General features: G+C 74.2%; 48 protein-coding genes. 28 read left to right on the top strand and 20 right to left on the bottom strand.

The annotated features are described in order from the left end of the window. Nucleotides 1-118: 118 nt before the first annotated feature. Nucleotides 119-1057: a hypothetical protein gene (locus ACWGSR_RS33620; RefSeq protein ID WP_453572427.1), complete on the top strand. Its 939-nt coding sequence runs from the start codon at nt 119-121 to the stop codon at nt 1055-1057. Between the two features lie 7 nt (nt 1058-1064). Here ACWGSR_RS33620 and ACWGSR_RS33615 read toward each other — a convergent pair whose 3' ends face one another. After that, nucleotides 1065-3260, bottom strand: a complete 2196-nt coding sequence (locus tag ACWGSR_RS33615) for a prolyl oligopeptidase family serine peptidase (protein WP_453572424.1) — start codon at nt 3258-3260, stop codon at nt 1065-1067. 191 nt (nt 3261-3451) lie between these two features. Here ACWGSR_RS33615 and ACWGSR_RS33610 point away from each other — a divergent pair, with 191 nt between their 5' ends. The 4 genes from ACWGSR_RS33610 to ACWGSR_RS33595 all read left to right on the top strand — a co-directional run bounded on the left by ACWGSR_RS33610 (nt 3452) and on the right by ACWGSR_RS33595 (nt 7327). Then, a complete protein-coding gene (locus ACWGSR_RS33610) occupies nt 3452-3646 on the top strand; it encodes a hypothetical protein (RefSeq protein WP_053640878.1) in 195 nt (64 codons plus the stop codon). Nucleotides 3647-3706: 60 nt separating this feature from the next. Further along, nucleotides 3707-4597: an N-acetyl-1-D-myo-inositol-2-amino-2-deoxy-alpha-D-glucopyranoside deacetylase gene (gene mshB, locus ACWGSR_RS33605; RefSeq protein WP_376247000.1), complete on the top strand. Its 891-nt coding sequence runs from the start codon at nt 3707-3709 to the stop codon at nt 4595-4597. Beyond that, entirely contained in the window at nt 4594-5058 is a 465-nt protein-coding gene (locus tag ACWGSR_RS33600) for a DUF6113 family protein (protein ID WP_453572421.1), read from the top strand. Before mshB ends, ACWGSR_RS33600 begins: the two co-directional genes overlap by 4 nt. 175 nt (nt 5059-5233) lie before the next feature. After that, nucleotides 5234-7327 (top strand): hypothetical protein, encoded by a 2094-nt coding sequence (locus ACWGSR_RS33595; RefSeq protein WP_453572418.1) that lies wholly within the window; start codon nt 5234-5236, stop codon nt 7325-7327. Nucleotides 7328-7523: 196 nt separating this feature from the next. On the opposite strand, the gene ACWGSR_RS33590 is transcribed toward ACWGSR_RS33595, so the two are convergent. Together ACWGSR_RS33590 and ACWGSR_RS33585 are read right to left on the bottom strand one after the other, a co-directional pair. Next, nucleotides 7524-8414, bottom strand: a complete 891-nt coding sequence (locus tag ACWGSR_RS33590; protein WP_376245854.1) for a transglutaminase family protein — start codon at nt 8412-8414, stop codon at nt 7524-7526. Beyond that, on the bottom strand, nt 8399-9454 hold the full coding sequence (locus ACWGSR_RS33585; protein ID WP_453572415.1) for a GNAT family N-acetyltransferase: 1056 nt from the start codon (nt 9452-9454) through the stop codon (nt 8399-8401). The genes ACWGSR_RS33590 and ACWGSR_RS33585 overlap by 16 nt, the downstream gene beginning before the upstream one ends. A gap of 112 nt (nt 9455-9566) precedes the next feature. Between ACWGSR_RS33585 and fdxA the strand changes: the two genes are divergently transcribed. After that, nucleotides 9567-9887 carry a ferredoxin gene (fdxA, locus tag ACWGSR_RS33580; RefSeq protein WP_053640884.1) on the top strand — a complete coding sequence of 107 codons (321 nt, stop codon included), beginning with the start codon at nt 9567-9569 and terminating at the stop codon, nt 9885-9887. 136 nt (nt 9888-10023) lie between these two features. Continuing rightward, nucleotides 10024-11121 (top strand): succinyldiaminopimelate transaminase, encoded by a 1098-nt coding sequence (gene dapC / locus ACWGSR_RS33575; RefSeq protein ID WP_453572412.1) that lies wholly within the window; start codon nt 10024-10026, stop codon nt 11119-11121. A gap of 111 nt (nt 11122-11232) precedes the next feature. On the opposite strand, the gene ACWGSR_RS33570 is transcribed toward dapC, so the two are convergent. Beyond that, nucleotides 11233-11640: an ATP-binding protein gene (locus ACWGSR_RS33570; protein ID WP_376245844.1), complete on the bottom strand. Its 408-nt coding sequence runs from the start codon at nt 11638-11640 to the stop codon at nt 11233-11235. Between the two features lie 311 nt (nt 11641-11951). Beyond that, nucleotides 11952-12887 carry a hypothetical protein gene (locus tag ACWGSR_RS33565; RefSeq protein ID WP_453572408.1) on the bottom strand — a complete coding sequence of 312 codons (936 nt, stop codon included), beginning with the start codon at nt 12885-12887 and terminating at the stop codon, nt 11952-11954. A gap of 29 nt (nt 12888-12916) precedes the next feature. On the opposite strand from ACWGSR_RS33565, the gene dapE reads away from it, so the two are divergent. Further along, the gene (dapE, locus tag ACWGSR_RS33560) at nt 12917-14011 is read left to right on the top strand and encodes a succinyl-diaminopimelate desuccinylase (protein ID WP_376245838.1); all 1095 of its coding nucleotides are present in this window, start codon (nt 12917-12919) and stop codon (nt 14009-14011) included. Nucleotides 14012-14116: 105 nt separating this feature from the next. Then, nucleotides 14117-14866: an LOG family protein gene (locus ACWGSR_RS33555; RefSeq protein WP_376245835.1), complete on the top strand. Its 750-nt coding sequence runs from the start codon at nt 14117-14119 to the stop codon at nt 14864-14866. A gap of 51 nt (nt 14867-14917) precedes the next feature. Here the strand turns inward: ACWGSR_RS33555 and folP are convergent, their stop codons facing one another. Further along, the gene (gene folP, locus ACWGSR_RS33550) at nt 14918-15778 is read right to left on the bottom strand and encodes a dihydropteroate synthase (RefSeq protein ID WP_376245833.1); all 861 of its coding nucleotides are present in this window, start codon (nt 15776-15778) and stop codon (nt 14918-14920) included. Between the two features lie 102 nt (nt 15779-15880). Here folP and ACWGSR_RS33545 point away from each other — a divergent pair, with 102 nt between their 5' ends. Together ACWGSR_RS33545 and ACWGSR_RS33540 are read left to right on the top strand one after the other, a co-directional pair. Then, the gene (locus tag ACWGSR_RS33545; RefSeq protein ID WP_453572403.1) at nt 15881-16303 is read left to right on the top strand and encodes a hypothetical protein; all 423 of its coding nucleotides are present in this window, start codon (nt 15881-15883) and stop codon (nt 16301-16303) included. Then, entirely contained in the window at nt 16300-16914 is a 615-nt protein-coding gene (locus ACWGSR_RS33540) for a DNA-3-methyladenine glycosylase I (protein ID WP_453572400.1), read from the top strand. The genes ACWGSR_RS33545 and ACWGSR_RS33540 overlap by 4 nt, the downstream gene beginning before the upstream one ends. Here the strand turns inward: ACWGSR_RS33540 and chcB are convergent. Beyond that, the gene (gene chcB, locus ACWGSR_RS33535) at nt 16911-17714 is read right to left on the bottom strand and encodes a 2-cyclohexenylcarbonyl CoA isomerase (RefSeq protein ID WP_376245825.1); all 804 of its coding nucleotides are present in this window, start codon (nt 17712-17714) and stop codon (nt 16911-16913) included. The genes ACWGSR_RS33540 and chcB overlap by 4 nt on opposite strands. A 311-nt stretch (nt 17715-18025) precedes the next feature. Between chcB and ACWGSR_RS33530 the strand changes: the two genes are divergently transcribed. After that, nucleotides 18026-18193, top strand: a complete 168-nt coding sequence (locus ACWGSR_RS33530; protein ID WP_009997451.1) for a DUF3117 domain-containing protein — start codon at nt 18026-18028, stop codon at nt 18191-18193. A 200-nt stretch (nt 18194-18393) separates the two neighbouring features. Here ACWGSR_RS33530 and ACWGSR_RS33525 read toward each other — a convergent pair whose 3' ends face one another. Next, the gene (locus ACWGSR_RS33525; protein ID WP_366371638.1) at nt 18394-19059 is read right to left on the bottom strand and encodes an O-methyltransferase; all 666 of its coding nucleotides are present in this window, start codon (nt 19057-19059) and stop codon (nt 18394-18396) included. A gap of 141 nt (nt 19060-19200) precedes the next feature. Here ACWGSR_RS33525 and sigE point away from each other — a divergent pair, with 141 nt between their 5' ends. The 5 genes from sigE (at nt 19201) to ACWGSR_RS33500 (ending at nt 24051) form a co-directional block, all read left to right on the top strand. Further along, the gene (gene sigE / locus ACWGSR_RS33520; protein WP_366371640.1) at nt 19201-19959 is read left to right on the top strand and encodes an RNA polymerase sigma factor SigE; all 759 of its coding nucleotides are present in this window, start codon (nt 19201-19203) and stop codon (nt 19957-19959) included. After that, entirely contained in the window at nt 19956-20906 is a 951-nt protein-coding gene (locus ACWGSR_RS33515) for an anti-sigma factor family protein (RefSeq protein ID WP_453572395.1), read from the top strand. The genes sigE and ACWGSR_RS33515 overlap by 4 nt, the downstream gene beginning before the upstream one ends. A gap of 76 nt (nt 20907-20982) precedes the next feature. Then, nucleotides 20983-22791, top strand: coding sequence for a trypsin-like peptidase domain-containing protein (locus tag ACWGSR_RS33510; protein WP_453572392.1), 1809 nt, complete (start codon nt 20983-20985; stop codon nt 22789-22791). 91 nt (nt 22792-22882) lie between these two features. Continuing rightward, nucleotides 22883-23350 carry a sec-independent translocase gene (locus ACWGSR_RS33505; RefSeq protein ID WP_376245814.1) on the top strand — a complete coding sequence of 156 codons (468 nt, stop codon included), beginning with the start codon at nt 22883-22885 and terminating at the stop codon, nt 23348-23350. A gap of 74 nt (nt 23351-23424) precedes the next feature. Next, the gene (locus tag ACWGSR_RS33500) at nt 23425-24051 is read left to right on the top strand and encodes a hypothetical protein (RefSeq protein WP_376245811.1); all 627 of its coding nucleotides are present in this window, start codon (nt 23425-23427) and stop codon (nt 24049-24051) included. A gap of 60 nt (nt 24052-24111) precedes the next feature. Here ACWGSR_RS33500 and ACWGSR_RS33495 read toward each other — a convergent pair whose 3' ends face one another. Genes ACWGSR_RS33495 through ACWGSR_RS33485 form a run of 3 tightly spaced genes read right to left on the bottom strand, consistent with a single transcriptional unit; the run spans nt 24112 to nt 27128 of the window. Then, a complete protein-coding gene (locus tag ACWGSR_RS33495) occupies nt 24112-25245 on the bottom strand; it encodes an Mrp/NBP35 family ATP-binding protein (protein WP_376246508.1) in 1134 nt (377 codons plus the stop codon). A 43-nt stretch (nt 25246-25288) separates the two neighbouring features. Next, nucleotides 25289-25852, bottom strand: coding sequence for a DUF1003 domain-containing protein (locus ACWGSR_RS33490; RefSeq protein WP_366371651.1), 564 nt, complete (start codon nt 25850-25852; stop codon nt 25289-25291). Beyond that, nucleotides 25842-27128, bottom strand: a complete 1287-nt coding sequence (locus tag ACWGSR_RS33485) for a magnesium transporter MgtE N-terminal domain-containing protein (protein WP_376246504.1) — start codon at nt 27126-27128, stop codon at nt 25842-25844. Before ACWGSR_RS33485 ends, ACWGSR_RS33490 begins: the two co-directional genes overlap by 11 nt. Nucleotides 27129-27414: 286 nt before the next feature. Here ACWGSR_RS33485 and ACWGSR_RS33480 point away from each other — a divergent pair, with 286 nt between their 5' ends. Further along, nucleotides 27415-28170, top strand: a complete 756-nt coding sequence (locus ACWGSR_RS33480; RefSeq protein ID WP_453572387.1) for a hypothetical protein — start codon at nt 27415-27417, stop codon at nt 28168-28170. A gap of 53 nt (nt 28171-28223) precedes the next feature. Here the strand turns inward: ACWGSR_RS33480 and ACWGSR_RS33475 are convergent, their stop codons facing one another. After that, nucleotides 28224-28733, bottom strand: a complete 510-nt coding sequence (locus tag ACWGSR_RS33475) for a hypothetical protein (RefSeq protein WP_376246499.1) — start codon at nt 28731-28733, stop codon at nt 28224-28226. 28 nt (nt 28734-28761) lie between these two features. After that, nucleotides 28762-29889, bottom strand: a complete 1128-nt coding sequence (locus ACWGSR_RS33470) for a magnesium and cobalt transport protein CorA (RefSeq protein WP_376246496.1) — start codon at nt 29887-29889, stop codon at nt 28762-28764. 472 nt (nt 29890-30361) lie between these two features. Here ACWGSR_RS33470 and ACWGSR_RS33465 point away from each other — a divergent pair, with 472 nt between their 5' ends. From ACWGSR_RS33465 to ACWGSR_RS33450, 4 genes are all read left to right on the top strand, one after another. Continuing rightward, on the top strand, nt 30362-30946 hold the full coding sequence (locus tag ACWGSR_RS33465; protein WP_453572384.1) for a suppressor of fused domain protein: 585 nt from the start codon (nt 30362-30364) through the stop codon (nt 30944-30946). 223 nt (nt 30947-31169) lie between these two features. Next, complete coding sequence (locus ACWGSR_RS33460) at nt 31170-31808, top strand: DUF6758 family protein (protein WP_376246490.1); 639 nt, start codon at nt 31170-31172, stop codon at nt 31806-31808. 386 nt (nt 31809-32194) lie between these two features. After that, nucleotides 32195-33061 carry a PHP domain-containing protein gene (locus tag ACWGSR_RS33455; protein WP_453572380.1) on the top strand — a complete coding sequence of 289 codons (867 nt, stop codon included), beginning with the start codon at nt 32195-32197 and terminating at the stop codon, nt 33059-33061. 249 nt (nt 33062-33310) lie between these two features. After that, the gene (locus ACWGSR_RS33450; protein ID WP_376246484.1) at nt 33311-33916 is read left to right on the top strand and encodes a MarC family protein; all 606 of its coding nucleotides are present in this window, start codon (nt 33311-33313) and stop codon (nt 33914-33916) included. Nucleotides 33917-34015: 99 nt separating this feature from the next. On the opposite strand, the gene ACWGSR_RS33445 is transcribed toward ACWGSR_RS33450, so the two are convergent. Then, nucleotides 34016-34168: a hypothetical protein gene (locus tag ACWGSR_RS33445; protein WP_104860408.1), complete on the bottom strand. Its 153-nt coding sequence runs from the start codon at nt 34166-34168 to the stop codon at nt 34016-34018. Nucleotides 34169-34343: 175 nt separating this feature from the next. Between ACWGSR_RS33445 and ACWGSR_RS33440 the strand changes: the two genes are divergently transcribed. Beyond that, nucleotides 34344-35273, top strand: coding sequence for an NYN domain-containing protein (locus ACWGSR_RS33440; RefSeq protein WP_376246481.1), 930 nt, complete (start codon nt 34344-34346; stop codon nt 35271-35273). On the opposite strand, the gene ACWGSR_RS33435 is transcribed toward ACWGSR_RS33440, so the two are convergent. After that, on the bottom strand, nt 35257-36144 hold the full coding sequence (locus ACWGSR_RS33435; protein ID WP_376246478.1) for an alpha/beta fold hydrolase: 888 nt from the start codon (nt 36142-36144) through the stop codon (nt 35257-35259). The genes ACWGSR_RS33440 and ACWGSR_RS33435 overlap by 17 nt on opposite strands. 105 nt (nt 36145-36249) lie before the next feature. Further along, nucleotides 36250-38973, bottom strand: a complete 2724-nt coding sequence (locus tag ACWGSR_RS33430) for a DEAD/DEAH box helicase (RefSeq protein WP_453572430.1) — start codon at nt 38971-38973, stop codon at nt 36250-36252. Nucleotides 38974-39459: 486 nt separating this feature from the next. On the opposite strand from ACWGSR_RS33430, the gene ACWGSR_RS33425 reads away from it, so the two are divergent. Continuing rightward, the gene (locus tag ACWGSR_RS33425; protein ID WP_376247248.1) at nt 39460-40182 is read left to right on the top strand and encodes a ferritin-like fold-containing protein; all 723 of its coding nucleotides are present in this window, start codon (nt 39460-39462) and stop codon (nt 40180-40182) included. Nucleotides 40183-40207: 25 nt separating this feature from the next. Here ACWGSR_RS33425 and ACWGSR_RS33420 read toward each other — a convergent pair whose 3' ends face one another. The 4 genes from ACWGSR_RS33420 to ACWGSR_RS33405 form a co-directional block, all read right to left on the bottom strand. Continuing rightward, nucleotides 40208-40480, bottom strand: coding sequence for a hypothetical protein (locus ACWGSR_RS33420; protein ID WP_366371673.1), 273 nt, complete (start codon nt 40478-40480; stop codon nt 40208-40210). 168 nt (nt 40481-40648) lie between these two features. Beyond that, nucleotides 40649-40876, bottom strand: coding sequence for a DUF3107 domain-containing protein (locus ACWGSR_RS33415; RefSeq protein WP_376247091.1), 228 nt, complete (start codon nt 40874-40876; stop codon nt 40649-40651). Nucleotides 40877-41021: 145 nt separating this feature from the next. Continuing rightward, complete coding sequence (locus tag ACWGSR_RS33410) at nt 41022-41681, bottom strand: TetR/AcrR family transcriptional regulator (RefSeq protein ID WP_376247088.1); 660 nt, start codon at nt 41679-41681, stop codon at nt 41022-41024. A gap of 240 nt (nt 41682-41921) precedes the next feature. Further along, the gene (locus ACWGSR_RS33405) at nt 41922-42137 is read right to left on the bottom strand and encodes a hypothetical protein (protein WP_376247085.1); all 216 of its coding nucleotides are present in this window, start codon (nt 42135-42137) and stop codon (nt 41922-41924) included. Between the two features lie 140 nt (nt 42138-42277). On the opposite strand from ACWGSR_RS33405, the gene ACWGSR_RS33400 reads away from it, so the two are divergent. From ACWGSR_RS33400 to ACWGSR_RS33385, 4 genes are all read left to right on the top strand, one after another. Beyond that, a complete protein-coding gene (locus tag ACWGSR_RS33400; RefSeq protein ID WP_376247082.1) occupies nt 42278-43243 on the top strand; it encodes an alpha/beta fold hydrolase in 966 nt (321 codons plus the stop codon). Between the two features lie 8 nt (nt 43244-43251). Continuing rightward, nucleotides 43252-44730 carry a DUF3152 domain-containing protein gene (locus tag ACWGSR_RS33395; protein ID WP_453572375.1) on the top strand — a complete coding sequence of 493 codons (1479 nt, stop codon included), beginning with the start codon at nt 43252-43254 and terminating at the stop codon, nt 44728-44730. A gap of 157 nt (nt 44731-44887) precedes the next feature. Beyond that, nucleotides 44888-44983: an Ms4533A family Cys-rich leader peptide gene (locus tag ACWGSR_RS33390; RefSeq protein WP_324606511.1), complete on the top strand. Its 96-nt coding sequence runs from the start codon at nt 44888-44890 to the stop codon at nt 44981-44983. A 212-nt stretch (nt 44984-45195) separates the two neighbouring features. Then, entirely contained in the window at nt 45196-46926 is a 1731-nt protein-coding gene (locus ACWGSR_RS33385; protein WP_453572372.1) for an ABC transporter substrate-binding protein, read from the top strand. The last annotated feature ends 57 nt before the right edge of the window (nt 46927-46983 follow it).

Raw genomic sequence — 46983 nt, 5'->3', positions numbered from 1 at the left:
TCGCCGTCTCGCAGAGCGTGGACTCCCTCAGTCCGTTCCTGGCGCAGCGACTGGTCTCCCCCCTCCGCATATCCGGAACCGCTTGTTTCGGCCGTGCGCGACCGTGAGTATCGATGCCGTGACTGTGACACGACCGGCACGACTCACCGGCGCCGCGCTCTGCGGCGCGCTCGTCCTCGTCACCACCGTGTGGGTCCTCAAGGACCTCGCCGCGCTCGGCTCGCCCGCCGACCTCGCGTGGTACTGGGCCGGGGACCTGTTCTTCCTCGTCCGGGGACGGGCCGCCACCTCGCTGCTCGACCCGGTGCTCCTCGTCGTCTCCGCGGCCGCCGCCGTCGCCGCCCTCCGCTCGCGGCACGCCGCCTCCGCGCTCGCCGCCACCGGCGCCGTCACCCTCGCCCTGCGCCTGCCCGGCCTCTGGGCGCCCGGCGGCGGGGCCCTCGTCACCGCCGTCCTCGAACTGGCCCTCGCCGCCGGCCTCGTCCTCGTCGCCGCCGTCGGCCGCCGCCCGGCCGACGTCCCGTACGAGCCGCTCCCCGGCCGCCCCCGCACCGGACCCGCCGTCGCCGCCGGGATCCTCCTCGCCGTCGCCGCCGTCACCACGGCGGGCTGGGAGCTGTACCGGTTCGCCGAACTGCCCCTGGAGATCACCGTCGACCGGTTCACCGGCGGCCGGTCCGTCATCAAGGCGGCCCTCGCGCCCCCGCCCGGCTGGCTGTCCGTGGTCCTCGTCGCGCTGTGCGCCACGGCCGCCGTCTCCGCCCTCGCGCGGGCCCGCCACAGCCGCGCCTTCGGACTGCTCGCCGGGGCGCTCCTGGCCGCCGACGGCCTCGCCGGGACCGCCGTGGCCGTCCGGTACGGGACGCTCGCCCACCTCGCGGACCTGCACGCCGCGCACCGGGCGGCCGTCCTCACCTCCGTGCTCGGGCTCCTCGTGGGCGCCGCCGTCCTCGCCCTCCTGGCCGGGCGCGGCGCCCCCGCCCCCGCGCCCGGCCCGTACCCGCCGGCGGGGGCGCTGCCGCCGCCCCCGCCGCACCCCCGGCCGCCCGGCTGGTGACCCGGGCTCAGCCCCGGTCGAGGCCGAGGGACCGCTTCAGGAAGTCCACCTGGAGCAGGAGCAGGTTCTCCGCCACCTGCTCCTGCGGCGTCATGTGCGTGACGCCCGACAGCGGCAGCACCTCGTGCGGCCGGCCCGCCGCGAGCAGCGCGGAGGAGAGCCGCAGCGCGTGCCCCACCACCACGTTGTCGTCCGCGAGCCCGTGCACGACCAGCATCGGCCGCACCGGCACCTCCGGCGACGACAGCCCGTCGTCGGTGAGCAGCGACTGCGCCGCGTACACCTCCGGGTCGTCCTGCGGGGTCCCGAGGTACCGCTCCGTGTAGTGGGTGTCGTAGAGCCGCCAGTCCGTCACCGGCGCCCCGACGACGGCCGCGTGGAAGACGTCCGGCCGCCGGAGCACCGCCCGCGCCGCCAGGTAGCCGCCGTACGACCAGCCCCGGACCGCCACCCGCCCCAGGTCCAGCGGGAAGCGCCCGGCGAGCGCGTGCAGCGCCTCCACCTGGTCGTCGAGCGTCGGCGTCAGGTCGCGCAGGACCGCCTTCTCCCAGGCGGGGGAGCGGCCCGGCGTGCCGCGCCCGTCCGCCACGACCACGGCGAAGCCCTGGTCGGCGAACCACTGGGACGTCAGGTGCGGGTTGTGCGCGGCCACCACCCGCTGCCCGTGCGGGCCGCCGTACGGATCCATCAGGACCGGCAGCGGCCCGTCGCCCTCCTCGTACCCCGAGGGCAGCAGCACCGCGCACGGGATCCGCCGCGCCCCGGCCTCCGTGAGCCGCACCCGGGCGGAGATCACCGGACGCTGCGCGTGCGAGGCGACCGTCGCGACCCGCTCGCCGTCCCGCAGCACCAGCGCCGTGCTCCCCGGCTCCCCGGGCCGCGCCGACACCAGGACGGTCACCGCCCCCGCGCGCGCCGCTCCGTGCGCGCCGGCGCCCTCGGAGACCCGCTCGGCGCCCTCCTCCGTCACCCGGTAGACGTGGACCTCGCCGGTCTCCGGCACTGCCGCGCCCGCGCCCGCCGACGCCGACACGAGGACGTCGTCCGGGCCGACGTCGAGCACCGCCCGGACGTGCAGCCGCCCGTCGGTCAGGGCCCGGTCGCCGACGGCCAGGACCCGCGCCCCGCCGTCGCCCGTGTCCACGTCCGCGCCCCCCTCCGCGACGTCCGCGATCCGCACGAGCCGCCCGTCCGCGCTCCACGCCGGCACCCCCGGAAGCAGCTCCAGCCACGCCGGGTCCTCCTCCACGAGCACGGTCGAGACCGCCCCGGTCGCCGGGTCCACCGCCAGGTGCGCCTGCTCCCGCTGCTCCCGGGTCTGGACGAGCAGCAGCGGCGCCCCGGCCGCCGACCAGTGCACCCGCGCCAGGTACGGGTACCGCTCCCGGTCCCACTCCACCTCCGTGCGCGACCCGTCGAGGCCCAGGACGAACAGCCGCACCTCCGCGTTGTCCGTGCCCGCCGCCGGATACCCCACCCGCTGCGGCTCCCGCTCCGGGTGCGCCGGGTCCGCGATCCACCAGGTCCGCACCGCCCGGTCGTCCACCCGCGCCACGAGGAGCCGGTCCGAGTCCGGGGACCACCAGTGGCCGCGGTACCGCCCCATCTCCTCCGAGGCGATGAATTCGGCCAATCCGTAGGAGACGCCCGGGTCCTCCGGAACGGCCAGCGCCCGGTCGTCCGAGCCGTCCGCGCCCACCACCCGCAGCGCGCCCTCCGCCACGTACGCCACGAACCGCCCGTCCGGCGAGGGACGCGGGTCGATCACCGGTCCCGGCACCGGCAGCTCCCGCGCCGTGCCCGCCCGCAGCTCCGCCGCGAACAGCCGCCCGGAGAGGGCGAACGCCGCCAACTCCACGGCTCCGTCCACCGCGTACGCCACGATCCCGGCCGATCCCTCCCGGCTCCGCTCCCGGCGCGCCCGCTCCTGCGGGGACAACTCCTCCTCCGCGCCCGCGAGCAGCACCTCCGGATCGGCCGCCACCCGCTCCGCCGGTTCGCCGCCCGGCGGCAGGTCGAGCACCCAGAGGCGGTGCGAACGGTCGGTGCCGGAGACGGATCTGACGAACACCACCCGCTCCCCGTCCGGGGAGACCGAGAAACCGCGCGGGACCCCCAGGGCGAACCGCTGGGTCCGGGCGTGCTGGCGGGGGAAGGAGAGCCCTGCCGAGGGTGTGGCGGGCTGCTGTCGAGACAAGGTCATGAGGCCGAAACTAGCGCTGTGCGCCCCCCTCGTGCCTCCGTCCGCCGATCGATGCGATGGCACGGATAGTTATGATCCGTAGCGCTGGGTGGGTATGCATCCGTCTGGCACATGCTCTCTGCTCCTTGCCCGAACCGCTCCGGGCAAACCGACCGAAGAAGTCCGACCGAGAAGTGTGGAGGTGAACCGCCGTGGCACTCTCGATCTCCGTGGTGGTGCTGCTGGCGATCGTCGTCTTCCTTCTGATCCGGAAATCCGGGTTGAAGGCCGGACATGCGGCGATCTGTGCGCTCCTGGGCTTCTACCTGGCGAGCTCGTCCATCGCCCCTTCCATCAGCACCCTCACGACCAACGTGGCGGGCATGATCGGCGGCCTCAAGTTCTGAGCCCGCGCACCCGGGGTCTCCTCCCGGTCCGGCCGCGCGGGGTCTCGTAGGGTGGGGGGCATGTCCGATCTCCCCGCCCGCCGTCTGCTGCTGGTGCACGCGCACCCGGACGACGAGTCGATCAACAACGGCGTCACCATGGCCAGGTACGCGGCCGAGGGCGCCCTCGTCACCCTCGTCACCTGCACGCTCGGCGAGGAGGGCGAGGTCATCCCGCCCGGCCTCGCCCACCTGGCGCCGGACCGGGAGGACCGGCTCGGCCCGCACCGCGTCGGCGAACTCGCCGCCGCGATGGCCGAACTGGGCGTCACCGACCACCGCTTCCTCGGCGGCCCGGGGCGCTTCCGCGACTCGGGGATGATGGGCGCCGAGCAGAACGGGCGGGACGGCGCCTTCTGGAGCACGCGCGTCGACGACGCCGCCCCGCACCTCGTCGAGGTGATCCGCGAGACCCGCCCGCAGGTCCTGGTCACCTACGACCCCGACGGCGGCTACGGCCACCCCGACCACATCCAGGCCCACCGGGTCGCCACCCGTGCCGCCGAGCTGGCCGCCGACCCGGCCTTCCGCCCCGACCTCGGCCCGGCCCACGCGATCGCCAAGGTCTACTGGAACCGCGTCCCGCGCCCCGCCGCCGAGGCCGGCTTCGCCCGGCTGCGCGCCGAGGGCTCCGCCTTCCCGGCGGTCGCGGAGGTCGGCGACGTCCCCGGCGTCGTCGACGAGGACCGGATCACCGCCGAGATCGCCGCGACCCCGGAGCAGGCGGCCCGCAAGAGCGCCGCGATGGCCGCGCACGCCACCCAGGTCGCCGTCGACGGGCCCTTCTTCGCCCTCTCCAACGACCTCGGGCAGCCGATCCTCACCACCGAGTACTACGAGCTGGTCCGGGGCGTCCACGGCGCCCCCGAGGGCGAGCGCGAGACGGACCTCTTCGCGGGGGTGACCGCGTGACCCCCTCCGCTTCCTCCCCGAACCCGCCGCCGCGCGGGCGGGCGGCCTCCTCGGGCGGTCCTCCGCCGTCCGGCCCGGCGAGGTCCGGCCCCGGGTCCGACGGCCGCCCCGTCCCCCGTGGCGTCCGGTACGCCTGGTACGCCCTCCTGTTCGTCCTCGGCGCCCTCGTCGGGACCGCCGGGACCCTCGTCCAGGCCGCCTGGCTCCCCGCCGGCCTGCTCCTCGCGCTCCTCGCCACCGCCGGCCTCTTCTACGGCGGGCTGCGCGCCGCCTGCACCCAGGTCGGCGTGGTCGCGCCGGGCGTCGGCTGGCTCCTCTCCGTCGTCCTGCTCAGCTTCGGACGCCCCGAGGGCGACGGGGTGTTCGGCGGGGGCGTCGGCGAGCTGCTGTTCCTCTTCGGGGGCATGGGTGTCGCTGTGATGTGCGCCACGCTGTCCCGGCTGCCGCGACCGGCCCGGTGAGCAGGGGGACTTGAGGTCGGAGACGTCCCGACTTCGTCCGGATTGCTCTTCGTCGGGGGCCCGGGGGTCGGGTGCGCGGCGGCGGCGGCCAGTATGGTGGTGCGCGCCGCCGAACCGCCCGGGTCACACGAGCATCAGCAAGAGCGGGCGGTGGAGCCAACCGGGAGATCCTGCTTTGAGTCGTGAAACTGGTCGAGAGACTGACAGTTCGTCCTCCGGCGCCCAGGGGCGCGGTGGAGCCGCATACCCCTCGGGCACCCCGCCGTACGGTTCCCGCCAGTATCCGTCGCTCCACCCCTCGCAGGACGCGTCCGAGGAGGCCGCGGCCGCGTCCGCACCGCCGGAGGAGCCCAAGACCGAGACGACGCTGACGACCCGGATCCGGATCAACATCCCGGGTTCGCGTCCGATCCCGCCGGTCGTGGTCCGCAAGACGGTCAACGAGTCGTCCGCCCCGGAGGCCGAGCCGGAGCCCGCGCCCGCCGCGGAGCCCGCGCCCGAGCCGGTGGCGGCCCCGGAGCCGCCGAAGGCCGAGGAGACGAGCGACTGGTTCGCGCCGCGCAAGCCCTCGGCGCCCGCCCCGGCGCCGTCCCCCGCCCCGGCTCCGGGCCCGAAGCGCGCGGCACCCGGCCCGGACGCCCCGGGCACGGGCTTCGCGGGCTCCGCGACCTCGGGCGTCCCGACGGTCGGCGGCACCCCGTCGAGCCGCCCGGTCGCCCCGGCCGGCGCCGCCCCGGGCAACCCGCTGTACGAGACCGGCACCCCCGCGGGCGGCACGCCGATGTACGACGGCACCCCGGGCGGCGGCACCCCGGCGTACGACGGGACCCCCGCCGGCGGCACGCCCCTGTACGACGGCACCCCGGCGGGCGGCACGCCCGTCCACGGCGGTCCGGCGGCCCCGGCCGGTCCGACCACCGGCCCGGTCACCGGCACCGCCTCGTTCGCCGGCCCCGGCGGCCAGGGCCCCTTCCGGGGCCAGAACGGCCAGGGCGGTCAGGGCCCGATGGCCGGCCAGGGCCAGGGCCAGGGCCGGCCGCCCGCGGGCGGCCCGGGCGCGGGCTCCCCGTTCCCCGGCGGCGCCCCGCGCATGTCCGACGACACCGCGGTCCTGACGCCCCAGCAGCTCCCGCCGACCCCCGGCCGCGGCCCCCGGCAGGGCGGCCCGGCGGCCGAGGGCGGTCACCACGTCTCCGGCGACACGCTCACCAGCGGCATCCCCGTGGTCCCGCCGGCGACGGCCCGCCCGAACCCCGCCCCGCGCGCCGAGGAGCGGCCGGCCCCGGCCCCCGCCCCGGCCGCGCGCCAGGCCCCCGCGAAGAAGGGCCGCTCCAAGCTGGTCCTCCTCGGCGCCGGAGTCGTCGGCCTCGTCGGCGTCGCCTACGGCGCGGGACTGCTCCTCAACCACTCCGACGTCCCCAAGGGCACCACGGTGCTCGGCGTGGACATCGGCGGCGGCACGAAGGAGGAGGCCGTCGACAAGCTGGAGGCGACGCTCGGCAAGCGCGCCCACGCCCCGCTCCAGCTCTCCGTCGGCGGCAAGAAGGTCCCGCTGCCCCCGGAGAAGGCGGGCCTGTCCCTCGACAGCCAGGAGACCGTCCGCGCCGCCGCCGGCAGCGACTACAACCCGGTGTCGGTCATCGGCTCCCTCTTCGGCGGCGAGCGGGTCGCCAAGCCGGTCTTCCCGGTCGACGAGGAGAAGCTCGCCGTCGCCCTGACCGACCTCGCGGGCGCCTCCGGCTCCGCGACCGAGGGCACCATCCTCTTCACGCCGAACAAGGTGACCCCGGTCGAGGGCAAGCCCGGCAAGGGCCTGGACGTCCGGCGCTCGATCTACTCGGTCCGCGACGCCTTCCGCGCCCAGGTCGAGACGGGGCGGGCCAAGGTGGTCGAGCTGCCCGTCACGTCCCGCCAGCCGACGGTCACCAAGGCCGAGCTGGACCGGGCGATGAAGGAGTTCGCGGAGCCCGCGATGTCCGACCGGATCACGATCAGGGCGGGCGGCAAGGAGATCCAGTTCGGCCCGGCGCGGTCGCTGCCGCAGATCCTCTCCATGAAGCCCGTGAACGGCCGCCTGGTCGAGGTCTACGACAAGAAGGCGATCGAGCGGCTCCTGGACGGCGCCTTCAAGGGCGTCATGATCACCAAGGGCGACGGCGCCAAGCACGAGGTCTCCGTCGACGACGTGGCGTTCGCGATGCGCGACGCGCTGATGGGCAAGACGCCCGCGGAGCGCACGAAGACGATCGACCTGTCCGGCGAGGGCTGACGGCCCGGACGTCCGAACGCGAGGACGGTGGCGGCGGTGCGGCGCTCGGGCGCGGCACCGCCGCCACCGCCGTTCCACGGACGCACAAGCCCTGGTTCGGGCGGGCCCGGTCCACGGGCAGGACGTGGACCACGGACATGCCCCGGTCCACGGGCAGGCCGTGAACCACGGATACGTCCCGGTCCACGGACACGCCCTAGTTCAGGCGGGCCCGTGCCGCCAGGGCCCGGCGCCGGATCGTGGTCGCCGCCTCCGGGTCCACCGCGTCCATCACCTGCGCGTACGCCTCCATCTCCACCGCGCCCGTCAGGAAGTCCCCGCGCCGCACGAGCAGCTCGGCGCGCTCGTAGCGCAGCCTCGCCGGGTGCGAGGGGAGCAGCAGGGCCAGCTCCACCGCCCACAGGGCGACGCCGGACCGCTCGGGGCGGGGGGCCGCCCAGGCGCGGATGTTGTTGAGGACGCGCAGCACGATCGCGCCGGGCTCGGCCGGCCGGAGCATCGAGCGGTCGAGCGCCTCGCCGGTCGCGCTCGTCACCAGGAGCTCGGCGTCCGCGCCCGTCATGGCGCGCCCGCCCGCGAACGGGTCCGCGAGGCACAGGTCGGCCGGGTCGCCGAAGCCGACGACGAAGTGGCCGGGCAGCCCGAGCCCGTACACGGGCGCACCGGCCCGGCGGGCGACCTCCATCCAGACGACCGAGAGCAGGATCGGCAGCCCCCGGCGGCGCCGGAGCACCTCGTGGAGCAGCGAGGACTCCAGGCGCTGGTAGTCGGCGGGCACGCCCTCGAAACCCTCACGGCGCCCGAGGAGCGCGGCGAGCGCGGCGGCCCAGTCGCCGGTGACGCGGGTCGCGTACGGGACGAGCCCGGCGAGCCGGTCGAGTTCGATCTCGGCCCCGTCGAGGTCGTGCCGGGTGACGGAGGGGTCGGCCACCGCCCCGATGAGCAGACAGAGCCGCGCGAGGTCCGGCCGCTCGGCCCGCGCCTCCTCCGCGAACTCCCGCCGCCAGTCGGGCGGTCCGGGGGGCTCGCCCTCCGGACCGCCCTCCGGATCGCCGTGGGGGTCTTCCTCCGTCACGCCTCCGCCCATCGGTAGTGGTGGTAGTGGTGGTGGGGCGCGAAGCCCATCCCGTCGTACAGCGCCCGCGCGCCGTCGTTGTCCGCCTCCACCTGGAGCCAGGCCGCCGACGCGCCCTCGTCGAGGGCCCGGCGGGCGAGCGCGGTCATCACGGACGTGGCCAGGCCCCGGCGCCGCAGCTCCGGGTCGACCTCGACGGCCATGAAGCCGGCCCAGCGCCCGTCGACGACGCAGCGGCCGATGGCCGCCGGTATCCCGTCCTTGCCCGCCACGGTCGCGAACCACACGCTCGGGCCGGAGACGAGGACCGTCCGCACCGCCGGACCCGGCTCTCCGAAGCGCTGGTAGCGGCGCAGCCACGCCTCGTCGACGGAGCGGGAGAGGCGGACGGCGGAGACGTCGGCGTCCAGGTCCCCGATCGGGGCGAGCGCCCCGATCCGCACCTCGGCGGACACCTCGCGCCGCCAGCCGAGCCGCTCCAGCTCGGCGCAGAGCAGCTCCTGGGTGCCCTCGGCGCCGGTCGCGGCCTGGACGTACGCGGGCAGCCCCCGGTCCGCGTACCACTTCCGCGCGTACGCCAGCGCCTCGGCGACCGGGAGCCCCGGATCACCGAGCGGCAGCACGGAGTTGGCCCGCCGGGTGAATCCCACCCGTCGCCCGGCCACCGCCCCTCCAGGACGCCCTTCGGGCGGCACCTCCTGGAACGAGGCCCGCAGCGTCCACTGCCCGAGCGCCTCGCTCTCGACCGGCTCCCACGCGCGCGCGGTGGCCCGCGCCAGCTCCGCGAAGGTGGCCGACGGGCCCCGTCGGCGGGCCGGGGCGGCGGGCACGACCTTCCCCGCGACCAGGGAGGATTCCGCGATCCGGACGGCCTCGCCGCTCCTCCGTGTGATCAGCAGCACGCCACCGTCCCACGATGTGAGAACCCCGACCGTGTCGGTGAACATGCCGCCCGCCTCGCCCGAGTCGGTCACGCACCGAACGGAGACACGTTTTCCCACGTCAGCGCTGGTGACGCGGATCTCAAGGCGTCCGCCTCCGGTGAATTCCACTGCTTCTCCACCCCTCCTGTTCGGATCGCCCCCGAGAACGGAGATACTAGGTGCGGGCATCGACGACGCCGCGCTCCCGCGCAGACCAGCCCTATCGAGGAGGAACGACAGCGTGACCTACGTCATCGCGCAGCCTTGTGTCGACGTCAAGGACAAGGCGTGCATCGAGGAGTGCCCCGTCGACTGCATCTACGAGGGCAAGCGGTCCTTGTACATCCACCCGGACGAATGCGTCGACTGCGGGGCCTGTGAGCCGGTCTGCCCGGTCGAGGCGATCTTCTACGAGGACGACACCCCGGAGGAGTGGAAGGACTACTACAAGGCGAACGTCGAGTTCTTCGACGAGCTCGGTTCGCCCGGTGGTGCCTCCAAGCTCGGCGAGATCGAGCGCGACCACCCCTTCGTCGCCGCCCTGCCGCCGCAGAACGGCTGATCCACCGCATCCGGTCCCGTACGGCGTCGAGCGCCGTGCGGGGCCGACGCGTTTCCCGAGGCGGCCAGACCGCAGACCGCCAGACCGCCAGACCGTACGGGTCCGCACGGGTCCGTACGAGGAAGTGAGCCACCCCGTGAGCGCAGTCTCCTCGCGCCTCCCCGTCTTCCCGTGGGACAAGCTGGAGCCGTACAAGAAGACGGCCCTGGCGCACCCGGACGGGATCGTGGACCTGTCCGTCGGCACGCCCGTCGACCCGGTTCCCGCGCTGATCCAGGAGGCCCTGGTGGCGGCGGCGGACTCGCCGGGCTATCCGACGGTGTGGGGGACGCCGGCGCTGCGGGACGCGCTCACCGGCTGGTGCGAGCGGCGCCTCGGCGCGGTCGGCTTCGCCCACGAGAACGTGCTCCCGGTGGTCGGTTCCAAGGAGCTGGTGGCCTGGCTGCCGACGCAGCTCGGGCTCGGCCCCGGGGACGCGGTCGCCCACCCGCGGCTCGCCTACCCGACGTACGAGGTCGGCGCGCGGCTCTGCGGCGCGACGCCCGTGGTGTACGACGACCCGGTCGCCGATCTCGACCCGGCCGCGGTCCGGCTGCTCTGGCTCAACTCCCCGTCCAACCCGACCGGGAAGGTCCTCCCGAAGGAGGAGCTGACCCGGATCGTGGCCTGGGCGCGCGAGCACGGCGTCCTGGTCTTCTCGGACGAGTGCTACCTGGAGCTGGGCTGGGAGGCCGACCCGGTCTCCGTGCTGCACCCGGACGTCAACGGCGGTTCGTACGAGGGGATCGTCGCCGTCCACTCGCTCTCCAAGCGCTCCAACCTGGCCGGTTACCGGGCCGCGTTCGTCGCGGGCGACCCGGCCGTGCTCGGCGAGCTGCTCCAGATCCGCAAGCACGGCGGCATGATGACCGCGGCCCCGGTGCAGGCGGCGACGGTCGCGGCGCTCGGCGACGACGCGCACGTGGCCGAGCAGCGCGGGCGGTACGCGGCCCGGCGGGCGGCGCTGCGGGCGGCCCTGGAGGCGCACGGCTTCCGGATCGAGCACAGCGAGGCGAGCCTGTACCTGTGGGCGACCCGGGACGAGCCGTGCTGGGAGACCGTGGCGTACCTGGCGGAGAAGGGCGTCCTGGTGGCGCCCGGCGACTTCTACGGCGAGGCCGGGGAGCGGTTCGTGCGGGTGGCGTTCACGGCGACGGACGAGCGGGTCGAGGCGGCCGTCAAGCGCCTGGGCTGACCCCGGGCGCCCACGGAGGCCCGGCACAGGGCCCGCCCGAAGGCCCGACGCACACGGAAGGGCCCGGGGAGCATCGCGCTCCCCGGGCCCTTCCGGCGTTCCGCGCGGAGGTCAGCCGCCCAGGGGCAGGCCGCCCAGCGTCTGGCCGGTCGGCAGGCCGCCGAGGCCGCCGCCCAGGGCGCCGCCGGTCGGGCCCTCGGCGCTCTCGGCGGCCGCGCCGGCGGTCTTGCCGACGACCTGGCCCGCGGTGGTGCCGGCGGCGTCGCCGGCGACCTTTTGGGCGACCGGGGCGGCGGCCTCGCCGGCCTGGCCGACGACGCCGGCGGTGGACCGCGAGGCGCCGTCGACGGTGTCGCCCGTGTCCGAGACGTCCAGGGCGGACAGGCCGCCCAGGGCGCCGGTCGGCGCGAGGCCGTGGTCGAGGGCGCTCGCGGAGCCGGCCGCACCGACCACGGGGGCTGCTCCGGCCGCGACGATGAGGGCGGCGCGGGCGATCCGGCGGGTCAGGGAGAGGGACATGGTGCTCCTTCGACGAGGTGCGACGTGTGCGTTCGGACGCAGTGACAACCGGCTCCGGGGCGGGAGAGGTTGCGGCGGTCGAAGGTAAAGAATTGGCAATGCGTCGTATTGTCGGGCGGGGAGGAAAATGGACGAACGCGTCATTGCGCGGGTGCCTGCCGAACCGTCACTTCCCTTGCCTTGCAAGGGAATTGCGAGCCGGTCGCATCCCCGGGAGAACCGCTCCCGAGGCGCTTCGAATTCACCGCGTCCCGGACCGGCGCCGTGCCACGGGCGGGTGAGGGAGGGAACGGGCGTGCGGGGGGTTCCGGCTACCGCGCCAGCCGTATGCGGACGGATCCGCCGCCCGCCGCCGGACCGTCCGAGGGCTTCGACCAGCCCCCCAGGGCCTCGCCCGCGCGCCAGACGCGGTCCCGGTAGGAGACCTCCGTGATCCGCAGCGACCCCGCCCGGGCCACCGCCCACTGCGCCAGCTCCCAGCCGCGCCGCTCGTCCGCGCCGGCCCCTGCGCCCGCCACCGGCCGCACCGGCACCACGAGGACCGGCGGCTCCGCCGCCGACCGGCCCGCGCTCGGGCCGCCGGTCACCGCCGTCGGGGCCGCCTTCTGGCCGAAGGCCCGTATCAGCTCCGCGCGCACCCGCTGCGGATCGCCCGGCCGGCCCTCCTCCGGGTTCGCCGTGCAGGAGAGCCCGGCCGGCGTCCGGCCCGTCAGGGCGGCGGCGAGCAGCGCGGCGTCCGGCTCGTGCTTCGCGTACGCCTGCGGGAAGCCGCTCTTCTGCACCTTCTGCGCCGCCACCGTCAGCGGCAGCCGCGAGTACCCCGGGACCTTCTCCAGGCCCGCGTAGAACTTCCCCGCCGAGTACACCGGGTCCATGATCTGCTCCGGCGTCCCCCAGCCCATCGACGGACGCTGCTGGAAGAGGCCGAGCGAGTCCCGGTCGCCGTGGCCGATGTTCCGCAGCGCCGACTCCTGGAGCGCCGTCGCGAGCGCGATCGTCACCGCCCGCTCCGGCAGCCCCCGGGTGGTGCCCACGGCCGAGACCGTCGCCGCGTTGGACGCCTGCTCCGGAGTGAACTCGTAGCGGTGGTCGCCGCTGCCCACGCTGCACCGCGGAGTGCCCCTGCTGCCCGTCATCTGGTGGAGGCCGACGTACGACGCAAGGCCGAGGAGCGCGGCGAGGGCGGCCGCGGAACGGGCGAGGCGGCCACGGCGGGCGGGGCGGATGGGCTCGGACACGGGGCCCACCGTACTGGAGGCCGGGTTAGGGTCGGCATATGGCTGACATCACCCCGCCCGACGCCCCCCTCGACCTGTCGCTGGACGGGGCCGCCCTCACCGCCGCCCTCGTCGACCGCCCGTCCGTCAGCGGGACCGAGCGGCCCCTCGCGGACGCGATCGAGCGGGCCCTGCGCGCCCTGCCGCACCTCACCGTCGACCGGTACGGCAACAACGTCGTCGCCCGCACGACGCTCGGCCGCGGCGAGCGGGTCGTCCTCGCCGGCCACATCGACACCGTGCCGATCGCCGACAACGTGCCCTCCCGGCTCGACGAGGACGGCGTCCTGTGGGGCTGCGGCACCTCCGACATGAAGTCCGGCGTCGCCGTCCAGCTCCGGATCGCCGCCACCGTCCCCGAGCCCAACCGCGACCTCACCTTCGTCTTCTACGACAACGAGGAGGTCGCCGCCGACCTCAACGGCCTCGGGAAGATCGCCGCCGCGCACCCCGATTGGCTGGAGGGCGACTTCGCGGTCCTCCTCGAACCCTCCGACGGCCAGGTCGAGGGCGGCTGCCAGGGCACCCTGCGCGTCGTCCTGCACACCGCCGGCGAGCGCGCCCACTCCGCCCGCTCCTGGATGGGCTCCAACGCCGTCCACGCCGCCGCCCCGATCCTCGCCCGCCTCGCCGCGTACGAGCCGCGCAAGCCGGTCATCGACGGCCTGGAGTACCACGAGGGCCTCAACGCCGTCGCGATCGAGGGCGGCGTCGCCACCAACGTCATCCCCGACGCCTGCACCGTCACCGTCAACTACCGGTACGCCCCCGACCGCTCCCCGGCCGAGGCCCTGGCCCACGTCCGCGAGGTCTTCGCCGACTGCGACATCGCCGACCTGGTCGTCGACGACGAGAGCCCCGGCGCCCTGCCCGGCCTCTCCCACCCCGCCGCGGAGGCCTTCATGAAGGCCGTCGGCGGCAGCGCGCACCCCAAGTTCGGCTGGACCGACGTCTCCCGCTTCAGCGCCCTGGGCGTCCCCGCCGTCAACTACGGACCGGGCGATCCGATGTACGCGCACAAGCGCGACGAGCACGTCGTCGTCGAGCGGATCCACCACTGCGAGGCACGGCTCCGCGACTGGCTGACTGCCTGACTTCCGTAATTTCGCGTTTCGTCACCTGTGTCGTCCTACCCTGACCGGACCAGAAGATCAGTTGGCGGTCCACGGCGGACCGCCGATCGGCGGAGGGAGCAGGCCATGGGCATTCCCGAGGGAGTGGCGAAGCCCGAGGAGCAGCGGCTGGGGCCGGTGCTCAGGCGCAGGGACCAGGTCCAGCCGGGCACGACGGACCAGCGGCTGCTCGACACCGAGGGCGACTCGGAGTGGGTGCACACCGACCCCTGGCGGGTCATGCGCATCCAGTCCGAGTTCGTCGAGGGCTTCGGGGCCCTCGCCGAACTGCCGAGCGCGATCAGCGTCTTCGGCTCGGCCCGCACGAAGCCGGACTCGCCCGAGTACGAGGCGGGCGTACGGATCGGCAAGGCGCTCGTCGAGGCCGGCTTCGCGGTCATCACGGGCGGCGGCCCCGGCGCCATGGAGGCGGCCAACAAGGGGGCCAGGGAGGCCGACGGCGTCTCGGTCGGCCTCGGCATCGAGCTCCCCTTCGAGCAGGGGCTCAACCCGCACGTCGACATCGGCGTGAACTTCCGGTACTTCTTCGTCCGCAAGACGATGTTCGTGAAGTACGCGCAGGGCTTCGTCGTCCTGCCCGGCGGCCTCGGCACCCTGGACGAGCTCTTCGAGGCGCTCACCCTGGTGCAGACCCGCAAGGTCACCCGCTTCCCGATCGTCCTCTTCGGGACGGAGTACTGGAAGGGCCTCGTCGACTGGCTGCGCGACTCGGTCGTCGCGGGCGGCAAGGCGGCGGAGCAGGACCTGCTGCTCTTCCACGTCACGGACGACGTGGAGGAGGCGGTGGCGCTGGTGAGCAAGGAGACCGGCAAGTAGGACCGGTCCGCTTCCGGGGGGCGCCGCACCGCGGCGCCCCCCTTCGCCGTCCTACGCCAGTCCGCGCCGCGCCACGGCCGGCGGCCGGTGGCCCGCGATGGACGCCACCATGTCCAGGACCTGCCTGGTCTCCGCGACCTCGTGCACCCGGTACACCTGCGCCCCCAGCCACGCGGACACCGCCGTCGTCGCCAGGGTGCCGAGCAGTCGCTCCTGCACCGGGCGGTCGAGGGTCTCGCCCACGAAGTCCTTGTTCGACAGGGACACCAGCACCGGCCAGCCGGTCTCCGCCATCTCGCCGAGCCGCCGGGTCGCCTCCAGGCTGTGCCGGGTGTTCTTCCCGAAGTCGTGCCCCGGGTCGATCATGATCCCGTCCCGGCGCACCCCCAGCGCCGCCGCCCGCTCCGCGAGGCCCACGGTCACCCGCAGGACGTCGGCCATCACGTCCTCGTACTCCACCCGGTGCGGCCGGGTCCGCGGCTCCGCGCCGCCCGCGTGCGTGCAGACGAGCCCCGCCCCGTACTTCGCCGCCACCTCCGCGAGCCGGGGGTCGACCCCGCCCCACGCGTCGTTCAGGACGTCCGCGCCGGCCTCGCAGACCGCCTCGCCGACGTCCGCCCGCCAGGTGTCCACGCTGATCACCACGTCCGGGTGGCGCCTGCGGACCTCGGCGACGAAGCCGACCGTGCGCCGCGCCTCCTCCTCGGCCGTCACCTCCTCGCCGGGGCCCGCCTTCACCCCGCCGATGTCGACGATCGCCGCCCCCTCGGCCACGGCCCGCTCGACCCGGGCGAGCGCCGGCTCGTCCAGGAAGGTCGCGCCCCGGTCGTAGAAGGAGTCCGGGGTCCGGTTCACGATGGCCATGACCACCGGTTCGTGCGGCCCGAATTCACGCCGTCCCAAGCGCAGCATCCCTTTTGTCCTCCCTCGCGTCCGTTCGCCTGCGACCCTAACCGTCGGTGATGCATGGCACGATCGGCACCGGACGGTTTCCACTCCGGGGAGAGGCGCGCAGTGTTCTGGTTTCTGCTCATCACGATGGTCGTGGTCGTGGCCGCGGTGACCCTGGCCGTGGTCGGCGGCGGCGACAGCGAGGTGCTGCCCGAGGTGGCGCCCGAGCAGCTCGTCGACCCCCTGCCGGTCACCCGGCCGGTCGACCGCGCCGACGTCGAGGCGCTCCGCCTCCCCGTCGCCGCCCGGGGCTACCGGATGGCGGACGTGGACGACGTCCTGGTCCGCCTCGGCGCCGAACTCGCCGAGCGGGACGCCCGGATCGCGGAACTGGAGGAGGCGCTGGCGGGCCCGGGCGGCGGCACCGGCCCCGGCGGCGGCTCCGGCTTCGGCCACGGCGGCTCCGGCTTCGGCACCGGCGGCGGCTCCGACTTCGGCACCGGTTCCGGCTCCGGTTCCGGCGGCGCGGAGGGCGAGCGCCCGTGACGGCCGGCGGCGCGCTCACCGGACCGGACGGCCTCGCACGCTGCCCGTGGGGCCTGTCGACCGAGGACTACGTGGCGTACCACGACGAGGAGTGGGGCCGCCCGGTCCGCGGCGACGACGCCCTCTTCGAGCGGCTCTCCCTGGAGGCCTTCCAGTCGGGCCTGTCCTGGATCACGATCCTGCGCCGCCGCGAGGGCTTCCGGCGCGCCTTCGCGGACTTCGGCATCGCCGCCGTCGCCGCCTTCGGCGAGGCGGACCGCGAGCGGCTCCTCCTGGACGCGGGCATCATCCGCAACCGGGCCAAGATCGACGCCACCCTCGCCAACGCGAAGCTGCTCGCCGGCTGGGAGCCGGGCGAGCTCGACGCCCTGATCTGGTCCCACGCCCCCGACCCGGAGAACCGCCCGGCCCCGCGCACGCTCGCCGACGTCCCGGCGGTCACCGACGAGTCCACGGCCCTCTCCAAGGCCCTCAAGAAGCGCGGCGTCCGCTTCGTCGGCCCCACCACGGCCTACGCCCTGATGCAGGCCTGCGGCCTGGTCGACGACCACCTCGCGGACTGCGCGGCCCGGGACGGCCGCCTCGCCGCCGCCCCGGAGGAGGCCTCCTAGCGCCCCAGGTACCGCGGCTTCTCCTTGGCGATGAAGGCGCGGACCGCGATGGTGTGGTCCTCCGACGCGCCCGCCAGGGTCTGGAGCTCCTCCTCCTTGTCCAGGGCCTCGGAGAGCGAGTGGTCGGCGCCGTACGCCAGGGACTCCTTCAGGGCCGCGTACGCCACCGTCGGGCCGTCCGCGAGGGCGCGGGCCGTCTTCGCGGCCTCGGCGGCGAGGTCGGCGGCCGGGACCAGGCGGTTCGCGATGCCCAGCTCGTACGCCTCCTGGGCACCGATCGAGCGCGGGAAGAGCAGCAGGTCGGAGGCGCGGCTCGCGCCGATCAGGCGCGGCAGCGTCCAGGACACGCCCGAGTCGGCGGTGAGCGCCACGCCCGCGAAGGAGGTGTTGAAGGAGGCCGTCTCCGCGACCACCCGGTAGTCCGCCGCGAGCGCGAAGCCGAAGCCGGCCCCCGCCGCGACGCCGTTCACGCCCGCGACCACCGGCTTCCGCATGCCGGCGAGCGCCCGGACGATCGGGTTGTAGTGGTCGCGGACCGTGTTCATGGTCTCGCGCGTGCCGGACTCCTGGTCCGCGAGGAGCAGCCCGACGTGCTCCTTCAGGTCCTGCCCGACGCAGAACGCCCGGTCCCCGGCCGCCGTGAGCAGCACCGCCCGTACGGCGGGGTCCGACGCGGCCGTCTCCGCCGCGTCCCGGAGGGCGACCTTCGTCGCGACGTTCATCGCGTTCATGGCCTCGGGCCGGTTGAGCGTGATGGTCGCGAGCCCGTCGCTCACCTCGTACAGCACCGTGTCCGCCATGGGTTTCCTCCGCCTCGTCGCGTGGTTGACCAGCACAGCATGGCGGAGATCGACACCGCCGCACATGTGAGCTGCGTCAAAGAACCGGGGCGGTCGGCAGGACGCCGGGCGGCGAAGTATCGCAGGCCGAGCGACGAAATGTGGGGTTATGAGAGAGCGCGTTGCGCAAGCGATGCCATTCGATGTTGGTCATCGGGTCCTGCCATGCGGGATAATGACCTGGAAGCAATGTGTTCGAAGCCGGTCACGCGTGCTCCACACCAAGGAGCTGCCCGGTTGTCGATGGGCTGGTTTCAGGAAGGGGAACAAGCATGGCGGCCATGAAGCCGCGGACGGGTGACGGCCCGCTCGAGGTGACCAAGGAGGGGCGGGGCATCGTCATGCGCGTTCCGCTCGAAGGCGGCGGTCGGCTTGTCGTCGAGCTGACCCCCGACGAGGCCGAGGCGCTGGGCGACGCCCTCAAGAAGGTCGTGGGCTGACCCTCTCTCCCCGATTTCCACCGCTGCCCCGGTACGGCCCGCCGTACCGGGGCAGCGGTGTCTCCGGAGGGCGTACGGCTCCGGGGCACGCCGGTCGGCGGACATACGGTTTTGGGGACGCCGGCCGGCGGCGGACGCGTACGGCTCCGAGAGGTGCCGGTCGGCGGCGGACGCGTACGTACGGCTCCGAGGGGCGCCGGTCAGCCGCGGCGCACCGCGCACAGCAGGCCGTCGCCCACCGGCAGCAGCGAGGGCACCAGGTCCTGGCTCTCCCGCACCGCCCGCAGCAGCTCGCGGACCCGCTGGACCTCCGCCGGCTGTGCCGACGAGTCGATCGTCCGCCCGTCCGCGAAGACGCCCTCGAAGCAGACCAGCCCCCCAGGTCGCAGCAGGCGCAACGATTCAGCGAGGTAGTCCAGGTACTCGAGCCGGTCGCCGTCGCAGAACACGAGGTCGTACCCGCCGTCCGCGAGCCGGGGCAGCACGTCCAGGGCGCGGCCGGGGATGAACCGGGCCCGGTTGCCCGCGAAGCCCGCCGCCCGGAAGGCCGTCTTGGCGAGCTGCTGCCGCTCCGGCTGGAGGTCCACCGTCGTCAGGACCCCGTCCGGCCGCATCCCGAGCAGCAGGTAGATGCCCGACACGCCCGTACCGGTGCCGATCTCCGCCACCGCCTTGGCGTCCGCCGTCGCGGCGAGCAGGCGCAGCGCCCCGCCGGTGCCCGGCGACACCGGGGGGAGCCCTGCCTCGTGAGCCCGCTCACGGGCCCAGCGCAGTGCTTCGTCCTCGGCGACAAAGGCGTCGGCGAACGCCCAGCTCGTCTGCCGGTTGGCGGTAATGGCCCTCTCCTGTCCCCGTAGTTGACGCAACGGTGACTGTATCCGCTGCCGACGGGAACCCGCAGATGGGACCGGGCGTTCACCAGGGGAGGGACGCGACGGAGGCAGCCGGGCGAGCCGGTTCCAAATTCGCGTAAAGATTCTTATCCGGAACTAACGGGCGAGGTGGCTATGGTAGGGGCTCCACTGGACACCACCAGAGCCGACAGGGGAGGTGCGGCTGCGCCTGTGGACCGGAGGGGCGTGATCCGGCGCCTTCTCGGGTCGGCGGGTGAGCCGAAATCCGTGACCGACACCGCTGACCGTTCCCGCACCGCCGACTCCGCACCCACCACCGCGACCTTCGCATCGGACGCGGAATCGCAGGCGTGGACGCCTCCCACGTGGGAGGAGATCGTCAGCACGCACAGTGGCCGGGTCTACCGCCTCGCCTACCGCCTCACGGGCAACCAGCACGACGCCGAGGACCTGACCCAGGAGGTCTTCGTCCGCGTCTTCCGCTCGCTGTCGACGTACACCCCGGGCACCTTCGAGGGCTGGCTCCACCGCATCACCACCAACCTCTTCCTCGACATGGTCCGCCGCAAGCAGCGCATCCGCTTCGACGCGCTCGCCGACGACGCCGCCGAGCGGCTGCCCAGCCGCGAGCCCTCGCCGCAGCAGGCCTTCAACGACACCCACTTCGACGCCGACGTGCAGCAGGCCCTCGACACCCTCGCGCCCGAGTTCCGCGCGGCCGTCGTCCTCTGCGACATCGAGGGACTGTCGTACGAGGAGATCGCCGCGACCCTCGGCGTGAAGCTCGGCACCGTCCGCAGCCGGATCCACCGCGGGCGCTCCCACCTCCGCAAGGCGCTCAAGCACCGCTCGCCCGAGGCCCGGGCGGAGCGTGCGCTCGCCTCCGTCGGATGGGAGGCGGGCACAGCGTGAGCGGCACACTCCCCACGTCACCGACCCCCGCGGAGCACCACCTCGGGGACCGGCTCGCCGCGCTCGTCGACGGCGAGCTGGGCCATGACGCCCGCGAGCGGGTCCTCGCCCACCTCGCGACCTGCGCCCGCTGCAAGGCCGAGGCCGACGCGCAGCGCACCCTCAAGAGCGTCTTCGCCTCCGCCGCGCCCCCGCCGCCCTCCGAGGGCTTCCTCGCACGGCTCCAGGGCCTTCCCGGAGGGCCCGGCGACCCGTCGGGAGATCCCGGGGGCCCGGAAGGGTCCGGAGGCCTCGGGAGCCGGGGAGGGCCGAAGAGCCCCCTCGAAGAACTCCTGGGCGCCCGCGGGGTGAAGTCGGACGGCTTCGCCACGGCGGCGGTCGTCACCCCGCACCCGGGACCGGGACGGCCTGCCACGGGCTTCCGCATACACGAGGTCGGTGACCGTCCGGCGGGCTCCGGCGGACGCGGCCGGCGCTTCGCCTTCGCGGCGGCCAGCGCCGTCTCGTTCGCGGCCATCGCCCTCGGCGGCTCCCTGCCGCTGGACACCTCGGTGAACGCGGGCGGGCGCGGCCAGGGCACGGGCAGCGCCGTCACCCCGCTCCGCACCACCGCAGCGGGCGGCGGCACCGGCACCGGTACGTCACCGGGGCGCGGCACGCGCTCCGGCGAGCGCGCGGGCACGCAGGCCGTCGCCGCCGAGCCGCTCTCCGGGGTCACCCCGGCGGCGGTTCCCCGGGGGCCGGTCGTGGCCGTGGTCCCGCTGATGGCGGGCCACTCCTTCGTCCCGCCCCGGGTGGCCGTGGGCCTCTCGTACCCGCCCCACCGGTCCCTACTCCCCCTCTCGCCGTTCGTCCGGGCGGCAGGTCCGGTCCTCCCGCCGGCCTTCGGTCCCGGGCCCGGTCCGGGGCCGAGCCCGACGACCACGTCGCTCGGCTCCCCCCGTTGACCCGCGACCTGGTTGAATCCAGGGACAGTGGCGTCCGCCCCAGGGGCACGGACGGGTCAGCGGTTGCGGGGAGAGCATGAACAACGGGAAGCCGAACTGGTGGAGCCGTCCTTCGAGCACGCCGGAGGCGGCGCGGATACCCGCGCCGCCTCCGTCCGGTGACGGTGACGGCGACTTCCCCCTGCCCGCGCCGCGCCCGTCCACGGCCCCGGAACCGCCGACGACGGCCCCGGCCGACGCCGCCGCCCGACGGGACGAGGCACCGGCAGCGGAGCCGCAGGACCAGGCACCGGCCGCCGCGCCCGAAGGGGCCGGCTCCCGGGGCGCCGAGCCCGCCGCCGACGGTTCCGGGTCCACCGAGGCCGCCGAGGCCGCTCCCCAGGACTCCGCGCCCGCCGGGACCGGCGCCACCGAGCCCGCGCCCTCCGTCGTCCTGACCAAGGGCGGGCCCGGGGGCCGGGAGCCCGTCCCCGCGCAGGACCCGGTGCCCGCACCCGTCCCCGCCCAGGACCCGGCTCCCGAACCTGCACCCGCCTCCGCGCCGCAGACGCAGCCCCTGCACGCCCCCGACGAGTACCGGACGCCGCCCTACGGCGAGCCCGGGCCGTGGGCGCCCGCGCCGCCCGTGCAGCGGCCCCCGGCCCCCGCCCCGCCCCACCAGCAGGGCCCCGTGCCTCCCGTACCGCCGCGTCCGCAGGGGCCCGCGCCCTGGGGCCAGTACGACCCCTGGGGCGTCGGCGGCCCCGCGCTGCCGCCCGCGCCCGCGAAGAGGTCCCGGAAGGGCCTCGCCGTCGCGGGGGCGCTGGTCTTCGCGCTGTTCACCGGCGTCATCGGCGGCGGGATCGGCGCGTACGTCGAGCGGAACGGCGGGATCAGCACCGTCGAGCTGCCCCAGGCCGCCGCCGAGGACACCGGCCGCGCCCCCGACAGCGTGGCCGGGATCGCCGCCAGCGCCCTGCCCGGCGTGGTCACCCTGCACGTCAAGGGCGGCGGTTCGTCCGGCACCGGCACCGGCTTCGTCCTGGACACCAGGGGCCACATCCTCACCAACAACCACGTCGTGGACGGGGCCCGGTCCTCCGCGGACATCTCGGTGACCTTCTCCACCGGCGAGACCGCCCGCGCCAAGCTCGTCGGCAAGGACACCGGCTACGACCTGGCCGTCGTCCAGGTCACCGGCGTCTCGGGCCTCAAGCCCCTGCCGCTCGGCAACTCCGACAGCGTCCGCGTCGGCGACCCGGTCGTCGCCATCGGCGCCCCCTTCGACCTCTCCAACACCGTCACCTCCGGCATCATCAGCGCCAAGGAGCGCCCGATCACCGCCGGCGGCGAGAAGGGCGACGGCAGCGACATCAGCTACGTCGACGCGCTCCAGACCGACGCCCCCATCAATCCCGGCAACTCCGGCGGGCCCCTCCTCGACTCCAAGGCCCGGGTCATCGGCATCAACAGCGCGATCCGCGCGGCCGGCGGCGGCGACGGCGAGGGCGACGGCGCGAGCCAGCCCGGCTCCATCGGCCTCGGCTTCGCCATACCGATCAACCAGGGCAAGCGGGTCGCCGAGGAGCTCATCAGGACCGGCAAGGCCGCCCACCCGGTCATCGGGGTGAGCCTCGACATGCAGTACGACGGCGACGGCGCCCGCGTCGGCGAGAAGGGCAAGGACGGCACCGCCTCCGTCACGCCCGGCGGCCCGGCCGCCGAGGCGGGGCTCCGGCCCGGCGACGTCATCACCAAGGTCGACGGCCAGCGGGTGCACAACGGCGAGGAGCTCATCGTGAAGATCCGCGCCCACCGCCCCGGCGACCGCCTGGAGCTCACCCTGAGCCGCGACGGCAAAGAGCTGACAAAGACGTTGACGCTCGGCTCCTCGCAGGGCACCTGAGCGCCATGCGGCGTACACCGCGAGGTACCCGCCCGGCTGTTTCGGCGGGTACCGTGGACCGGGCCCTGGACCGGCGTGAAGGAGCTACAAGGTGTTCAGCGACATAGGCGCTCTCGAGCTGGTGACGCTCGTGGTCCTCGCCGTGCTCGTCTTCGGGCCGGACAAGCTCCCGAAGGTGATCCAGGACGTCTCGCGCTTCGTCCGGAAGATCCGCGAGTTCTCCGACAGCGCGAAGAACGACATCCGCAGCGAGCTGGGCCCGGAGTTCAAGGACTTCGAGTTCGAGGACCTCAACCCCAAGACGTTCCTCCGCAAGCAGCTGGAGGGCAACGAGGACCTCCGGGAGCTCGACGAGCTGCGCAGCACCTTCGACCTCAAGAAGGAGATGAACGAGGTCGCCGACGCGGTCCACGGCCGCGAGACCCTGCCCGCCGTCAACGGCTCGGCGACCGCCGGGGCCTCGGTCGACGGCTCCCCGGTGGGCACCTCGGACCTCCTCAAGAAGCGGGACGAGCCGGACGCCGGCGGGCGCCCCCCGTACGACTCCGACGCGACCTGACGACGGGCTGTCACCGATCCGGCGCGCCCCGGTGGCTATCCTCGCTCTGTTGACGGAACGAGGAGGCGGCCGAGATGGAGACCACGAGCCGGGTGGAGGGCACACCCGCGGCCCGGCGGACCGACGAGGGCTTCCTGCGGGCGCCCTTCGCCTGGTACGGCCTCGACGAGGCCTTCACCGGGCCGCGTCGGCTGATGCAGGTCGGCACGGCGGCGGACGGCAGCGTGCAGCACGGATCGATCGGGCACGGTGACGCGCCGTCGATAAAGTCCGACGCGAGCGGTGCGGAGAAGGAGCGTTTCGCCGTCGTCGTGACGGTCGCGGCGAGCCCCGTACGGCGGACCGGTGACGGGACGGGCGTCCTCGACGCCACCACCGTCTCCTCCGCCGCCTGGCTGGCCGGCTCCGGACTGCTCGTCCACACCTGGCCGGCCTCGCTCGACCACATGACGCGCGACAACTGGCTGGACCAGCAGACCGAGACGGCCTTCGAGCTCGCCGACGACCTCGACGGGCCCGCCTGGACGACGCTCTCGCTGCCGGTGGACGGGGTGCCGGTGCCGTTCCACTACCGCGAGACCGAGTTCGGCTGGGTCCTGGCGGGCTCGGCGGCGGGCGTGCACCTGGGGGCGTACGGGCGGGGGATGAGCGCGTACGGGCTCGGGTTCTCGCAGATCAAGGACTTCGACGCGTACGCGTAGGAGCGAGAACGCCGAAGGGGCGCCCCCGCACGGGGGCGCCCCTTCGGCGTGCGCCAGGACTCAGAACTTGTTCCGCGGCGTGATGCCCAGGCTCATGCCCGACAGGCCGCGCTGACGGCCGCCCAGCTTGCCCGCGATGGCGCGGAGCGCCGCGCCGGCGGGGGAGTCCGGGTCGGACAGGACGACCGGCCTGCCGTCGTCGCCGCCCTCGCGCAGCCGCACGTCGATCGGGATCGAGCCGAGGACCGGCACGGTCGCGCCGGTGGTCTGCGTCAGGCCGTCCGCGACCTTCTGGCCGCCGCCGCTGCCGAACACGTCCACCATCTCGTCGCAGTGCGGACACGGCAGGCCCGCCATGTTCTCCACGACGCCGACGATCTTCTGGTGGGTCTGGACGGCGATCGAGCCGGCCCGCTCGGCGACCTCGGCCGCCGCCTGCTGCGGGGTCGTGACGACCAGGATCTCGGCGTTCGGCACGAGCTGCGCGACCGAGATCGCGATGTCGCCGGTGCCCGGCGGCAGGTCGAGCAGGAGGACGTCCAGGTCGCCCCAGTACACGTCCGCGAGGAACTGCTGGAGCGCGCGGTGCAGCATCGGGCCGCGCCACACGACCGGCGCGTTGCCCGGGGTGAACATGCCGATCGAGATGACCTTCACGCCGTTCGCCGACGGCGGCATGATCATGTTCTCGACCTGGGTCGGAAGCCCGTCCGCGCCCAGCATCCGGGGCACGCTGTGGCCGTAGATGTCGGCGTCGACGACGCCGACCTTCAGCCCGTCGGCGGCCATCGCGGCCGCCAGGTTCACGGTCACGGAGGACTTGCCGACACCGCCCTTGCCGGACGCCACCGCGTACACCCGGGTCAGCGAGCCGGGCTTGGCGAAGGGCACCTCGCGCTCGGCGGTCGTGCCGCGCAGCGCGGCCGCCAGCTCCTTGCGCTGCTCGTCGCTCATCACGTCGAGCGACACGTCGACGGCGGTGACGCCCTCGACCCGGGAGACGGCCTCGGTCACGCGCTGCGTGATGGTGTCGCGCATCGGGCACCCGGAGACCGTCAGGTAGACCGTGACGGCGACCCTGCCGTCCGGTTCGATCTCCACCGACTTGACCATGCCGAGTTCAGTGATCGGCTTGTTGATCTCAGGGTCGTTCACCGTCGCCAGTGCCGCGAGCACCGCGTCTTCCGTAGCCATACCGACGATGGTACGGCGCGGAGCACCGGCCCATGAAAGGCTGTCAACGGTCGGGTACGTCACTTCCCCGGGTGTCGCCGGACGGGAATAGATCCCGGCGCTCCTCCATCTCCTTGAGGAGGTCCTGGAGCTCGGAGCGGATCCAGTCGCGCGTGGCGACCTCGCCCAGGCCCATGCGCAGCGCCGCGATCTCCCGCGTCAGGTACTCGGTGTCCGCGATCGACCGCTCGTTCTGCTTCCGGTCCTGTTCGAGGTTGACCCGGTCCCGGTCGTCCTGCCGGTTCTGGGCGAGCAGGATCAGCGGCGCCGCGTACGAGGCCTGGAGGGACAGGGCGAGCGTCAGGAAGATGAACGGGTACTCGTCGAACTTCAGCGGCCCCGGCGCGAAGATGTTCCACAGCACCCAGACGACGATCGTCAGCGTCATCCAGACCAGGAACCGGCCCGTCCCCAGGAAGCGGGCGATCCGCTCCGACATGCGCCCGAAGGCCTCCGGGTCGTACTCCGGCAGCAGTCTGGCCCGCCGCTCCCTCGGCAGGTCGAGCCGGATCCGGGGCACGGCCCGCTCCCGCTCGCGCTCCCGGTCCTGCGTGCGTTCAGCGGCCATGCCCCGCCCCCTCCTCCTCGTGGAACTCGGTCTCGCGCCAGTCGTCCGGCAGCAGGTGGTCCAGCACGTCGTCGACGGTCACCGCGCCGAGCAGGGAGCCGCTCTCGTCCACGACGGGCGCGGCCACCATGTTGTACGCGGCGAGGTAGCTGGTGACGGCCGGCAGCGGGGTGTCCGGGCCGAGCGGCGGCAGGTCGCTGTCCACGATCGAGCTGACCAGTGTGAACGGCGGGTCCCGCAGGAGCCGCTGGAAGTGCACCGTGCCCAGGTACTTCCCGGTCGGCGTCTCGTCCGGCGGCCGGCAGACGTACACCTGCGCGGCCAGCGCCGGGGACAGGTCCTGCTGGCGGACCCGGGCGAGCGCGTCCGCGACGGTCGCGTCCGGCCGCAGCACGATCGGCTCCGTCGTCATCAGACCGCCCGCCGTGCGCTCCTCGTACGCCAGGAGGCGGCGCACGTCCGCCGCGTCGTCCGGCTGCATCAGGGTCAGCAGCCGCTCCTGGTCCTCCTCGGGCAGCTCGGACAGCAGGTCGGCCGCGTCGTCCGGGTCCATCGCCTCCAGGACGTCGGCCGCGCGCTCCTCCTTCAGCTTGCCGAGGATCTCGATCTGGTCGTCCTCGGGGAGCTCTTCGAGGACGTCCGCGAGCCGGTCGTCGTCGAGGGCCGCGGCCACCTCGGCGCGCCGCTTGGGGGAGAGGTGGTGCAGGGCGTTGGCCAGGTCGGCCGGGCGCAGCTTCTCGAAGGTGGCGAGCAGGCTCTCGGCGCCCTGGCCGTGCTCCTCCAGGGAGAAGCCGGTGACGGCCGACCACTCGACGGTCAGCGTCTCGCCCTTGCGGCGCAGCGCCCCGCTCTTCCCCTTGCGGACGAAGACCTTGTCGATCTCCCATTCGCGGCGGGCGGGCAGCTGCTGGATGGCGATGTCGAGGACGGTGACCTCCTCGCCCTCCCGCCCGTCGCCCTCCACGAGCCGCACCCGCCGGTCGAGGAGCTCTCCGAGGACGAGCCGCTCGGTGGGGCGCTGCTCGAAGCGGCGCATGTTGACCACGCCGGTGGTGATGACCTGCCCGGACTCGACGCCGGTGATCCGGGTCATGGGCACGAAGACCCGGCGGCGGCTGAGCACCTCCACGACCATGCCGAGCAGGCGCGGCGGGCGGCGGCCGACCCGGAGCATGGCCACCAGGTCGCTGACCCGGCCGACCTGGTCGCCGACGGGGTCGAAGACGGGGACCCCCGCCAGGTGGGAGACGAAGATCCGGGGGGCGCCTGCCGCCATGCCACGCGCCTCCTCGGTGTCGCACGATTCCAGTCCTCGCAGCGCCCCGCCGGTGATCACGGAGCTCTACCGGTTCAGGCTAGCCCGTGCCGGTACGCGCCGCCCCGGCAGTGCCTCCGTACGGCTGCCTGCGGGGGCCGCCGGCCGGCCCGGGTACGCTGCGGTCTGCTGTTACCCCGGTACCGGAGCCGGAACCCCCGGTACCGGTACGGACACCGGACCCCGCCCTTCCGCCCGGCCGGGGCCCGGCGCCCGTACGCCCGCACGATCACGAGAGGCAGCGCAGATGACCGTCCGCACCCCGGCATCGCGTATCCGCGGGGCCGTCGTGCCCCTGGCGCTCTGCGCCGGACTGACGGTGGGGCTCACGGCCTGCGCCGCCGACCCGGACGAGGGGACCAACGGGGTCGGGAGGCTCGCCGCCCCCGAGATCGAGCGCGAGGCGCGGACGGTGGCGGACGGGGCGAAGGCGGTGCGCCTGGCCGGCACCCTGGTCAGCAAGGGCGGCGCCGTCAAGCTGAACATGCGCCTCAAGCAGGACGGCGCCACCGGCTCGGTGACGACGAAGAACAGCACCTTCGAGCTGATGCGGGTCGGGGACGCGCTCTACCTGAAGGCCGACGCCGGCTTCTGGTCCCACGACAAGGACGGGGCCGAGCCGACGAAGGAGGACGTCGAGGCCGCCGAGAAGCTCGACGGCAAGTACGTGAAGGTGCCGCAGGACGACCCCTCGTACAAGCAGCTCCGCGGCTTCACCGACATGAAGCCGCTGCTCGACGGCCTCATCGGGCTGCACGGCGAGAAGGTCAAGGGCGACCGCACGCGGATCGGCGCGGTCCGCACGATCAAGGTCAAGGGCGGCGCGGACGGCGAGGGCGGCGTCCTGGACGTGTCCCTGGACGGCTCCCCGTATCCCGTGCAGTTCGCGCGCGGCGGCGGCGGGGGCGTCGTGATGCTCTCCGACTGGAACAAGGACTTCCCGCTCGCCGCGCCCACGAAGGACGAGATCGTGGACTACGGGAAGCAGCTGCCCCGCACCTGAGGGGCGGCCTCCGCGAAGAGCCCGGAGAAGCTCGCCCAGGCCGCAGCCGCCCCTCAGCGGCGCCTGCGGCGCTTCAGGAGCAGGCGCGGGAGCGCGGCCGGCGCGGGACGGCGGGTCGTGGCCGCCGTGGGCAGCGGCACGGCCGCCAGGGAGCCGTCCGGCAGTCCGGCGGCGACCTCGCGCGGGTCGAGCCGCACCACCCGGCACTCGCGCGCCCAGCGGGCGGGCATCGCCTCGCCGTCGGGCGCGTTGAGCCGCTTGCCCTTCAGCTCCGCGACGGCCGCGTCCCACTCCTCCGTACCGGCGGCGAGTTCGCGCACGGCGGCCGTCCAGGCGACGATCCGGCCGCCCTTGTCCTTGCTGCGGACGGTCACCTCGGCCGTCCCGCCGTCCACGAGCCCTGGCAGCGGCTGCTCGCCGGGGCCGTCGCCGACGACGAACGCGGCGCCGTCGTGCCAGACGTGCCAGAGCGCGCGGGCGGGCCCGGTGCCGCGCACCCACACCAGGCCGGACTTCTTGGTGGCCTCCTCGACGAGGGCGGGCCCGAGCGACTGATCGGTCATGGCCGCAGCCTATCGATCCGGGCCGGGGCTACAGCCAGCCGTTGCGCTTGAGGGTGCGGTGGATGGTGAGGCAGACCACGACGATGCCGGTGAGCACCATCGGGTAGCCGTACTTCCAGTGCAGCTCCGGCATGTGGTCGAAGTTCATGCCGTACACCCCGCAGACCGCCGTGGGGACGGCGACGATCGCCGCCCACGAGGTGATCTTGCGCATGTCCTCGTTCTGCGCGACGGTCGCCTGCGCCAGGTTGGCCTGGAGGATCGAGTTGAGCAGCTCGTCGAAGCCGACGACCTGCTCCTGGACGCGGGCGAGGTGGTCCGCGACGTCCCGGAAGTACTTCTGGATGTCCGGGTCCACCAGCCGCATCGGCCGCTCGCTGAGCAGCTGCATCGGGCGGAGGAGCGGCGAGACGGCCCGCTTGAACTCCAGGACCTCGCGCTTGAGCTGGTAGATCCGGCCGGTGTCCGTACCGCGCGTGGAGCCCTTCGCGGCCGGCGAGAAGACGTCGATCTCCAGCTGGTCGATGTCCAGCTCGACGGCGTCGGCGACCGCGATGTAGCCGTCGACGACGTGGTCCGCGATGGCGTGCAGGACGGCCGAGGGGCCCTTGGAGAGCAGCTCGGGCTCGCCCTGGAGGCGGTGGCGGAGGTTGCGCAGGGAGCCCTGGCCGCCGTGCCGGACGGTGATGACGAAGTCGGGGCCGGTGAAGCACATGACCTCGCCGGTCTCGACGACCTCGCTGGTCGCGGTGAGCTCGGTGTGCTCGACGTAGTGGATCGTCTTGAAGACGGTGAAGAGGGTGTCGTCGTACCGCTCCAGCTTGGGCCGCTGGTGGGCGTGGACGGCGTCCTCGACGGCGAGCGGGTGCAGCCCGAACTCGGCGGCGATACCGGCGAATTCGGCCTCGGTCGGCTCGTGCAGGCCGATCCAGGCGAAGCCGCCCTTCTCCCGCACGCGCCGCATCGCGCCGCGCGGGGTGAGGCACTCGTCGTCCTCGATCCGGCGCCCGTCGCGGTAGACGGCGCAGTCGACGACGGCGGTGGACGCCGAGTGGTCGCGGGTGGGGTCGTACGCGGTGTACGTGGTGGGGGTCTTGCGCAGGGGGTGCCGCAGGCTCGGACGGACGGCGGCGCGCAGGTCACGGATCATCGACATGGGCATGCTCCTTCACGGAGAGGCCGTCGGCGAGCGTGGCACAGCCCGGAATGGGGACGTGGAGCTACGTCGTCCACAAAGCGGGCGGCACCGGGGGATCGCGGTGACGGCGTTCGCTACAGACATTCGCTACAGACAGGCGAGGGCGAAGTGCTCTTCCGTCGTGCGAGGTGCCGGAGAACGGGTCGCGCGGTCCGTGCGGATCGGGGAATCGCACGGATCAGGGATCGCGTACCCGGAATCAACGGGAGAAAAAGCGCACCGGGCTCGGGTGCGGGGCGGAAGAGCCGCTGGTACTGCCCGACCGACTTCGGTCCATCGCAGCCCCACCTCCTCCGGCCGGTCCCCCGTGAGGGATGACGTGTGACGAGTGGTCGGGGATCGAATGTTCCCGGCCAGCGGCCAAGGCTATCAGCCGACAGAGGGTCAATCCCTTACTTTGCCCGTTCCATACGCGCTTTATGCTCAAGCCATGGGAGAAGTTCTTGCTCTGGTCGAGGCCCGGTTGCGAACGGCCCTCGGGGAACCGGACGCGCGCGCCGCGGTGACGTTTCTCGGCACGGACCGGATCGAGGTGCTCCGCTTCATCGACGGCGATCTCGTGCGGTACGCGACCCTCGGGATGTCCGCGCAGCCGATGGCCGATCCGACCGCCGCGCTCGCCGATCCGGTGCGGGGCCCGCGCGCGGAGCTCGTCCTCACCGTGCGGGCCGGCCTCGCCGACACCGACAAGGTGCTGCGCCCGCTCGCCGTGCTCGCCGCCACCCCGCAGGTCGAGGGCGTGATCGTGGCCCCGGGCGCCTCGCTCGACGTGGGCGACCCGCTCTGGCCGGGCGCCCCCTTCAGCTCGGTGCTCGTCGCGGAGTCGGGCGGCCTGGTGGAGGACCTGGAGCTCGACGAGCCGATGGATTCGGTGCGGTTCCTGCCGCTGCTGCCGATGACCTCGAACGAGGCGGCGTGGAAGCGGGTGCACGGGGCGCAGGCCCTGGAGGAGCGCTGGCTGGCGCGGGGTACGGACCTCCGCGATCCCCTGCGCAGGTCCGTGGAGCTGGACTGAGGAGGCCCCTCGCGCGGCAACCCCGTTTCCCCGTCCGCCGGTTGGCGGGGGGCCGGGGGTGCCCGCCGGGCCGTACGGCCGTATAGGTGTAGATGACATCTATACGAGGGGGTGATGTGCGGGTATAGCGGAAGGGATGTGCGAGTGGGCGGCCCGTGTCGGACGGGTGATCGTTCGGGGTCGTCCTTGACGCGGGACGGAAGGGGTAGGACCGTTGAGCCCTATGAGGGGCGAACCCAGTTGCCCGAAGTGCGGTGGCCGGGTCAGAGCGCCCGGTCTCTTCGCCGACTCCTGGCAGTGTGACGTGCACGGCTCGGTGCACCCGCTCCAGCCCGTCGTCCCGCCCAGCGTCGAGGCCCTCGGCGTCGTGGTGCACCGCTCCCAGGTGCCCGTGTGGATGCCGTGGCCCCTGCCCGTCGGCTGGCTCTTCACCGGGGTCGCGTACGCGGGCGACGACCGCAGCGGCGGACGCGCGACCGCCGTCGCCTGCTCGGGCCCCGGCCCGCTCGGCGGCATCGGGGAGCTGCTCCTGATCGCCGAGGAGCTCGGCGTCGGCCTCGGCGCCCGGTACGCCGGCATCGACGGGCTCGACCCCGGCGCCGGCATGGCCATCGAGAAGCCGCCCCAGACCAAGGTGCTCGCCGCCGGGCGCCCCACCCCGCTCTGGCACGTCAACGGCGCCCCGCACGACCGCGCGGTCTTCGCGGGCGAGGCGCGCGGCCTGTGGCTGTGGGCGATCGTCTGGCCCGAGCAGTCCGGCCTCCTGATGTACGACGAGCTGGTCCTCACGGACCTGCGGGACGCCGGCGCCGAGGTCGAACTGCTGCCGTGCGGGGCGCTCACGCCGAGACTGCTGGGCTGAGACCGCCGCCGGACTCGAGGCCCCGGACTCGGGGCCCGCCGGGCCGGGGCTTCACCGCGCCGAGGCGCTGCCGGGCCGAGGCCGCCGCGCCGAGGCGCCGCCCGTGCCGGGGTCGTCGCGCCGACGCCCCACCGGGCCCGGGTGCTCCGGCGGATCGCCGTCCGGGCCGCGTCCCGCCAAGCCCGTGCCTCTCCGCTGGATCACCGTCCGGGCCGCGGCGACGCCCCGCCGGGCCCGGGCCTCTCCGGCGGATCGCCGTCCGGGCCGCGCCCCGCCTCCGGCCTCGCCCGCCCCGGGGCCCGGCGTTCCTTCCGTACGGGCGTGTTCGATTCGCCCGTTATGCTGGAGCGTCCCTCGTCCGTCCCGAGCCCCCGGAGTACCGCGTCGTGCGCATCGACCTGCACACCCACTCCACGGCCTCCGACGGCACGGACACCCCGGCCGAACTCGTCCGGAACGCGGCCGCCGCCGGGCTCGACGTCGTCGCCCTCACGGACCACGACACCACCCGCGGCCACGCCGAGGCGATCGCCGCGCTGCCCGAGGGGCTGACCCTCGTCACCGGGGCCGAGCTGTCCTGCCGGGTCGACGGGATCGGCCTGCACCTGCTCGCGTACCTCTTCGACCCGGAGGAGCCCGCGCTCCTCGCCGAGCGCGAACTCGTCCGCGACGACCGCGTGCCCCGCGCCCGCGCGATGGTCGGCAAGCTCCGGGAGCTCGGCGTCCCCGTCACCTGGGAGCAGGTGGCCCGGATCGCCGGCGACGGCTCCGTGGGCCGCCCGCACGTCGCCGAGGCGCTCGTCGAGCTCGGGGTCGTACCGGACGTGTCCGCCGCCTTCACGCCCGAGTGGCTCGCCGACGGCGGCCGGGCGTACGTCGGCAAGCACGAGCTGGACCCGGTCGAGGCGATCCGCCTCGTCAAGGCGGCCGGCGGCGTCACCGTCTTCGCGCACCCCCTCGCCGTCAAGCGCGGCCAGGTGCTCCCGGAGGCCTCGATCGCCCGGCTCGCCGAGGCCGGTCTCGACGGCATCGAGGTCGACCACATGGACCACGACGAGCCGACGCGGGCGCGGCTGCGCGGGCTCGCGAAGGAGCTGGGTCTGCTGACCACGGGCTCCAGCGACTACCACGGCAGCCGCAAGACCTGCCGGCTCGGCGAGTACACCACCGACCCCGAGATCTACGGCGAGATCACCCGCCGCGCGGCGGGGGCCTTCCCGGTCCCCGGCGCCGGGGGATCCGTCACCGCCTAGGCCTCCGTCCCTCCCGGGCCCGACCCTCCGCCGAACCCGCCCGCCCGGCCCCGGCCGGACGGCACGCCCGCGCACGCCCGCGCGGCCCGTTCCGCGGATCCGTCCCCAGGCCTCCCCCTTCCCGGTCCACCCCCGCACGGCCGCGCCGCGCGCGGGGCGGCACACCCCCTGCCCCGGCGACGGAATCCCGCATTCCGCAGCCCACGGGCCACACCCCGCCGTTCCACCTCTCCCGCAAGGCACCCCACCGTGTTCGACGTCGCCGTCTTCGGCTCGCTGTTCCTGACCCTCTTCGTGATCATGGATCCCCCCGGGATCACGCCGATCTTCCTCGCCCTCACCTCCGGCCGCGCGGCCAAGGTGCAGCGCCGCATGGCCTGGCAGGCCGTCGCCGTCGCCTTCGGCGTCATCACCGTCTTCGGCATCCTGGGCCAGCAGATCCTGGCGTACCTGCACGTCTCCGTCCCCGCCCTGATGATCGCGGGCGGACTGCTCCTGCTGCTCATCGCGCTCGACCTGCTCACCGGCAAGACCGACGAGCCCAAGCAGACCAAGGACGTCAACGTCGCCCTGGTCCCGCTCGGCATGCCGCTGCTCGCCGGGCCCGGCGCGATCGTCTCGGTCATCCTCGCCGTGCAGCACGCCGACAGCGCGGCCGCGCAGATCTCCGTCTGGGCCGCCATCGCCGCCATGCACGTCGTCCTCTGGCTGACCATGCGGTACTCGCTGGTGATCATCCGGATCATCAAGGACGGCGGCGTGGTCCTGGTGACCCGGCTCGCCGGCATGATGCTCTCCGCCATCGCGGTGCAGCAGATCATCAACGGCGTCACCCAGGTGATCCGGGGCTCCTGACCCCTCCCGGGGCGGCCCCGGACACCACTGCGCCCCCGTACGGATTCCGCTTCTGCGAAGTCCGTGCGGGGGCGCGGTGCGTGGTGTGGACCGGGCCTGTTACGAGGCCGAGGTCTCGGCGGGGCGGATCCAGATGCGCTGGCCGATCGAGGCGGCCTGCTGCACGATCCGGTTGACGGAGGCGGCGTCCACGACCGTCCGGTCGACGGGCGTGCCGTCGACGTCGTCGAGTCGCAGGATTTCGAAGCGCACGGGCTTCTCCCTTCGTCTGAGTTGATCCTCCTGGTGGAGAACTGCGTTACGTCCCTGTACAACGACTTGCATCCTGCAAACATTCCTTACGCTAAGGAAAATTTTCGGATGACTAAATACTGACGAGTAAGAGGGTGTGGCGGTCGGCCGGACGTCGGCGGACAATGAGCCGCGTATGAACGACGCAGACACCCCACGGGCCACCGAGACCGACACCCGCCTCCGCGCGCTCGACGCACGCCTGGAGCGCACCAACGAGCTCCTCCGGCGGATGCTGGCCGAGGTCGCCAAGACCCCTTCCACCCACGCCATCTTCGTCGACGCGGGTTACGTCCATGCTGCGGCCGGGTTGCTGGTCGTCGGCACCGAGGACCGGCGCTCCTTCGACCTCGACGCGGAAGGGCTCATCGAGGCCTTCATCGACAAGGCCCGCACGATCTTCGCGGACAGCCGGCTCCTGCGCGTCTACTGGTACGACGGCGCCCGCCGCCGCATCCACACCCCCGAGCAACAGGCCATCGCCGAGCTGCCCGACGTCAAGGTCCGCCTCGGCAACCTCAACGCCAACAACCAGCAGAAGGGCGTCGACTCCCTCATCCGTACGGACCTGGAGTCCCTCGCCCGCCACCGCGCCATCAGCGACGCCGCCCTCGTCGGCGGCGACGAGGACCTCGTCTCGGCCGTCGAGGCCGCCCAGGGCTACGGCGCCCGCGTGCACCTCTGGGGCATCGAGGCCGCCGAGGGCCGCAACCAGGCCGAGGCCCTCCTCTGGGAGGTCGACAGCCAGCGCACCTTCGACCTGGACTTCTGCCGCCCGTACGTCACCCGCCGCCCCGTCACCACGTACGAGAGCGAGGGCGAGCCGCCGCCCTCCCGCGAGGAGGTGCGCCTCGTCGGCGCCCGGATCGCGGCCACCTGGCTCGCCGAGCGCGGCCGGGACCGGCTCGCCGAGCTCCTGCCGGGCGCGCCCTACCTGCCCGGACCGGTCGACCAGGACCTGCTCGTCGAGGCGGAGCGCCTGCTGAGCCGCTCCCTGCGCGGCCACGCCGCGCTCCGGCGCTCCCTGCGGGACGGCTTCTGGCAGCACCTCAAGGCGCAGTACTGAGCCTCGCGGGCGCCGCCGCCCGCTCCCAGAAGCCGAGGAGGCGGGCGGTCAGCTCCTCGGGGTGCGACACGTTGGGGGAGTGGCCCGCGCCCGCGAGGACCGTGTGGTGCGCGCCGGTCCGGGCCGCCGCCGCCGCGAGGTCGGCCGTCGACCAGACCATCTCGTCCGTCCCGTACGCGAAGTGCAGCGGCGTCCGCAGCACGAGCAGCTCCTCCGTACCGTCCCGGCGGTCGAGCAGCAGCCGCCCGGCGCCCCTGAGCTGGGCGATCCGGGTGCGCGACCAGCGGCGAAGCAGGAAGTCCGCGAGCCCCGGCACGTCGGACGTGTCCGGCTCCTCGCCCCGGCTGTCCAGCCAGCACATCGTCCGCCACACCCGCTCCTTCGACAGCAGCGCGAGTCCGGCCCGCAGCGCCCGCACCCGGATCCGCTGCGGCCGGGAGACCCGGCCGACGCCCGAGGAGAGCAGGGTGAGCGAGCGGAAGGCGCCCGGCGCGACCGCCACCGCCGCGCGGGCCACCAGGCCGCCGAACGAGTGCCCCACCAGGTGCACGGGACCGTCCCCGAGCGCCGCGGCCTGCGCCACCGCGTCGAGCGCGAGCGCCCGGCGGCGGTAGGCGGCCCGGCCCCGGGGGCCCGGGCTGTCGTTCTGCCCGCGCCCGTCCACGGCCACGGCCCGGTAACCGGCGTCGGCCAGCGGTCCGAGGAGGGCCAGGAAGTCCTCCTTGCTGCCGGTGTACCCGGGCAGCAGCAGCACCGTCCCCCGCCGCTCCCCGCCGGGCTCCGCGTCGAGCACGGCGAACGGCCCGCGCGCGGTGTCGAGACGGCGGACGCGGGTGCGCGGCGGCAGTACCAGGGACCTGGGCTTACTCATACCCGGACTGTAATCCCCGGTCGGCGGGACGGCGCGGCCCGGTAACGCCGCCGCGGCCCGGCCCCCGGGAAGGGGGCCGGGCCGCGGCGGGCGTGCGGGACGGACTCAGCTCTCGGCCGGGGCCGCCGTCTTCTTGGTGGTGCGGCGGCGCGGGGCCGCCTTCTTCGGCTCCTCGGCCACGGCCGCGGCCTCGGCGGCCGGCTCCGCGACGGCCTTCTTCACCGTGCGGCGACGGGCCGGAGCCTTCGGCGCCTGCGGCTCGGAGGCGTCGGGCGCCTCGGCGGCGACCGCCTTCTTGGCCGCGCGGCGACGGGGAGCCTTCGGGGCCTCCTCGGCGACCGGGGCCTCGACCGCCGGAGCGGCCTCGGCGACGGCGGCCTCGGCCACCGCCTTCTTGGTGGTGCGGCGGCGCGGGGCGGCCTTCTTGGGGGCCTCCTCGGCCGCCGGAGCGGCGACGGGCTCGGCGACCGGCTCGGCCGCGGGGGCCTCGGCCGCCGGAGCCTCGGCGGTCACCGGCGAGGCGGTGGCCTTGCGGACGGCGCGACGGCGGCGCGGGGCGGGCTCGGGCGCCTCCTCGACGACCGGCGCCGGCGCCACGGCCGGTACGACGATGATCGCGGCGGCCTCGGCGGACGCCGGGGAACCGGCGGCCCGGGTGGCGGCGCGACGACGGCGCGGCGCGGGCGCCTCCTCGACGACCGGAGCCGCGACCGGCTCGGCCACCGGCTCGGCGGCCGGGGCCTCGGCGGTCACCGGCGAACCGGCGGGCCTGCGGGCCGTACGGCGACGGCGCGGGGCCGGAACCTCGGCCGGGGCCTCGGCGGCGACCGGAGCCGCGACCGGCTCGGCCACCGGAGCGGCGACGGGCTCGGCGGCCTTGACGTCCTCGACGGGCGTCTCGACGGCCTCGACGGTCCTGGCGGCCGTGCGGCGGCGCGGGGCCTTCTTGGGCTCCTCGGCCTTCGGCGCCTCGACGGCGACCGGGGCCTCGGCGGCCTTCGGGGCCTCGACGGCCGACTGCGCCCGCAGGGCGGCGGCGGCGGTCTCGGGCGTCTGGAAGAAGACGGTCTCCTCGACCGGGCGCACCCGGGCCCGACGGCGGCGCACGACCGGAGCGGACTCCTGGACGGCGGGGGCCGCGGGGGTACGGACCGCCGGAGCGGCCTGGGAGGCCTGGGCGGTCTCCGGGCGGGCGGCACGGGCGCGGCGACGGGGGGCCTTCGGCTCCTCGGCCTTCCGCTCCTCGACCTTCACAGCCTCGGCCTTCGGGGCCTCGACGGTCTTCGGCGCCTCGGTGACCACCGGGGCCGGGGCCTCGGTCTTCGGCGCCTCGGCGACGGCGACCGGAGCGGCCTGGGCCGCCGGGGCCGTCTGCGCGACCGGCGCGGCGCCCTGGGCGCCGACCCGGGTGCGACGGCGGCGGCGCGGGGTGCGCGGACCGGACTCGGTCGCGGCCTCGTCGCCCGTCGGCGCGGCGGCCGGAGCGGTCCGGTCGGCCTGGACGGCGCGGTCCTGCGCCGGGGCGTCGACGGCGTCGCCGCCGCCGCGGGTGCGCCGGCGCTGGCGCGGGGTCCGGGTGCGCTCCGGGCGCTCCTCGGTCTTCTCCGCCGCCTTCGGGCCGCGGCCACGGCGTCCGCCGGGCTCGCCCAGGTCCTCCAGCTCCTCCGCGCCCAGACCCGCGCGGGTCCGCTCGGCGCGGGGCAGGATGCCCTTGGTGCCCGCCGGGATGTCCAGCTCCTCGTACAGGTGCGGGGAGCTGGAGTAGGTCTCGGCCGGCTCGTGGAAGTCCAGGCCGAGCGCCTTGTTGATCAGCTGCCAGCGCGGGATGTCGTCCCAGTCGACCAGGGTCACCGCCGTGCCCTTGGCGCCCGCGCGGCCGGTGCGGCCCACGCGGTGGAGGAACGTCTTCTCGTCCTCCGGCGACTGGTAGTTGATGACGTGGGTGACGCCCTCGACGTCGATGCCGCGCGCGGCGACGTCGGTGCAGACGAGCACGTCGACCTTGCCGTTGCGGAAGGCGCGCAGCGCCTGCTCGCGGGCGCCCTGGCCGAGGTCGCCGTGGACGGCGCCCGAGGCGAAGCCGCGGCGCTCCAGCTGCTCGGCGATGTCGGCCGCCGTGCGCTTGGTGCGGCAGAAGATCATCGCGAGCCCGCGGCCGTTGGCCTGCAGGATGCGGGAGACCATCTCCGGCTTGTCCATCGAGTGCGCGCGGAAGACGTGCTGCTTGATGTTGGCGACGGTCACGCCCTCGCCGTCGGGCGAGGTGGCGCGGATGTGCGTCGGCTGCGACATGTAGCGGCGGGCGAGACCGATGACCGCGCCCGGCATGGTGGCCGAGAACAGCATGGTCTGGCGCTTCGCCGGAAGCATGTTCATGATCTTCTCGACGTCGGGCAGGAAGCCCAGGTCGAGCATCTCGTCGGCCTCGTCCAGGACGAGGACCTTGACGTGGGAGAGGTCGAGCTTGCGCTGGCCGGCCAGGTCGAGCAGGCGGCCGGGGGTGCCGACGACCACGTCGACGCCCTTCTGCAGCGCCTCGACCTGCGGCTCGTACGCCCGGCCGCCGTAGATGGCGAGCACGCGGACGTTGCGCACCTTGCCGGCGGTCAGCAGGTCGTTGGTGACCTGCTGGCACAGCTCGCGGGTGGGCACGACGACGAGCGCCTGCGGGGCGTCGGTCAGCTGCTCGGGCTTCGCCCGGCCCGCCTCGACGTCCATGGGGACCGTCACGCGCTCCAGGATCGGCAGGCCGAAGCCGAGGGTCTTGCCCGTGCCGGTCTTGGCCTGGCCGATGACGTCGGTGCCGGTGAGGGCGACCGGAAGGGTCATCTCCTGGATGGGGAAGGGGTTCACGATGCCGACGGCCTCCAGGGCCTCGGCCGTCTCGGAAAGGATTCCGAGCTCTCGGAAAGTCGTAGTCAGGGTGCTGCCTCTTCTGTGAGACGCGGCGCGAGGCGAACGAAGGGGGTCGTACCGTGCCGGATCACTGTCGGCGCGATCGGGAAGACCGCTGCCGGGTGGCACGGGACCACTGCCGTCGCTCGAGCGTCGTACCGCTGAGGGTGACCCTTCCGCGGGTCCGCCGGAAGGGCTGTCGGGCCGGAGCCGATCGGGCCACCGACCGGGCATCCTCATTCATGAGTCGGCCCACCGGATACGTCCGAACGTGCGAAAGCATGTCCGCATACTCAGCAGGCGCCTTACCACTGTACCCCGGAATCGCGCATGTGTGTCGGGGGAAAACGTGATGAGGGCACGGTCACACTGACTGACCAGGGCCTTCCCGGGCCGCGCGGGCGGGCTATTGTGCGCTGCATGGAGACGCCTGACAACGCCACACCCACCGGGATCGCCGCCAAGGACTGGGCGACGGCATCCGCCGAGCCGCAGTACCGCGCCGCCGTGATCGACCTCCTCGGCGCCCTCGCCTACGGAGAGCTGGCGGCCTTCGAGCGGCTCGCCGAGGACGCCAAGCTGGCGCCGACCCTCGCGGACAAGGCGGAGCTGGCGAAGATGGCCTCGGCCGAGTTCCACCACTTCGAGCAGCTCCGGGACCGCCTCGCGACCGTCGACGCGGAGCCGACGGAGGCCATGGAGCCCTTCGCGAAGGCGCTCGACGACTTCCACCGCCAGACCGCGCCGTCGGACTGGCTGGAGGGCCTGGTCAAGGCGTACGTGGGCGACTCGATCGCCAGCGACTTCTACCGGGAGGTCGCGGCCCGGCTCGACTCCGACACCCGCGCCCTGGTGCTCTCCGTGCTCGACGACACCGGCCACGGCAACTTCGCCGTGGAGAAGGTCCGCGCCGCGATCGACGCCGACCCGCGCGTCGGCGGCCGGCTCGCGCTCTGGGCGCGCCGCCTGATGGGCGAGGCGCTCTCCCAGGCCCAGCGCGTGGTCGCCGAGCGGGACGCGCTCTCCACCATGCTGGTCGGCGGTGTCGCGGACGGCTTCGACCTCGCGGAGGTCGGCCGGATGTTCTCCCGGATCACCGAGGCGCACACCAAGCGCATGGCCGCGCTCGGCCTCGCCGCCTGAAGCGTACGAAAGCGGACGGCGGCCGTCAGACGGTCGCCGATCGGCGCAGCCGGCGGCGCGAGGCCGGGCGGACCAGGAGCGAGAGCAGGACCGCCGCCACCGCCACGGCGCCCGCCAGGGTGGCGAAGGGATGGCCGGGGCCGAGCGCCCCGTGGGTGACGAGCGCGCCGAACACCCCGCCGAGCGCGCCGGTGACGAGGACGGGCCCCCGGCCGGGCAGACGGTCGGGCAGCCGGTGCGCGGCGGCCCAGGCCAGAACGAGGCCGAGCAGGGCGGAGCCGAGGGCTTCCAGGAACATCGGGGGATCACCTCGCGAGGGGTGCGGGGCGGGTGGTGCGGTCGAGGTCCTACCTACCCGTGGCGTCCGGCGCGCAACCCTCCGTACCGCCCGGCGTGGACGCACGGACACGGGAAGGGCCCGGCGGACCGAAGACGGTCCGCCGGGCCCTTCCCGTGGATCCCGGGCTCAGAGCGTGCCGAAACCCACGCGGCGGACGGCGGGCTCGCCGAGCTCCACGTACGCGATCCTGTCGGCCGGAACGAGGACCTTGCGGCCCTTCTCGTCCGAGAGGCTGAGCAGCTGCGCCTTGCCGGCCAGCGCGTCGGCAACCGCGCGCTCGACCTCCTCGGCGGACTGCCCGCTCTCCAGAACGATCTCCCGGGGCGCGTGCTGCACGCCGATCTTGACCTCCACGGCTATGTCCCTCCGAACGGTCAGCGTTGCGCGATTCATCCGCGCCGTACGCTGCACACATTAGCCCGGTGAGGGGACGATCACGGTGCGGTCGCCGCACGCCAGGAGCGAACAGGCGGCGGGGGCGGGCGGTCGCCCGGACGGATCAGTGGCCCTCGGCGCTCAGCTGGCCGTCGACCGGGTGCAGCGGGAAGCCCGCGATGCCCCGCCAGGCGAGCGAAGTGAGCAGCTCCACCGCCTTGTCGCGCGGGATGGGGGACTCGCTCGACAGCCAGTAGCGGGCGACCACCTGGGAGACGCCGCCGAGGCCCACGGCGAGGAGCATCGACTCGTCCTTGGACAGGCCGGTGTCCTCGGCGATCACCTGCGAGATCGCCTCGGCGCACTGGAGGCTGACCCGGTCCACGCGCTCGCGCACCGCCGGCTCGTTGGTCAGGTCGGACTCGAAGACCAGCCGGAACGCGCCGCCCTCGTCCTCGACGTAGGCGAAGTACGCGTCCATGGTCGCCGCGACCCGGAGCTTGTTGTCCGTGGTGGAGGCCAGGGCGGTGCGGACCGCCAGGAGGAGGGCCTCGCAGTGCTGGTCCAGGAGGGCCAGGTAGAGCTCCAGCTTCCCCGGGAAGTGCTGGTAGAGCACCGGCTTGCTGACGCCCGCCCGCTCGGCGATGTCGTCCATGGCGGCGGAGTGGTATCCCTGGGCGACGAAGACCTCCTGGGCCGCGCCGAGCAGCTGGTTCCGTCGGGCACGTCGCGGCAGGCGCGTGCCCCGAGGGCGTGCTGCCTCTGTCTGCTCGATGGCGCTCACGCGGCCTCCCAAGATTCGATCCATGCGCGCTGTAGCGACGCGCCGCCATCGTACTTTTGGGTAACCCGGCTGTGCGCGGTGCGGACGCAGAATTTCACGGACCGGACACCGGGGTCGACAGCCGGTTCAGTATTGAACCGAACGAATCGGCGGCGGGCGCGGCCCGGCGGCGGCCGCTCCCCCGTCCTCGCGGGCGTCCGCCCCCGTTCCCCCGGGCGTTCCCCGCGCTCCTCCGGGCGTTCAGCGGTAGTCGTCCTCGTCCAGTTCGACGACGCGGGCCTGCTCGGACGCGTCGGCCTCGTTCGCCGACTCGCGTTCGACGTGGGTCAGCGGCTCGTCCCGGTGCGGCCGGAGCTCGGCGTGCTGCTCGGCGGCGTCCGCCTCGGGCGTCTCCTCGTCCAGCTCGACCACCTCCTCCTCGGCGAACGTGTCCGGCTCGGTCGGATCGACAGTCATGCGGCTCCCTCCGGTACGCGGGTCGCGGTCCTTCCCCGGCGCCTTCCCTTCGAGCCTAGGAGCACACGTGTCGCGCCGCACACGGACTTGTGACCGCACCCACACACGGGCGCGCGTGATCGTCTCGTAATATTGCGGCCATGTCCTCGACCGAGCTGCCGGAAACCCGGACCGCCGCCGCACCACCCGCGTCGCGGACCCGCGCCGTACGGGTCGCCGACGGCGAGGAGCTCCGCACCGTCACCCTGCCCGGCCTCAGCCTGACCGTGCGCTCCCGGCCGGGCACCCGGCCCGGACTGCCGCCCGCGCTGTACGTCCACGGCCTCGGCGGCTCCTCGCAGAACTGGTCCGCCCTGATGCCGCTGCTCGCGGACGTCGTCGACGGCGAGGCGGTCGACCTGCCCGGCTTCGGCGTCTCCCCGCCGCCCGGGGACGGCAACTACTCGGTCACCGGGCACGCCCGCGCCGTCATCAGGTTCCTCGACTCCGAGGGGCGCGGACCGGTCCACCTCTTCGGCAACTCGCTGGGCGGCGCCGTCGCCACCCGCGTCGCCGCCGTCCGGCCCGACCTGGTCCGCACCCTCACCCTGGTCTCGCCGGCCCTGCCCGAGCTGCGCGCGCAGCGCACCGCCTGGCCCACCGCGCTGCTCGCGCTGCCCGGCGTCTCCTCCTTCTTCGCGCGGCTCACCAGGGACTGGACGGCCGAGCAGCGGGTCCGCGGGGTCATGGCGCTCTGTTACGGCGATCCCGGCCGGGTGACCGACGAGGGCTTCCTGCACGCGGTCGAGGAGATGGAGCGGCGCCTGGAGCTCCCGTACTTCTGGGACGCGATGGCCCGCTCCTCGCGCGGCATCGTCGACGCGTACACCCTCGGCGGGCAGCACGGCCTGTGGCGGCAGGCCGAACGGGTCCTCGCCCCGACGCTGCTCGTCTACGGCGCGCGCGACCGGCTCGTCTCGTTCCGGATGGCCCGGAGGGCGGCCACCGCCTTCCGCGGCTCGCGCCTGCTGACCCTGCCCGACGCGGGGCACGTGGCGATGATGGAGTACCCCGAGACGGTCGCCCAGGCCGCCCGGGAACTGATCGCCGATCACGGCGGGAGCTGATACGGGGCGTGGGACGACACAGTCGCAAGGGCGCCGCGCCCGCACCGGCGCCCGCCGCCGGGCAGCAACGGCCCGGACCGGAACCGGGCGCGGCCGCGGCCCCGGCCCCCGGCACGGGCCGCCGCCGCAGGAGCGCGGCCACGACCACGGCCGACGGCGGCCAGGACCCGGCGGGCCCACGGCCCGGCGGGACGCAGGCGTACGGCCGTCCGCCGTACGGATCGCCGTCGTACGGATCGCCCGCGCAGGGCGGCCCTGCGTACGGGACGCCCGCGCGCGGCACCCCGGTGTACGGCACTCCGGCGCACGGCGTCCCGGTCCACGGCGCTCCGGCGCGTGACGGGCAGGCGCACGGCACTCCCGCCCACGGCACCCCCGCGCACGGCACCCCGGTGTACGGCACTCCCGCCCACGGCGTCCCGGCGTACGGCGTCCCCGGCACCCCCGCGCACGGCGTTCCCGTCCACCGGGCGGCCCCCGCGCGGGGCGGGCACCCGCAGCACGACGAGGGCGGCGCGCGCCCGGCGCCCTACGGCGGGCGGCGCGGCCGGCCCCCGGTCGCCGAGCCCGAACAGCCCGAACAGGCGGAGGAGCAAGGGCCGTTCGTCCCCGCGCCCCGCCACGAGGACGAGCCCGACGCCGAGGCGCCGGCCGCGCGGGGCGGGCTCGGCCGCACCTTCGCCGGGGTCGGAGCGGCGGCCGTCGCCACCGTCCTCGCCGTCGTCGTCGCCGGACAGGTCGCCGACAAGGAGGCGTCCGAGGCGGCCCCCCGCGCCGCCGGGGAACCGGCCGAGCGGGCCGCGGACGACTCCTCCGCCTCCCGCTCCGACGACCGGATCACCCCGACGCACCCGGCGCCCCCGGCACTCCCGAAGCCCCCGGCGCCCACGTACGAGCAGTTGATGACCCATCAGTTCCCGATCGACCCCGGGCTGAAGGGGTCCGGCGCCTTCGAGGCCGTCCAGGGCTTCCAGAAGGCGCCGGGGAAGGGCAGGCTCATCCGCTACCGCGTCGACGTCGAGAAGGGGCTCGGGCTCGACCCGAAGCTCTTCGCCGACGCCGTGCAGAAGACCCTCAACGACCCGCGCAGCTGGGCGGGCGACGGCGCGATGACCTTCGAGCGGATCTCCGGCGGAGAGGCGCAGTTCGTCATCACGCTCGCCAGCCCCGGCACCACCGGCGTCTGGTGCCGGAAGTCCGGGCTCGACACGACGGTCGACAACGTCTCCTGCGACTCCGCCTCCACGGAACGCGTGATGATCAACGCGTTCCGCTGGGCCCAGGGGGCCGACACCTTCGGCCCCAAGGCCATGTACGCCTACCGCCAGATGCTCATCAACCACGAGGTCGGCCACCGGCTCGGGCACAACCACGTGAACTGCCGCACTCCCGGTGCGCTCGCCCCCGTGATGCAGCAGCAGACGAAGTCCCTGGACATCGACGGCGTCCGGTGCCGCCCCAACCCCTGGGTGCACCCCGGAAGTTGAGGTCGGGCTCCGGTCGGCGGCCACTCCGCGCCCGGCCGGTGGCCACCCCGCGCCCGGTCGGCGGCCACCCCGTGGCCGATCGTATGCCGAGACGCTTGTCTCAAAAATCACTCGATCCGCGTTGACATCGTTCGCGCGTTCGTCCATATTTCTCGGCATGTCGCACCGTCACGCCGTCACCGAGCGCGCCGCCATAGAGCTGGCGCTCATCGGCGTGTCCGGGCATGCCGTGTCCGACGTCCTCTGTCGCTGACCACTGCCCGAGCGCACGTCGGCCCTTCGCGTTTCCCGCACCTGCCGACGCCCTTCCGCGCCCGGGTCTCCCTCCCCGTGGGCGCGGCTCCTCCGTGTGTCTCCTCCGTGTAGTCGGGAACGCCTGGCGATTCCCCGGAAACACCGCCGCTCGCCGCTGCCCGCGTGGAATTCCTCCACCTTCCGCCGCAGTTCTCCGAGAGGCCTTCTCCGATGCGTCAACCGTCCGTCATTTCCCGCCGCGTGGCAGCGGCCGCCGTCAGTGTCGTCCTGGCCTCGGGCGCCGCCGCCTGCGCGGGACCCGAGGACGCCGGCGCCAAGAGCGGCACCTCCGGCAAGGGCTCGGCCGCTCCGCAGAAGGGCGGCACGCTCACCGTCCTGAACGCCGAGGCCCAGACCGACTTCGACCCCGCCCGCCTCTACACCTCCGGCGGCGGCAACGTCCCCTCCCTCGTCTTCCGCACGCTCACCACCCGCAACCGCGAGGCGGGCGCCGCCGGCACCCAGGTCGTCCCCGACCTCGCCACCGACATCGGGCGCCCCAACAAGGACGCCACCGAGTGGACGTACACCCTCAAGGACGGGCTGAAGTTCGAGGACGGCACGCCCATCACCAGCGCCGACGTCAAGTACGGCATCGAGCGCTCCTTCGCCGCCGAGCTCTCCGGCGGCGCCCCCTACCTGCGCGACTGGCTGGTCGGCGGCGACACCTACCAGGGCCCCTACAAGGACCCCAAGGGCCTCGCCTCCATCGTCGTCCCCGACCCGAAGACCATCGTCTTCAAGCTGAAGAAGCCCGAGGGCGAGTTCCCCTTCGTCGCCACCCAGACGCAGTTCGCCCCCGTGCCCAAGGCCAAGGACAAGGGCGCGAAGTACGAGGAGCACCCCGTCTCCTCCGGCCCGTACAAGATCGTGAGCAACGAGAACGACGGCGAGCGCCTCGTCCTGGAGCGCAACGAGCACTGGGACCCCAAGACCGACGAGGAGCGCAAGGCCTACCCCGACAAGATCGACGTCAGGTCCGGGCTCGACGAGGCCGTCATCAACCAGCGCCTCGCCACCTCCTCCGGCGCCGACGCCGCCGCCGTCACCACCGACACCAACCTGGGCCCCGCCGAACTCGCCCAGGTCGGCTCCGACAAGGCGCTCGCCGCCCGCGTCGGCACCGGCCACTTCGGCTTCACCAACTACATCGCCTTCAACCCGAAGGTGAAGCCCTTCGACAACCCCAAGGTCCGCCAGGCCATCTCGTACGCGGTCAACCGCACCAGCGTCGTCAACGCCGCCGGCGGCTCCTCGCTCGCCGAGCCCGCCACCACCTTCCTGCCCGAGCAGAAGGCCTTCGGCTTCACGCCGTACGACCACTTCCCGGCCGGCAAGACGGGCAACCCGGAGAAGGCCAAGGAGCTGCTCAAGGAGGCCGGGTTCCCCAATGGGCTGACCGTCACCCTGCTGCACTCCACCGCCCAGAACCGGGCCACCAGCCCCGAGATCGCCACCGCCGTCCAGGAGGCCCTCGGCAAGGCCGGCATCACCGTCAAGCTCGACGGCCAGGAGCCCAACTCCTTCAACGAGAAGCGCTGGAGCGTCAAGGACGCCCCCGGCTTCTTCCTCTCGCGCTGGGGCGCCGACTGGCCGGCCGGCGGCCCGTTCCTCGCGCCGATCTTCGACGGACGCCAGATCGTCACCAACGGCTCCAACTACAACCACGCGCAGCTGAACGACCCGGCGGTCAACAAGGAGATCGACGAGATCAACAAGCTGACCGACCTCAAGGCCGCCGCCGCCCGCTGGGGCGCCCTGGACAAGAAGATCGGCGAGCAGGCGCTCGACGTGCCGCTCTTCCACCCGGTCTACAAGCGGCTCGTCGGCAAGGACGTCAAGAACGTCGTCATCAGCGACTGGACCGGCGTCCTCGACGTCTCGCAGGTCGCGGTCAAGTGACCAGTCTGACCGACGCACCGGCGCCCGTGGCGGGGATCCCCGCCCCGGGCGCCGCCC

The organism is Streptomyces sp. NPDC055632 (genome assembly GCF_053618675.1).
The sequence above is the reverse complement of the archived record's forward strand: the minus strand, read 5'-3'. Positions and strand labels throughout refer to the sequence as shown.

Excerpts from the sequence above, each read along its gene's own strand:
- ACWGSR_RS33440 (WP_376246481.1), top strand. The coding sequence starts at position 34,344 with ATGAACGACGCAGACACCCCACGGGCCACCGAGACCGACACCCGCCTC.
- ACWGSR_RS33400 (WP_376247082.1), top strand. The coding sequence starts at position 42,278 with ATGTCCTCGACCGAGCTGCCGGAAACCCGGACCGCCGCCGCACCACCC.
- ACWGSR_RS33405 (WP_376247085.1), bottom strand. The coding sequence starts at position 42,137 with ATGACTGTCGATCCGACCGAGCCGGACACGTTCGCCGAGGAGGAGGTG.
- ACWGSR_RS33615 (WP_453572424.1), bottom strand. The coding sequence starts at position 3,260 with ATGACCTTGTCTCGACAGCAGCCCGCCACACCCTCGGCAGGGCTCTCC.
- ACWGSR_RS33500 (WP_376245811.1), top strand. The coding sequence starts at position 23,425 with ATGGAGACCACGAGCCGGGTGGAGGGCACACCCGCGGCCCGGCGGACC.
- ACWGSR_RS33470 (WP_376246496.1), bottom strand. The coding sequence starts at position 29,889 with ATGTCGATGATCCGTGACCTGCGCGCCGCCGTCCGTCCGAGCCTGCGG.
- ACWGSR_RS33420 (WP_366371673.1), bottom strand. The coding sequence starts at position 40,480 with ATGTTCCTGGAAGCCCTCGGCTCCGCCCTGCTCGGCCTCGTTCTGGCC.
- ACWGSR_RS33390 (WP_324606511.1), top strand. The coding sequence starts at position 44,888 with ATGTCGCACCGTCACGCCGTCACCGAGCGCGCCGCCATAGAGCTGGCG.
- ACWGSR_RS33495 (WP_376246508.1), bottom strand. The coding sequence starts at position 25,245 with ATGGCTACGGAAGACGCGGTGCTCGCGGCACTGGCGACGGTGAACGAC.
- ACWGSR_RS33435 (WP_376246478.1), bottom strand. The coding sequence starts at position 36,144 with ATGAGTAAGCCCAGGTCCCTGGTACTGCCGCCGCGCACCCGCGTCCGC.
- folP (WP_376245833.1), bottom strand. The coding sequence starts at position 15,778 with ATGCTGCGCTTGGGACGGCGTGAATTCGGGCCGCACGAACCGGTGGTC.
- ACWGSR_RS33480 (WP_453572387.1), top strand. The coding sequence starts at position 27,415 with ATGACCGTCCGCACCCCGGCATCGCGTATCCGCGGGGCCGTCGTGCCC.
- ACWGSR_RS33465 (WP_453572384.1), top strand. The coding sequence starts at position 30,362 with ATGGGAGAAGTTCTTGCTCTGGTCGAGGCCCGGTTGCGAACGGCCCTC.
- ACWGSR_RS33570 (WP_376245844.1), bottom strand. The coding sequence starts at position 11,640 with ATGTCCCTCTCCCTGACCCGCCGGATCGCCCGCGCCGCCCTCATCGTC.
- dapE (WP_376245838.1), top strand. The coding sequence starts at position 12,917 with ATGGCTGACATCACCCCGCCCGACGCCCCCCTCGACCTGTCGCTGGAC.
- ACWGSR_RS33475 (WP_376246499.1), bottom strand. The coding sequence starts at position 28,733 with ATGACCGATCAGTCGCTCGGGCCCGCCCTCGTCGAGGAGGCCACCAAG.
- ACWGSR_RS33485 (WP_376246504.1), bottom strand. The coding sequence starts at position 27,128 with ATGGCGGCAGGCGCCCCCCGGATCTTCGTCTCCCACCTGGCGGGGGTC.
- ACWGSR_RS33590 (WP_376245854.1), bottom strand. The coding sequence starts at position 8,414 with ATGGGCGGAGGCGTGACGGAGGAAGACCCCCACGGCGATCCGGAGGGC.
- ACWGSR_RS33530 (WP_009997451.1), top strand. The coding sequence starts at position 18,026 with ATGGCGGCCATGAAGCCGCGGACGGGTGACGGCCCGCTCGAGGTGACC.
- ACWGSR_RS33555 (WP_376245835.1), top strand. The coding sequence starts at position 14,117 with ATGGGCATTCCCGAGGGAGTGGCGAAGCCCGAGGAGCAGCGGCTGGGG.
- chcB (WP_376245825.1), bottom strand. The coding sequence starts at position 17,714 with ATGGCGGACACGGTGCTGTACGAGGTGAGCGACGGGCTCGCGACCATC.
- ACWGSR_RS33425 (WP_376247248.1), top strand. The coding sequence starts at position 39,460 with ATGGAGACGCCTGACAACGCCACACCCACCGGGATCGCCGCCAAGGAC.
- mshB (WP_376247000.1), top strand. The coding sequence starts at position 3,707 with ATGTCCGATCTCCCCGCCCGCCGTCTGCTGCTGGTGCACGCGCACCCG.
- sigE (WP_366371640.1), top strand. The coding sequence starts at position 19,201 with ATGGTAGGGGCTCCACTGGACACCACCAGAGCCGACAGGGGAGGTGCG.
- ACWGSR_RS33460 (WP_376246490.1), top strand. The coding sequence starts at position 31,170 with ATGAGGGGCGAACCCAGTTGCCCGAAGTGCGGTGGCCGGGTCAGAGCG.
- ACWGSR_RS33385 (WP_453572372.1), top strand. The coding sequence starts at position 45,196 with ATGCGTCAACCGTCCGTCATTTCCCGCCGCGTGGCAGCGGCCGCCGTC.
- ACWGSR_RS33510 (WP_453572392.1), top strand. The coding sequence starts at position 20,983 with ATGAACAACGGGAAGCCGAACTGGTGGAGCCGTCCTTCGAGCACGCCG.
- ACWGSR_RS33490 (WP_366371651.1), bottom strand. The coding sequence starts at position 25,852 with ATGGCCGCTGAACGCACGCAGGACCGGGAGCGCGAGCGGGAGCGGGCC.
- ACWGSR_RS33430 (WP_453572430.1), bottom strand. The coding sequence starts at position 38,973 with ATGACCCTTCCGGTCGCCCTCACCGGCACCGACGTCATCGGCCAGGCC.